51 protein-coding genes are annotated in these 54205 nt (G+C 61.7%); 34 read left to right on the top strand and 17 right to left on the bottom strand.

Translation table 11 applies throughout. The annotated features are described in order from the left end of the window. On the top strand, positions 1-674 hold a 674-nt coding region (locus tag U5A57_RS38035; protein ID WP_321917162.1), incomplete at its 5' end, for a hypothetical protein. Between the two features lie 118 nt (positions 675-792). On the opposite strand, the gene U5A57_RS38030 is transcribed toward U5A57_RS38035, so the two are convergent. Continuing rightward, positions 793-1497: a M15 family metallopeptidase gene (locus U5A57_RS38030; protein ID WP_321917160.1), complete on the bottom strand. Its 705-nt coding sequence runs from the start codon at positions 1495-1497 to the stop codon at positions 793-795. A 767-nt stretch (positions 1498-2264) separates the two neighbouring features. Here U5A57_RS38030 and U5A57_RS38025 point away from each other — a divergent pair. Beyond that, on the top strand, positions 2265-3776 hold the full coding sequence (locus U5A57_RS38025; RefSeq protein ID WP_321917158.1) for a Dyp-type peroxidase: 1512 nt from the start codon (positions 2265-2267) through the stop codon (positions 3774-3776). 372 nt (positions 3777-4148) lie between these two features. Here U5A57_RS38025 and hxlB read toward each other — a convergent pair whose 3' ends face one another. Further along, entirely contained in the window at positions 4149-4724 is a 576-nt protein-coding gene (gene hxlB, locus U5A57_RS38020) for a 6-phospho-3-hexuloisomerase (protein WP_321917156.1), read from the bottom strand. A gap of 443 nt (positions 4725-5167) precedes the next feature. On the opposite strand from hxlB, the gene U5A57_RS38015 reads away from it, so the two are divergent. From U5A57_RS38015 to zwf, 7 genes are all read left to right on the top strand, one after another. Further along, positions 5168-6673 (top strand): sugar ABC transporter ATP-binding protein, encoded by a 1506-nt coding sequence (locus U5A57_RS38015; RefSeq protein WP_321917155.1) that lies wholly within the window; start codon positions 5168-5170, stop codon positions 6671-6673. A gap of 80 nt (positions 6674-6753) precedes the next feature. Further along, entirely contained in the window at positions 6754-7683 is a 930-nt protein-coding gene (locus U5A57_RS38010; protein ID WP_321917154.1) for an ABC transporter permease, read from the top strand. Positions 7684-7784: 101 nt separating this feature from the next. Then, complete coding sequence (locus U5A57_RS38005; protein WP_321917152.1) at positions 7785-8738, top strand: sugar ABC transporter substrate-binding protein; 954 nt, start codon at positions 7785-7787, stop codon at positions 8736-8738. A gap of 46 nt (positions 8739-8784) precedes the next feature. Continuing rightward, entirely contained in the window at positions 8785-9822 is a 1038-nt protein-coding gene (locus U5A57_RS38000; protein WP_321917151.1) for an NAD(P)-dependent alcohol dehydrogenase, read from the top strand. A 32-nt stretch (positions 9823-9854) separates the two neighbouring features. Further along, positions 9855-11351: a xylulokinase gene (xylB, locus tag U5A57_RS37995; RefSeq protein ID WP_321917149.1), complete on the top strand. Its 1497-nt coding sequence runs from the start codon at positions 9855-9857 to the stop codon at positions 11349-11351. Between the two features lie 2 nt (positions 11352-11353). Then, on the top strand, positions 11354-12070 hold the full coding sequence (locus tag U5A57_RS37990) for a ribulose-phosphate 3-epimerase (protein WP_321917147.1): 717 nt from the start codon (positions 11354-11356) through the stop codon (positions 12068-12070). A gap of 172 nt (positions 12071-12242) precedes the next feature. Next, entirely contained in the window at positions 12243-13727 is a 1485-nt protein-coding gene (zwf, locus tag U5A57_RS37985) for a glucose-6-phosphate dehydrogenase (RefSeq protein ID WP_321917166.1), read from the top strand. Between the two features lie 87 nt (positions 13728-13814). Here zwf and U5A57_RS37980 read toward each other — a convergent pair whose 3' ends face one another. Then, positions 13815-14618 carry a DeoR/GlpR family DNA-binding transcription regulator gene (locus U5A57_RS37980; protein ID WP_321917146.1) on the bottom strand — a complete coding sequence of 268 codons (804 nt, stop codon included), beginning with the start codon at positions 14616-14618 and terminating at the stop codon, positions 13815-13817. A 455-nt stretch (positions 14619-15073) separates the two neighbouring features. Here U5A57_RS37980 and U5A57_RS37975 point away from each other — a divergent pair, with 455 nt between their 5' ends. From U5A57_RS37975 to bamA, 11 genes are all read left to right on the top strand, one after another. After that, on the top strand, positions 15074-16117 hold the full coding sequence (locus U5A57_RS37975; RefSeq protein WP_321917145.1) for an ABC transporter permease: 1044 nt from the start codon (positions 15074-15076) through the stop codon (positions 16115-16117). 13 nt (positions 16118-16130) lie between these two features. Beyond that, on the top strand, positions 16131-17111 hold the full coding sequence (locus U5A57_RS37970) for a substrate-binding domain-containing protein (protein WP_321917143.1): 981 nt from the start codon (positions 16131-16133) through the stop codon (positions 17109-17111). A gap of 72 nt (positions 17112-17183) precedes the next feature. After that, positions 17184-18704: a sugar ABC transporter ATP-binding protein gene (locus U5A57_RS37965; protein ID WP_321917140.1), complete on the top strand. Its 1521-nt coding sequence runs from the start codon at positions 17184-17186 to the stop codon at positions 18702-18704. A 185-nt stretch (positions 18705-18889) separates the two neighbouring features. Next, complete coding sequence (locus U5A57_RS37960; protein WP_321917138.1) at positions 18890-19600, top strand: HAD-IA family hydrolase; 711 nt, start codon at positions 18890-18892, stop codon at positions 19598-19600. A 316-nt stretch (positions 19601-19916) separates the two neighbouring features. Next, positions 19917-20651 carry a response regulator gene (locus U5A57_RS37955; RefSeq protein WP_321917136.1) on the top strand — a complete coding sequence of 245 codons (735 nt, stop codon included), beginning with the start codon at positions 19917-19919 and terminating at the stop codon, positions 20649-20651. Then, positions 20635-21888, top strand: coding sequence for an ATP-binding protein (locus U5A57_RS37950; protein WP_321917134.1), 1254 nt, complete (start codon positions 20635-20637; stop codon positions 21886-21888). Before U5A57_RS37955 ends, U5A57_RS37950 begins: the two co-directional genes overlap by 17 nt. 160 nt (positions 21889-22048) lie before the next feature. Further along, positions 22049-23299 (top strand): efflux RND transporter periplasmic adaptor subunit, encoded by a 1251-nt coding sequence (locus U5A57_RS37945; protein ID WP_415774707.1) that lies wholly within the window; start codon positions 22049-22051, stop codon positions 23297-23299. Positions 23300-23308: 9 nt separating this feature from the next. Beyond that, positions 23309-26524 carry an efflux RND transporter permease subunit gene (locus U5A57_RS37940; RefSeq protein WP_321917130.1) on the top strand — a complete coding sequence of 1072 codons (3216 nt, stop codon included), beginning with the start codon at positions 23309-23311 and terminating at the stop codon, positions 26522-26524. After that, complete coding sequence (locus tag U5A57_RS37935) at positions 26521-27951, top strand: efflux transporter outer membrane subunit (protein WP_321917128.1); 1431 nt, start codon at positions 26521-26523, stop codon at positions 27949-27951. The genes U5A57_RS37940 and U5A57_RS37935 overlap by 4 nt, the downstream gene beginning before the upstream one ends. 336 nt (positions 27952-28287) lie before the next feature. Then, positions 28288-28686: a hypothetical protein gene (locus tag U5A57_RS37930; RefSeq protein WP_321917126.1), complete on the top strand. Its 399-nt coding sequence runs from the start codon at positions 28288-28290 to the stop codon at positions 28684-28686. 103 nt (positions 28687-28789) lie between these two features. Further along, complete coding sequence (gene bamA, locus U5A57_RS37925) at positions 28790-31102, top strand: outer membrane protein assembly factor BamA (RefSeq protein ID WP_321917124.1); 2313 nt, start codon at positions 28790-28792, stop codon at positions 31100-31102. Positions 31103-31381: 279 nt separating this feature from the next. Here the strand turns inward: bamA and U5A57_RS41745 are convergent, their stop codons facing one another. Further along, on the bottom strand, positions 31382-31663 hold the full coding sequence (locus U5A57_RS41745; RefSeq protein WP_415774706.1) for a hypothetical protein: 282 nt from the start codon (positions 31661-31663) through the stop codon (positions 31382-31384). A gap of 373 nt (positions 31664-32036) precedes the next feature. Next, entirely contained in the window at positions 32037-32270 is a 234-nt protein-coding gene (locus U5A57_RS37915) for a hypothetical protein (RefSeq protein ID WP_321917120.1), read from the bottom strand. A gap of 798 nt (positions 32271-33068) precedes the next feature. Here U5A57_RS37915 and U5A57_RS37910 point away from each other — a divergent pair. After that, complete coding sequence (locus U5A57_RS37910) at positions 33069-33476, top strand: hypothetical protein (RefSeq protein ID WP_321917119.1); 408 nt, start codon at positions 33069-33071, stop codon at positions 33474-33476. Positions 33477-33577: 101 nt separating this feature from the next. On the opposite strand, the gene U5A57_RS37905 is transcribed toward U5A57_RS37910, so the two are convergent. Continuing rightward, positions 33578-34453: an NAD(P)-dependent oxidoreductase gene (locus U5A57_RS37905; protein WP_321917118.1), complete on the bottom strand. Its 876-nt coding sequence runs from the start codon at positions 34451-34453 to the stop codon at positions 33578-33580. A 129-nt stretch (positions 34454-34582) separates the two neighbouring features. Then, positions 34583-35182: a short chain dehydrogenase gene (locus U5A57_RS37900; protein ID WP_321917117.1), complete on the bottom strand. Its 600-nt coding sequence runs from the start codon at positions 35180-35182 to the stop codon at positions 34583-34585. Between the two features lie 377 nt (positions 35183-35559). Here U5A57_RS37900 and U5A57_RS37895 point away from each other — a divergent pair, with 377 nt between their 5' ends. The 5 genes from U5A57_RS37895 (at position 35560) to U5A57_RS37875 (ending at position 39357) form a co-directional block, all read left to right on the top strand. Then, positions 35560-36273, top strand: coding sequence for a hypothetical protein (locus U5A57_RS37895; RefSeq protein WP_415764036.1), 714 nt, complete (start codon positions 35560-35562; stop codon positions 36271-36273). After that, positions 36240-36578 (top strand): 3-hydroxyacyl-CoA dehydrogenase family protein, encoded by a 339-nt coding sequence (locus U5A57_RS41740; RefSeq protein WP_415764035.1) that lies wholly within the window; start codon positions 36240-36242, stop codon positions 36576-36578. Before U5A57_RS37895 ends, U5A57_RS41740 begins: the two co-directional genes overlap by 34 nt. A gap of 484 nt (positions 36579-37062) precedes the next feature. Then, a complete protein-coding gene (locus tag U5A57_RS37885) occupies positions 37063-37635 on the top strand; it encodes a TetR/AcrR family transcriptional regulator (RefSeq protein WP_321917115.1) in 573 nt (190 codons plus the stop codon). 76 nt (positions 37636-37711) lie between these two features. Beyond that, positions 37712-38593: an NAD(P)H-binding protein gene (locus U5A57_RS37880; protein ID WP_321917114.1), complete on the top strand. Its 882-nt coding sequence runs from the start codon at positions 37712-37714 to the stop codon at positions 38591-38593. A gap of 47 nt (positions 38594-38640) precedes the next feature. Beyond that, positions 38641-39357 carry an SDR family oxidoreductase gene (locus U5A57_RS37875; protein ID WP_321917112.1) on the top strand — a complete coding sequence of 239 codons (717 nt, stop codon included), beginning with the start codon at positions 38641-38643 and terminating at the stop codon, positions 39355-39357. A gap of 15 nt (positions 39358-39372) precedes the next feature. Here the strand turns inward: U5A57_RS37875 and U5A57_RS37870 are convergent, their stop codons facing one another. Both U5A57_RS37870 and U5A57_RS37865 read right to left on the bottom strand, forming a co-directional pair. Next, on the bottom strand, positions 39373-40821 hold the full coding sequence (locus U5A57_RS37870) for an ATP-binding protein (protein ID WP_321917111.1): 1449 nt from the start codon (positions 40819-40821) through the stop codon (positions 39373-39375). Further along, a complete protein-coding gene (locus U5A57_RS37865; RefSeq protein WP_321917109.1) occupies positions 40818-41531 on the bottom strand; it encodes a response regulator in 714 nt (237 codons plus the stop codon). Before U5A57_RS37865 ends, U5A57_RS37870 begins: the two co-directional genes overlap by 4 nt. A 142-nt stretch (positions 41532-41673) precedes the next feature. On the opposite strand from U5A57_RS37865, the gene U5A57_RS37860 reads away from it, so the two are divergent. The 4 genes from U5A57_RS37860 to U5A57_RS37845 all read left to right on the top strand — a co-directional run bounded on the left by U5A57_RS37860 (position 41674) and on the right by U5A57_RS37845 (position 46128). Continuing rightward, positions 41674-42912 (top strand): ABC transporter substrate-binding protein, encoded by a 1239-nt coding sequence (locus U5A57_RS37860; protein WP_321917108.1) that lies wholly within the window; start codon positions 41674-41676, stop codon positions 42910-42912. Positions 42913-42956: 44 nt separating this feature from the next. Beyond that, positions 42957-44015, top strand: a complete 1059-nt coding sequence (locus U5A57_RS37855; protein WP_415774708.1) for a FecCD family ABC transporter permease — start codon at positions 42957-42959, stop codon at positions 44013-44015. Then, positions 44012-44839: an ABC transporter ATP-binding protein gene (locus U5A57_RS37850; RefSeq protein ID WP_321917107.1), complete on the top strand. Its 828-nt coding sequence runs from the start codon at positions 44012-44014 to the stop codon at positions 44837-44839. The genes U5A57_RS37855 and U5A57_RS37850 overlap by 4 nt, the downstream gene beginning before the upstream one ends. Positions 44840-44988: 149 nt before the next feature. Continuing rightward, positions 44989-46128: a porin gene (locus U5A57_RS37845; RefSeq protein ID WP_321917105.1), complete on the top strand. Its 1140-nt coding sequence runs from the start codon at positions 44989-44991 to the stop codon at positions 46126-46128. A gap of 22 nt (positions 46129-46150) precedes the next feature. Here the strand turns inward: U5A57_RS37845 and U5A57_RS37840 are convergent, their stop codons facing one another. Further along, positions 46151-46651, bottom strand: coding sequence for an SET domain-containing protein (locus U5A57_RS37840; protein WP_321917103.1), 501 nt, complete (start codon positions 46649-46651; stop codon positions 46151-46153). A 249-nt stretch (positions 46652-46900) separates the two neighbouring features. Between U5A57_RS37840 and U5A57_RS37835 the strand changes: the two genes are divergently transcribed. The 3 genes from U5A57_RS37835 to U5A57_RS37825 all read left to right on the top strand — a co-directional run bounded on the left by U5A57_RS37835 (position 46901) and on the right by U5A57_RS37825 (position 48278). Next, the gene (locus tag U5A57_RS37835) at positions 46901-47356 is read left to right on the top strand and encodes a MarR family winged helix-turn-helix transcriptional regulator (RefSeq protein ID WP_321917102.1); all 456 of its coding nucleotides are present in this window, start codon (positions 46901-46903) and stop codon (positions 47354-47356) included. A gap of 264 nt (positions 47357-47620) precedes the next feature. Then, the gene (locus U5A57_RS37830) at positions 47621-47812 is read left to right on the top strand and encodes a hypothetical protein (RefSeq protein ID WP_321917100.1); all 192 of its coding nucleotides are present in this window, start codon (positions 47621-47623) and stop codon (positions 47810-47812) included. A gap of 151 nt (positions 47813-47963) precedes the next feature. Then, on the top strand, positions 47964-48278 hold the full coding sequence (locus tag U5A57_RS37825) for a hypothetical protein (protein WP_321917098.1): 315 nt from the start codon (positions 47964-47966) through the stop codon (positions 48276-48278). A 40-nt stretch (positions 48279-48318) separates the two neighbouring features. Here the strand turns inward: U5A57_RS37825 and U5A57_RS37820 are convergent, their stop codons facing one another. The 7 genes from U5A57_RS37820 to U5A57_RS37790 all read right to left on the bottom strand — a co-directional run bounded on the left by U5A57_RS37820 (position 48319) and on the right by U5A57_RS37790 (position 53017). After that, positions 48319-48732 (bottom strand): VOC family protein, encoded by a 414-nt coding sequence (locus tag U5A57_RS37820; protein ID WP_321917097.1) that lies wholly within the window; start codon positions 48730-48732, stop codon positions 48319-48321. Next, entirely contained in the window at positions 48729-49262 is a 534-nt protein-coding gene (locus U5A57_RS37815) for an AraC family transcriptional regulator (RefSeq protein WP_321917095.1), read from the bottom strand. Before U5A57_RS37815 ends, U5A57_RS37820 begins: the two co-directional genes overlap by 4 nt. Positions 49263-49361: 99 nt before the next feature. Beyond that, on the bottom strand, positions 49362-49727 hold the full coding sequence (locus U5A57_RS37810) for a hypothetical protein (RefSeq protein WP_321917094.1): 366 nt from the start codon (positions 49725-49727) through the stop codon (positions 49362-49364). Positions 49728-49990: 263 nt separating this feature from the next. Continuing rightward, entirely contained in the window at positions 49991-50758 is a 768-nt protein-coding gene (locus U5A57_RS37805) for an ABC transporter ATP-binding protein (protein ID WP_321917092.1), read from the bottom strand. Positions 50759-50793: 35 nt separating this feature from the next. Next, a complete protein-coding gene (locus U5A57_RS37800) occupies positions 50794-51507 on the bottom strand; it encodes an ABC transporter permease (protein ID WP_321917091.1) in 714 nt (237 codons plus the stop codon). Then, on the bottom strand, positions 51504-52193 hold the full coding sequence (locus U5A57_RS37795) for an ABC transporter permease (RefSeq protein WP_321917089.1): 690 nt from the start codon (positions 52191-52193) through the stop codon (positions 51504-51506). Before U5A57_RS37795 ends, U5A57_RS37800 begins: the two co-directional genes overlap by 4 nt. 65 nt (positions 52194-52258) lie before the next feature. Next, a complete protein-coding gene (locus U5A57_RS37790) occupies positions 52259-53017 on the bottom strand; it encodes an ABC transporter substrate-binding protein (RefSeq protein WP_321917088.1) in 759 nt (252 codons plus the stop codon). A 266-nt stretch (positions 53018-53283) separates the two neighbouring features. Here U5A57_RS37790 and U5A57_RS37785 point away from each other — a divergent pair. Further along, positions 53284-54205: aromatic amino acid lyase (locus tag U5A57_RS37785; RefSeq protein ID WP_321917087.1), on the top strand; the 922-nt coding region annotated here is incomplete at its 3' end.

The following is a 54205-nucleotide window of genomic DNA, read 5'->3' as shown; positions in this document are numbered from 1 at the left end:
TTGCAGGCGGCGCGGTTTTCGTGGCCGTGATCTTTATATTCGTATTGCTCGCCAGGCAAACTGCGTTGCTGCGCGACGTGGGAAGCACGACCTCGGTTCCGCTGAATCGGCGAACCTTCAGTCTCGCCCGAACGCAGATGGCATGGTGGACATTGATCATTGTGGGTTCCTACATTTACGAGTGGCTCGCCTCCGGCGCCATGCCCCCTCTTTCGGCTCAGGCACTCGCATTAATGGGCATCTACAGCGTGTTGACCGTGGGATCGCGCAGCGTCGACCTGGCGCGCGATACGCAATTCCCGCCATCGGTTCCGCGATTTTTCAGCGACCTCGTGAGCGACGAAAGCGGCGTAGCGATCCACCGACTCCAGATGCTCATCTTCACAGTCATCGTCGGACTGATGTTTGTCTATCAGGTCCTGACAACCGTGTCGATGCCTGCGCTCGAACCCTATACGCTCGCGGTCATCGGCATCAGCGGCGCGACCTATATCGGTCTGAAATCGACTGAGCCGCAGCCCAAGCCGGTGGATCCTGCACAGCCGGCAACGCCCGCCGATACGCCGGCGAGCAGCAACGGCATCAAATCCGGATACGCCGAGGGTGACGCCACGCAGCAGGCGGGCGCGCAGGAGGTCGAGGACGACGTCAAAGCGGCTTATTCAGCCGGTTGAGGGCTTACGCCCGGATGAAACTTGGCCGGAGCAGGGCTTCCCGGAATGTCGTGCCATGTTCGCCTTGATGGCATCGATGTGGCATCGATGTGGCATCGATCCGGCCGGAGTGCTCTCGTCAGCCGTGCATGTCGACGTGATCCGGAACGTGAAGTGCGAAATCGGCCGCGACGACGGACATCGCGTCCGCGGCGAGGACGTACTCGGACTCGTACTTCTTTTGGGCCAGATCCTCGACATGCGCGAGCGCGTCGTCGAGGCCGGCGTCGTTGATTCCGAGGCGCGTGAGCGCGGCGCGTGTCTTCGCTCCCATCGCACCGTCCAGATTGCCGATCACCTCGCCGCATCGAATGAGCGCCGCCTGAAGTTGGGCTTCTTTTTGCGCCGAGCCGAATCTGTCGACGCGAACGCCGAGCGCGAGGATCGCGGAGGCGGCGCCGGCCGCGTAGGGGTAGTCGAAGTTGTCGCCATTCTTCGCCTCGTAGTAGTCGATCACGCGCTGATGGCTGCCCCGGCACTCGAAATGCCATGCTTCGCTCGCGCGCGAATCCGGCGCCTTGATGATAGGGTTCACGCCGTGCGTCTTCGCCAGTAGCCAGAATTTGTCCAGTTCCATATTCAGGTCTTTAAGGGAGAGATCCATTGCGCGTCCGGCTTCGTGGAAGCTGCCTCCGGGTGGCGGACTAAACGCGGATTTCTTCTTGTTCACGTAGTCGAGATGTGACTGCAACTGCATTTCGTAGCTTCGGAACAGGTCGGAAAGCACGAGCCGCCCACCGCGAGCGGCCAGGTCGCGCGACAGCGCGGCGAGCGCGGCTGCCATGTCCGGCGTCGCGCGCGCGAGCCTTTTCGGCAAGGGCACGGTCGCGCCTTGCTTATTCTTGTAGATGGACGGGATATTGATATCGACAAGTGGCGTTTTCACGTGAACTCCCGAAGACTGCTGCATGAACGACGTGCCGAAAGCCCGTGCATGACAGGGACTTCCTGCCGTAATGAATGGAAACGCGTCCTCCGAAACCGGGCGCAATACTTTTGCTGAACTATTTATTCATCGATTCATCTTTGGGATGGCTTTATTTCATCTTACTGGATGACCTGTTCATTACGAGGTTAGGTGGACTTAAAGTTGAGGAAAGCTTCTTGTAAATGGAAATGTGCGTTCACGCACAAAAAAATGGCATTTCGATCGACTCTTCGGTCATTGAATATAAGTGAATAAACAATTAAATTTTTTGAAAGAAAAGTTATTTAACAACGAATGAATTGTACGGTTCCGCACACAGCGAACAGATTTTCTGTGAATGGAGCCTCACGCTTTTCTAATCTTCTCGTCGAAGACAATCAAAAAATCAAGACCAGACCACTGGCGGAGAGGGCTCCAGACTGCCATAACTGTCCCGGGTGCGCGCAACATGCAGACAGTCTTGCGTGTTGTGTCGACCGGGGCGGACCGTACAGCACAAGCGCTATTGCTGATCGAGCGCGCATCTCTCGTCTCTCACGTTTAGGTTCAGGTTGGGGCGGCGGAGCTATCTCGTCTCCACGTCAGTCTTCGTCATTCTTTTCAGAAACTTCAAGGAGAGGGATATGGCACGCGATCTGAACGCTGAACCAGCGTTACCGACAGACGAAATTCAAGGCGATATTCTGGCTGGGCTTATTAAGCAAAACGAACATCTTCTGTTCTTCAAGATATCGGATGTGAAGCGTTTCAAAACTTTCCTCCATTCGCTGCATCTGACGAGCGTTGACGAAACGCTCGCACAGGAAGAGATGATTAAAAAGAGCAAGAACGGCACTCGTCGAAAACTGCTGCCCACGCCGGGCCTCAATATTGCGTTCACATTCTCCGGATTGACTGTACTTGGCGTTCGCGATATCGACTCGGTGGCGGCACAGGCCTTCATCGAAGGCATGGGCAAGCGCGGAGACAAGATGACCGATCCGCCCACATCGTCGTGGAGCATCCTGCGCCCGGACGCGAATCTCCATGGGGTGTTCGTCGTGACCGGCGCAAGCCGTGCTGAAATCGCGGATATCATTTCCCTGCGTCTTGCTCCGCCGAGCGAAAACGGCTGGATGCTTTTGCACACCGAGGAAGGACAGGTGCGCCCTGCGCCTGTTGCCGGTCACGAGCATTTCGGCTATGCGGATGGCGTGTCGCAACCGGGTGTGAAGGGGAGAACCTCGGCCAATGCTGCACTCACGCCAACCGCCAGTGGTGCGAAGCCCTCGGAAGGTCAGAAAGGCCAGGATTTGTTATGGCCAGGCGAGTTCGTCTTTGGTTATCCAGGCCAGAATCCGAATGCCCCTTCACTGGAAGTCAAAGGAGACGTAAAGCAGGCACCCTCGCCTTTCATGGAGAACGGTGCGTATCTCGTGTTCCGGCGTCTCGCGCAGAAAGTTCCTGAATTTAATCGCTCCGTAAAGCTCGCCGCCCAGAGCATCACTAGCACCGCCAACCCGATGGATCCGGATTTACTCGGCGCGCAGATGGTTGGGAGATGGAAAAGCGGCGCTGCCATCATCAATGCGCCACTCGGTGACAATCCCACCATTGCTGAGGGAACACCCGACGTCAATGATTTTGAGTTCGACGGCGACCGGCACGGCTTCAAGTGCCCGTTTGCCGCGCATGTCCGGAAGGCGTACCCGCGCGACGACGTTCCAGGGGATCCAAACGCCAAGGACAAGAAGGAAATCGACGCGGCGGAAGCGCGTACGCAGTCTCACCGCATGCTTAGACGCGGCATTGCTTTCGGCCCTGAGGTGACTGAGCAGGAGGCGCTCAATGAGCAATCGGCAGGTGGCGCCATGTCGCGCGGGTTGCTTTTCAAGTGCTACATCACGTCGATTGAGAACCAGTTCGAGTTCGTTCAGCAATCGTGGGCGAACACCGTCCAATTCTCACAGGTCAATAGCGGTATCGACCCGATCATCGGACAGTCTCATCAAACGCACCGATTCTTTGCCGGTGCTGCGCCAAAGTCACATAAGGCGGCCGATAAACCACAACTTGAGCTGGAGAGCTTTGTGAATCTTGATGGTGGTGCTTATTTTTTTGCTCCCAGTATCAAAAAGCTGCACGAGATTGTCTAAGCGCCGATTGATAGGTGCGGTCACTAGTTGTAGTGAAAGGGGCGGGCGTTTCAGAGCGTTCGTATTCTGCGAATGAGACCTGAAACGCCGCTCCCCTTAATTCAGTCGCTTGGCGTGATCGACTGCCTGAACCCAAAAATAGAACCGGGCAAATATCACTGTACACGGAGTCAACGGCAACCACGAGTAAGCGGGCTGCGCAGATTCTCGCGTTGCTCGATGGGATCGAATGCGTTCAAGTTCGAGCGAGAGCGGATTGTCGTCGCGAACTTTTAACGGTATCGGAGTGCAGCCGTCTTCGAGACTGGCTGGTCGCAGCTTGCGACAAGGCCCGCGCGCCTGGCATGACCTTCAACGATGCCGCGGGGGCACTCATTCGAGATTGGCATGTCTCTGCGCCATCTCGTCTTCGCCAATTCCCTTCTTGATTTTCAGCAGGCATACGACTGCTTCGCAGAGCAGGAAGAACACCTGTTCGAACAGCGTGCGCATGGGTTGAAGGCTTTGGCCTTGTTCGCCGTTCACGAGATCGGCGGGAGCAGGAATTCTCACGGTCACGTCTGCCGTCATCGAGCGAGCGCCAGTGCGGCGCGCCGTGAAAAGCGCGACGCGCGCTCCCGCTCGTCGGCCCTGTTCCAGTACGGCCGACACGCTGCGAGTTTCACCTGACCCCGAGGCAACGATGATCAGGTCCCTGGCGGCCACCGGAGGACAGGGCAGGCCGCCCGCCATATACGCCTCGAAGCCGAGGTGGTTCAGCCGCATGCAGAACGCCTGCAACAGGATGCCCGACCTGCCGGCTCCGAGGCAGAACACGCGCGGAGCGCGCTCGATTTCGGCGACAAGCGAGTCAAGGTCCGCGGAATTGACATCGCGGAGGGAGGCGTGGATTTCACCGAGTATCTCGCCCGCCAGGCTCGGTACCTCCAGTTGCTTCAAGTCGGTCATGGTCGCACTTCGTTCTCGTCAGGTTAGTGGAGTCCGGCGCCCGGAGCGGTCTTCCTCTGCGGCGGCATTCCGGTCGGCGAGAAAGTCCCGTCTGTTGGGCTAACTATAACACCAAGAATTCATGATGGTGAAGTTGCACCATTTAACCTGGTGCATTCCCTGGTCGAGGCGGACGCTAGAGGGTGTGCGGAATCAGCTAAAAAGCCCGGAAAATAAGCGTATTGTTCGAATTTTGAGGCTGCCGATGGTGGTTCAGTCCCCAAATCGATGCTGGTGATACTAGAACATTAATGTTGATTGTTGAACTTCGCGCATGTAGAGTGTGTTCATGGTTAAGCAAAGCGGCGATGCTGGAGCGCGACATGTAACCCTGCGCTCCGGAGCGCCAGGCCGAACGGCAGGCCTGAGTGCCATTCCTTGTACACAGATATAAGGCGATGAAGATGGGAGACACACCAATCCTGGAATTGCGTGGAATCGAGAAGCGGTTCCCGGGCGTCATTGCGCTCAAGGACATGGGCTTCTCTGTGCGCAAGGGTTCGGTCCACGTGATATGTGGCGAAAACGGAGCGGGCAAATCCACGCTCATGAAGATCGTCAGCGGCATCTACCAGCCCGACGCCGGCGAGATTTATGTCGGCGGGGAGAAGGTCACGATCGACAGCCCGCTAACGGCGCGTCGACTCAAGATCTCGATGGTCACGCAGGAGCTCAACTACATTCCGGAAATCACCGTTGCGCAGTCGCTCTTTCTCGGCGACGAACCGAGAACCCGCATCGGCTCGATTGACTGGAAGAAGGTTTATGCGGACGCGAAGGCGCTGCTCGAGCGGGAAGGCCTGCATTACCGTCCCGACACGAAGCTCAAGGAGCTGAGTGTGTCGGACCTTCAGATGCTCGAAATCATGAAGGCGGTATCGCGCGAAGCGAACATCATCATCTTCGACGAGCCCACCTCGGCGATCACGTCGAAAGAGGTCGATGTTCTCTTCAAGAAGATCAATGAGCTTCGGGAAAAAGGCGCGGGCATTGTCTACATTTCGCACCGCTTCGACGAACTCTTTCGCATTGCAGACGATATTTCCGTTATCCGCGACGGCACCCACGTCGGCACGCGGCCCGCGAGCGAGATTGACGTCGACACCATCATTCAGATGATGGTCGGTCGCAAGCTCGACAACGTTTATCCCGAGAAGCCGCAGCGAAAGTTTGGCGCCACTGCGCTCGAAGTCAAGGGCCTTGGCGACGACGAGCGCTTTTCGGAGGTCAGCTTCAATGTGCGCAAAGGCGAAATCATTGGCCTGGCGGGCCTCATGGGTGCGGGTCGCACGGAAGTCGTGCGCACCGTCTTCGGACTTGACCCGTACACGCAAGGTGAAATCAACGTGCACGGTCAGCCGGTTCGTATCCGCCATGTACAGGACGCGATCCGGCTCAGGATCGCCATGCTGTCCGAAGACCGCAAGCGCTACGGCATCGTTCCCATGCGCAGCATCACCGAGAACACGGGTCTCGTTTCGCTCAACAAGTTCTTCAAGCGCGGTTACCGGGACGCGAAGACCGAGAAGCGTCTGATCGATGGTGTGAGCAGCCGCATGAAGGTCAAGGCGCCGAATTTCAACACGCAGATTGGCCTGCTTAGCGGCGGCAACCAGCAGAAGGTGATGCTCGCGAAGTGGATGCTCTGCGACCCGGAAATCCTGATTCTCGATGAGCCGACGCGCGGCATCGATGTCGGTGCGAAGTTCGAGATCTACAAAATCATCTTCGAGCTTGCGCAGGAAGGGCGCGCCGTAGTGGTCATCTCGTCGGAGCTCTCCGAGCTGATTGCCATTTGCGACCGCATCTATGTGATGGCAAACGGACGAATCAGTGGAGAACTGAAAGAGCCTGAATTCAGCCAGGAAGGAATCATGCGCCTGGCAACCCTTGGTGGAGACGAAAATTGAATACTGCAACGCGTAGCGTACCCGCTCGCTGGACGCTGTTCACAAACGGCCGGTACAGCATTTATCTGATTCTGGTTGCAATGATCGTGGTGAGTTCGATCATTAGCCCAGTGTTCCTCTCCACCACCAACTTTCTGAATATCTCTCGCCAGATTTCAATTACGACGATTCTGGCATTCGGTCAAACGCTGCTCATCATCTGCGGCCTCATTGACCTTTCGGCGGGCTCCGTGCTTGCGCTCTCCGGCTTGCTTTCCGTGATGTTCTTCAAGGCGACCGGCATGTTCGTGCCGTCGATGATCGTTGGCATTGCGATTGGCTCGGCGTGCGGCCTGGTGAACGGCTGGATTGTCACCCGCTTCAATACGCCGGCGTTCATCGCAACGCTGGCAATGCAAACCGCCGCGCGCGGTGCCGCGCTGATGATGACAAGCGGTCAGAACATCTATGAGCTGGACACGTTCACTGGCTGGGGCCAGGGTTCTGTGCTCGGTGTTCCGTCGCCAGTCATTTTCCTCGTGGTGATTGCCCTGCTGACCTGGTATGTCCTGAACCATACGCGTCTTGGTCGATACATCTACGCCATCGGCGGCAACCAGGAAGCGGCCCGTGCCTCCGGCATCCGGATTTCCCGCATCAAGATGGCAGCCTTCCTGCTGAACGGCGCACTCGTGGGACTGGCCGGCGTGCTCTACATGTCGCGTGTCAACGCAGGCCTGCCGAATGCCGGCATCGGCTTCGAGTTCGACGCGATGACGGCCGCGATCATCGGCGGCACCAGCTTCTCCGGCGGCATCGGAACGGCGATTGGAACGCTTGCGGGTGCATTCATCATGGGCTTCCTCGGAAACATCATGAATCTGCTCGGCGTCCAGTCGTACCTCCAGCAGATTATCAAGGGCGGCATCATCGTTCTCGCAGTGGCATACGACATCTCATCGAAGCACGGAAAGAAAAAGAAGGTCGCGAAGCGTGGCTCTACCGAAAAGCCGACGGTGGCGACCCGCTAGCTGAGTCGGCAGTGCAGTCAGAAGTGCAAGGTTTTCTGCAGGTGTCGGTTTTCCCTACTCACATGAAGAGTGCATAACGTCTAATCTGAAGGAGACACAAAATGAAGTTGAAGAAGCTGATGGTGTGCGCGGTGGCGCTGGGTGTGTTCGCCGCAAGCGGTGCGGCGGTCGCGGAGAACGCGAAGTACCGTGTCGCTTACCTCGCCCGTGCGCAGAGCGACTCGTTCGCAGCGTGGCTCGCGAACGCCATGGTCAAGGAAGCGAAGCAGTACCCGGACATCCAGCTGACGGTGTTCGACGGCCAGAGCCAAAACTCGGTCATGCAGTCGAACATCGAGAACGCCGTCACGAACAAGTACGACCTGGTCATCATCCAGCCGTACGACCCCGCAGTGCAGCACGGCCCGGTCAAGAACGCGATGGCGAAGGGCGTCAAGTTCGTCGCGACGAATCCGAAGTTCTCCGACGACGCGATTCCTTCCGTCGACTCCAGCCCCTATCTGCTCGGGCAAGTCAACGCACAGCTCGCCTTGAAGGAAGTGCCGAAGAACGCCAAGGTCGTGGTTCTGCTCGGGCCCCCGGGCAACCCGCACTCGCTTGGCCGTCGTGACGCGTGGCAGAAGGAATTCTTCGCGAGGCGTCCGGACGTGAAAATCGTCGCGGAGCAAACGGCGAACTGGAACAAGGATGAGGCCATGCAGTTGATGGAGGACTGGATTCAGGCGAACCCCAAGATCGATGCCGTGATTTCGATGAACGACAACATGGCAGCCGGTGCGGTCGAAGCGCTCAAGGGTTCTGGCATGCAGCCGTTCCCGCTGGTGTACGGAACCGACGGAACCGGTGAAGCCTGTTTGCTCATCAAGCAAGGCAAGATGACGTCGACCGCCCTTCAGAGCGCGGACGAACTGGCCCAGAAGTCGATGGCAATGGCACACGATATTTTGACCCACAAGCAGACGGATCTGCATCAGGTCGAAGGGACCGTTCTCTACACGAAGGCGAACGTGGACGAATGCATCGCACTCCACAAGAAGCTGGGCGACATCAAGTAACGGTTTCGTAGCGGCCAACCGAACCGACTAACTGAAAGGAAATGACATGAAAGCCTTGGTCCTCGAGGAAAAAGACAATCTTCAGATTCGCGACATCGCAATCGAAGAGTCGCTCGGCCCCAACGACGTGCGCATCAAGATTGCCAAGGTCGGCGTTTGCGGCAGTGACGTCCACTACTACAAGCACGGCCGCATTGGTGACTTCATCGTGAATGAGCCGATGGTCCTCGGGCACGAAGCGAGCGGCGTCATCGCCGAAGTCGGCAGCGCGGTGAAGAACCTCAAGGTCGGCGACCGTGTGGCAATGGAGCCGGGCATCTTCGACCCGAACTCGCCCGAAGCCATGCAGGGCAACTACCACCTCGACCCGGGCATCCGGTTCTGGGCAACGCCGCCGATTCATGGCGTGCTGCGCGAGTCGGTCGTTCACCCGGCGAGCCTCACGTTCAAGCTGCCGGACAACGTCAGTCTCGAAGAGGCGGTGCTGGCCGAGCCGCTGACCTCGGGTACCCATGTCGCCCGCAAGGTTGGCATCGCGCCGGGCGACACGGCGGTCGTTGCCGGAGCCGGCACGATTGGCTCGCTGATGGCGCTCGCGCTGCTGGCTTCCGGGGCCAGCCGCGTCATCATCACCGACGTGAAGCAGGAGAAGCTCGACTTCCTGTCCGAAAACTATGGTGAGCGGCTCATCACGTGCAACGTGGCGAAGACGGACCTGAAGGAATTCGTCCTCCAGCACTTTACGAACGGCGCAGACCTGTTCGTCGACTGCAGCGGCAACGCGAAAGCCATCGCGGCGGCGCCGCACTGCCTGCGTCCGGCCGGCAAGCTCGTGTTCGTCGGCATGCCGCAGGACCTCGTCCCGATGGATATCGTCGCCATGCAGGTCAAGGAGATCGAAACGGTCGGCATTTTCCGTTATGCAAATGACTATGAGCGTTCGATTGCCCTGATCGCGTCCGGCCAGATCAACGTCAAGCCATTGATTTCGCGCCGCTACGCGTTCAAGGACAGCATCGAGGCGTTCGATCTCGCGGCGTCCGCGCAGCCGGACGTCATCAAGGTTCTCATCGACGTGCAGTAACGCAATTCACTTTCAGGAAATAGAGGTCTCGAATGTATCTCGGCATCGACTGCGGAACGCAAGGAACGAAAGTCGTTTTGTTGGACCCTGAGAGCGGCGCCCTTGTGGCCCGCGGTCATGCCAGCCACCCGATTATTTCCGAAGCCAATGGCCGCCGGGAGCAAAAGGCGGAGTGGTGGATTACGGCCCTGCGTCAGGCGCTCAAGCAACTGTTCGCACAGACCTCGCGCAGTCCCGCCGACGTTTCGGCAATTGCAGTATCCGGCCAGCAGCACGGGCTTGTCATGCTGGACGGCAAGGGCGCCGTGGTACGCAACGTGAAGCTGTGGAACGACACGGAGACCACCGAGGCGAATGAGAAACTATTCAACGCGGCAGGTGGCGAGCGTCGCATTCGCAGTCTGATTGGAACCACGATTCCTGTCGGCTTCACGGCGTCCAAGGTGGCGTGGGTCAGAGAACACGAGCCTCAGACCTGGGAGCAGGTGGAACATGTTCTTCTGCCTCACGACTACGTCAACTTCTGGCTGACCGGCGAATATGCAACGGATGCCGGTGAGGCGTCCGGTACCGGTTATTTCGACGTGGCCTCCCGTACGTGGTCGAAGCACATGGCCGGCCTGATCGACCCGACTGGCAGGCTCGAACGGGCTCTGCCGCGCATCGTTTCGCCACTCGACGCGCTCGGCACCGTGCGCCCCGAGGTGGCGGCGGAATTCGGATTCTCGCCCGGGACGCTCGTTGCATGTGGTTCCGGCGACAACGTCATGGGTGCGCTGGGCACAGGCAACGTCGCCGCGGGACGCGCGACGCTCGGTCTCGGCACATCGGGCGTGCTCAACCTCCATGCGGACCGCTTGACCGACTCGGTCGACCCCAGCATTTACGTGTTCTGCGGTCTTGACGGCGGCTGGTTGCCCACAATCGCGACGATGAACGCGACGTCGACGACCACGCTGCTGCAACAGCTCTTCGAAGTGGAGATCGCGGAGGTCGAGACGCTCATCGCCTCGGCGAACCCGGGCGCAGGCGGCGTGCGCATGTTCCCGTACTTCAGCGGCGAACGCATTCCGGCGCTGCCCCGCGCGCGTGGCGTCATCAAAGGGCTGTCGGCAGACAACATGACCCGCGCGAATCTGATGCGCGCCGGCGCCGAAGCGGTCGCGTTCGGTTTGAAATGGGGCTATGAGCTTCTTTCACAGAGCTTCGAGCGCGCGCAGCAGTTCCGCCTGACCGGTGGCGGTGCGAACAGCGCAGCCTGGCGCCAGATACTCGCGGATGTTTTCGATGTCGACGTCATTCGCGTGAAGTGCGACGAGGGCGGTGCGTATGCCGCCGCGCTGCTCGCCCTGACCGTGCATCAGCGCGCAAAGGGTGCGGACGTCACGCTATACGACGTCTGCGAGAAGTACGTCGAACTGGACGAAACGCGCGCAGCGAAGCCGCGCCCGGAAGTGGCAGCGCGATACAAGGAACTCTTCGCCGCGTTCACGGACACCATCGCGAACGAAGACTTCGAGGTGAGCTGACCGTGGAAATCGCCTGGCAAAAATCCTGTCTCATTGCGCCTTCGCTCATCACGTTCGACCTTTGCAATCTCGAACGTGAGGTGCAGGGCATCGCTGCGGCTGGACTGGACGTCGTGCATCTCGACGTCCTCGATGGGCATTTCAGCCCGAGCATGCCGCTGGGCATCGAGACCATCGCTCAGCTGCGGCGAAAGACTGACCTCGCGCTCGATGCGCACGTCATGGCAACGCGGCACGACTACTTCATCGACGCGCTTCTTGACATCGGCGTGCAGCAGCTCACGTTTCAGATTGAATCGGAGCCGCATGTCGACAGGATGCTCAATCACATCCGGTCGGCGGGCGTGCGTGCCGGTGTAGCACTGAAACCGTCGACGCCGCTCAATGCGCTCGACTATGTTCTCGAGCGCTGCGATACCGTGCTGTTGATGCTCACCAACCCGGGCTATGCCGGCGTTCCAGGTGAGTCGCAGGTGCCCTATGCCGAGCGAAAGATTCTCGCCCTGCGCGAGATGATTCAACAACGGGGACTTGAAACGGCCATTGAAATCGACGGCCGCGTGTCGAAGGACACCATTCGCAAGCTCGCTCCATCGGTCGACATGTTCGTGGCGGGCAGCATGTGCATCTCCAGAGAATCGCCCGCAGCGGGCCTCGCAGAGCTTGCCGAACTTCGGCGTGCAGTGACGGCGACGGCATCCATGAACGCCGGTTCATAAGCCGCCGCGTCTGCCGTGGAGCGCTTCGAATGGTTTGGCTCCAGGCCAACAGCGCACGATTGAATCTCGACCGTCCGGCTACAGCCATCTCGACCTCGGCCTATCCGTCGAGGTGCTGCACCGCGCGCGTTTCCATTTAACCGCCAGCCCTCTCTGTCTTAGAAGAACCCCTATGGCAACGTTCTCCAGGTCACCCACTGCGAACGCATTCTCCTTCGTGCTCATTGGCGGCACGGGGGACCTCGCCATGCGCAAGATTCTGCCGGCGCTCTATGCCGCGCATCGCGATGGCACGCTGGGCGAGGGCGGGCGCATCATTCCCGTTGCTCAGACCGCGCTTGATCAGCATGGCTATATCCAGTGGGTCAACGAACACGTGAAGCCGCTGGTCGCCATGGTTGCATCAGGCGTTGACGACGATGCGTGGCTTAGCTTTCTCGGGCGCATCACCTATGTGGCGCTTGACGCCAGTCGTGCCGATGACTTCGCCGTGCTTCGGGATGTACCGGGGATGCTCCGGTCCCAACGCATCTTCTATCTCGCGACAGGGCCCTCGCTCTTCGTGCCGATATGCGAGGGTCTCGCCGCGGCAGGGCTGACCGAGCATGCGCGCGTGGTGCTCGAGAAACCGCTTGGTCATGACCTGGCGTCGTCGCAAGCGATCAATGACGCGGTCGGCGCAATCTTCACCGAGGACCAGATTTACCGGATCGACCACTATCTCGGCAAAGAGGCGGTCCAGAACATGTTTGCGCTGCGCTTCGGCAATGTGTTGTTTGAGCCGCTTTGGCGCCGGGAGTGGGTCGAGAGCATCCAGATAACCGTGGCTGAGGAACTGGGCGTGGAGCGCCGTGGTGACTTCTACGACAAGACGGGCGCCCTGCGCGACATGGTGCAGAACCACCTGTTGCAGCTGCTCTCGATCGTCGCGATGGAGCCGCCGCATTCCATGGATGCAGATGCGGTGCGGGACGAGAAGCTGCGCGTGCTACGGGCGTTGAAGCCGCTGCGCGAAGAAGACATCCGGCAGAACGTGGTGCGCGGGCAATATCGCGCGGGTGTCAGCGGCGGCGCGCCCGCTCCTGGCTACGCCGAGGAGCCGGGCGTGTCGCACGACAGCGTCACGGAAACGTTCGTCGCGCTGAAAGTCGAAATCGAAAACTGGCGATGGTCCGGCGTGCCTTTCTTCCTGCGAACGGGCAAGCGTCTGGCCGGTCGGGTAGCGGAAATTGTCGTCAACTTCCGGCCGGTGCCGCATTCGGCGCTCGGCGCCATGCCGTTGCGAGCCGGATCGAACCGGCTCACCATCCGGCTGCAACCGAACGAGTCGGTCCGGCTCAACGTGCTCGGGAAAGTGCCGGGTATGGGTATGGATTTGCGAGGCGTCTATCTCGACCTCGCGTTCGACCGCTTCTTTCTGCGCGACAGGATGGAAGCGTATCAGCGCTTGCTGCTCGATGTTATCGCAGGGCGGCTTGCGCTCTTCGTGCGACGCGACGAGCAGGAAGCGGCATGGAAGTGGGTCGCCCCGATACTGGAAGACTGGAACCGGTCTCTCACGGCGCCCAAGCCCTATGCGGCCGGCACATGGGGGCCCGCCGCGGCGAGCGCGCTGCTTGCCCGTGAAGGCACCTGCTGGCTGGAGGAGGAGAGCTGATGGTGCAGGGCGCTGCCCGCAGGCGGGTGCGAAGTTCGCGGGCTTGCCAGCGGGTGCGCCCGCGAACGTTCGGGAAACGGCCGCCGGTCAATCGGCGATGAGTACCTTGAGACCTTTCGTCTCGAGGTCGAGCCGGTAACGGTCCGGGACATGGGAATCGGTTATCACCTTGTCGAAGTCGTCCACGTCGGCGAAGCTGCAGGTGGACACCTTTCCGAACTTGGACGAATCCACCAGCAGGATGCGCTCGACGCTGCATTGCATTGCAGCCTGCTTCCACGAGCAGTCTTCGACATAGCTGCAGGTAAGGCCATGCTTGAGCTCGTATCCCGTCGCGCCGATAAAGGCCTTGTTGGCGCGATACCGTTGCATCGCCTGGACTGCGTCGGGTCCAGAGAACGTGAAGGACTTGGTCGAAAGCACACCGCCGAGCGAAATTACCGTTGTCTCTTCCCGCTTGGCCAGCACGTTGATGGTGTTCAGGCTGTAACAGATGAAGGTGTAGGCGCCTTCGGCAGGCAGGCACTCGGCGAGTTGCTGGACCGTGGTGCCCGAATCGAGAATGACCACATCGCCCGGAGTGAGCAGCTTGCTGGCCGCCAGGGCAATCCGCCGCTTCTCGTCGGCATGCTGGCTGCGTTCGGTCTGCGCGTTGTAGTTCGCGACCGTGCCCGCGTTCTCGAGCGACGCCACGCCACCGTACACCGTACGAACCTTGCCGATGTCCGCCAGGTCGCGCACATCACGGCGAATGGTCATCTCGGACACGTCCAGTGCCTTCGCCAGATCGCCAATGCTCATGAAGTGCCTGGTGTCGACCATATCGAGGATCTGGTCGGACCGCTGCTCTTTGCTAGCCATAGAAAGATGATGTTCCGTGCAGAGCGACATCGACGGATCGGTCGGTCGCAGCCTGGTTCGAGATATGTTCAATCTCGAACATTCTACTTCAATTGTAACGGCTGCGGGCGGGTTCAAAGTGTCAGTGGTTCGAGTTCCACCACTAGAACCGCGCGAATTGACACTTGGCCCCGTTACCCCGATTGATCAGGCCCTTTGCTCATTTCCCCTGTGTGGCGCCCTTCAGGCCAATGCCGGCGTGCAACGTCCAGGTTTCCCCCTGATTCGCACGTCAATCGATTTGTATATATCTCTAACATTTAGTTGAAACTCTAACTTTTATCGATTAGGATGTGGTTGACGTAGAACATCACTTGAGCGGCCTCCCGGCGTCAGTGACCTACGGCAAAGCAGCGGAGCCAGAGCGCGCGCAGACGCACCCGGCGATTTCGCGGCAGCACGTCGACGCACACGCTTTAGATGCTTCGCCATATCAGGAGACAAACATGAGCAATCTTGAATCACCTGGGACAACCAAGCGCCAGTTTCGGCTGCCGCCCGAAGCGGGAATCGCCGCGGTGTTCTTCGTGGTCATGCTCGGCGGCTTTATTGCCACGCCGAACTTTCTCACCGTGTCGAACATGATGGTGCTCTTGCTCAATGGAGCCGTGATTGGCTTCCTGTGCCTCGGGCAGTCGTTCGTGCTTCTGACCGGCGGCATCGACCTTTCCTGCGGTTCCATCGTGGCAATGACCTGTGTTGTCGGCGCACTGCTCATGCAGAGCCTGGGGTTGCCGTGGCAACTTGCCGTCCCGCTTGTTCTCGTTATTGGGGCGCTTGCGGGGATGGTGAACGGCTGGATTATCGAGCGCACGGGTGTGCCGCCCTTTATTGTGACCTTCGCGACGATGGGCGTTGCAGCATCCATCCCGCAAATCATTACCGGCGCAGAGTCCATCCGCGTGACGCAGATTGGTTACAGCCTGATTGGTCAATCGCGGCCATTCGGCGTGCCGTTCCCGGTGCTTGCCTTGCTTGTTGCGATCGTCCTGGCCGCGGTGCTCCTGAAACGCACGGTTACGGGCACGCACATCTACGCAGTGGGCGGCAACGCGGATGCTGCGCGCCTGTCTGGCATCAGCGTTCCGCGCGTCACGTTGTTCGTCTATTCGGTGTCCGGTTTGTGCGCGGCGGCAGGTGGCCTCATCTACGGCTCGCGCTTGATGACTGGCTATCCCACCGCCGGCCGTGGTGACGAGTTGTTCTTCTCGATTGCAGGCGCCGTGGTTGGCGGTGTCAGCCTTTTCGGCGGCAGCGGCAGCATTGTGGGCGCGATGATTGGCGCGATGCTCATCGCCGCAATCTCGAATCTGATGAACGTGCTGAACGTCAGCGCCTACTGGCAACCGCTGGTCATCGGTTTGATCATTTTGATTGGCGTAACGCTCGATACGATGCGTTCGAACAAGCGAATCAGCTTTCCCTGGCTCAAGTCGCGCAAAGAGCGCACGTTTGCTCAGCCCACTGACTCGTTGAAAAGCACGTCCTAACCAGGTGAATAGCATGCGAAACCATCAAGTCGTCGCTCTCGGCCTCATTTGCTCCGCGCTCGCGCTGGGTATCTCCGGTTGCAATCGCCACCCCGACGCCAGCGCGTCCAGCGCGGGCAAGAAAACCCTTGGGGTGGTGCTTCCGAATCTCACGAACCCATACTACGTTGCCATGAAGAAAAGCTTCGAGGACAGCGGCGCCGCGAAGGGAATGAGTGTGGAGGTCTCGATCGCGGATAACGACGATGCGCGCGAACTCTCGGAAGTGCAAAGCTTCATCCAGAAGAGGGTGGACGCCGTCGCGGTGAACTGCGTGAGTTCGGGGCCGTGCGTCTCAGTCATCTCCGAGTTGAACAAGGCCAACATTCCCGCGTTCGCCATCAACATCCTGCCGGACGCCGACGGGATGAAGCAGCAGGGCGCGCACATCGTGCAGGGCGTGCAGACCGACCAGAAGGCGGGCGGCGTGTTCATTGGCCAGCAGCTGTTGAAGGACCTGGGTGAGAAGGCCAACGCGGTCATCGGCATCGTTGGCGAACCCACCTCCATTGCGGCGAATGCACGTGACGATGGTTTCAAGCAGGCCATTGCCGCCAACCCGAACATGAAGGTCGTCGCGCTCGTCAACGGCAAGGTGGAGGAAACCACGTCTCTGAAGGTCACGACGGAAATGCTGCAGGGCAATCCCAACATGACGGTGGTGTATTCCGATACTGAACCCTCCGCGTTGGGCGCGTTGGCTGCCATCAACCAGCTTGGCCTGAAAGACAAGGTGAAGCTCTATGCGTTCGTCGACAAGGAAGGCGTGAAGCAGATTCAGTCGGGCGATATTCTGCGCGCGGGAGCCATTCAGGAACCCGTGCGACTTGCCTCACTGCTGGTCGACAGCGTGAACGATCAGCTTGCGGGCAAGCAGACGACGGCCATGGTGAACAGCCCCCCGCTGCTCGTCAACAAGGACAACGCTGGTCAGGTCGTTGGCCAGGCCTACTGATGCACGTGAAGCCACTGGATACAGTGGCGTTATGCGCCGCCTCATTTTCGTGTTGGGATTGGGAATCGAGCAATGAGCAACAGTAACCGATGCTATCGTGCCCTCGACATCAAGGTCTCCTTTGCCGGCGTACCCGTGCTGCGTGGTGTTGACTTCGAGGTTGTGCCCGGAGAAATCCACGGGCTGTTTGGCCACAACGGAGCGGGCAAGTCCACGCTGCTCAAAATCCTCGCGGGCGTCAACCAGCAGGACGCCGGCGAATTGCTCATTGGCGACGAATCCGTCTCCCTGTCTTCACCGCGCGATGCGTTACAACAGGGCATTGCCTGCGTCTATCAGGAGCTGCGGCTCATTCCCGGCATGACGGTGTGGCAAAACCTCTTTCTGGGCCGCGAACTCAGAAAGGGGGGATTGCTCGACGAAGCGGCGATGAAAGAGCACACCCGGCAGGTGCTGCACGAGTACAAGCTCAAGGTAGACCCGCTCAGTCTCGTCAGGGACTTGTCGCATCCGGACAAGCAGATGCTGGAAGTCGTTGCGAATCTGGACAGGGACGCACGATTCCTCTTTCTGGATGAGCCGACCACCGCACTTGAGGGCGCACAGGCAGAGGCGCTTCTGCAATCGGTTCAGCGTATCGCGCGTGAGAAGAAAATCGGCGTCGTTCTGGTTTCGCACAAGCTCGACGAGGTGCTCGGCGTTTGCGACGAGGCAACGGTAATGTGTGGCGGGAAGGTGATCTATCACGCCAAAAGCCACATCGCGAAGCAGGATATTATCGACGCCATTGTCGGTGACGCGGCTCCCTCCCTGGAGGAAGGCGAGCGCTCGTCGAGAACGCTCGTCGATAAAACCGCTGCGCCGTATCTTGAGGTCCGTAATCTGTCGACGTCGCGCCTGCGCGATGTTTCGCTTCAGGCCTGGCCGGGCGAGATTGTCGGCATCTACGGACTGGCTGGCGCCGGACGTACCCGTTTTTGCCGGACCCTGTTTGGCCTGGAGGACGTCGCGAGCGGAGAGGTCCGGGTAGCGGGGAAGCCCTATTGCGCGCGCAGCCCCGCGCACGCAATCGACGAGGGCGTGGGCTATCTGACGGAGGAGCGCAAGAAGGACGGCATCGTGCCGCTGATGTCGAGCTTCTCAAACGCAACGTTGCCGATCCTGCAGCGGTTCCGAAAGCGCGCGCTCGTGGACCATGGCGCCGCAGCGAAAAGTGCCAACCGGATTCTGGTGGAGATGAACACACGAGGCAACCTTCGCGGTCCTATTAAATCGCTGTCCGGCGGCAACCAGCAGAAGGTCTTGCTCGCGCGCGTCATCGGTCAAGACGCCCGGCTCGTTTTGCTCGACGAGCCGACGAAGGGCGTCGACATTGGCGCGAAGGCCGACATCTACGCGATTATCCGCCGCATGGCCGCCGAGGGTCGCTGTGTCGTCGTCGTGTCGAGTGAAGAGGAAGAGCTTCTCGAGATTGCCGACCGTGTGCTCGTGTTCCATCAGGGCAGCTGCGATGGCGCCCCCGTGCCGCCGGAAGCGTTGAGCATTGCGGGCCTGCGCAAGGCCGCGTGGAGCGGCGAGTCGAACGCGGCGTGATGGCGCCTCGCGGTGCCGGCCGGCTGTTCATCTCGCATGGGCCGGCGCTGATTCTATACGCTGATTCGCTGGTCGCTATAGCTGCAGCGTGGGCCCGGGCGTGCCCATCAACTGCGTCGTATCACTTGAGATTTAACGCGGCGCGCTTATCGCACGCACTCATGCAGGCTAGAAGGGGGTAGCGCATGAACGATACGCTTGCACTCATTTGTGATTGTGACGGGGTGCTAATCAATAGCGAGGCGATTGCCGGGGCAGTGCTCGTGCGGGAGCTGGAAGCGCGATGGCCTGGCGTCGAATTGCATGATGTTGTGACACCGCTCCTTGGCGTGCAGACAGAAAGGCTCTTGTTGGAGGTGGCGAGCGCAGTTGGCAGGACATTGTCCACCGACGATATTGCGGTCATACACCGCATCGTGCAGCAAGAGGCGGTCACGGCGCCGATGGTCGACGGCATCGCGATCGCATTGGACAACATCCCGCTGACCAAGGCGTGCGCGAGCAACAGTACTTCGACTTATGTCCGCGCGGTCCTTGAACGCACGGGCTTGAGCGCGTTCTTTGCAAATCGCCTCTTCACCGCAGATAGGGTGCCGAATCCAAAGCCTGCGCCGGACGTGTACTTGATGGCGGCTGGCCGCCTCGGTGTGCGGCCCGAAAGCTGCCTCGTGGTCGAGGACAGCGTGGCTGGCGCAACGGCCGCTATGGCTGCCGGAATGACGGTTTTCGGATTTACTGGAACGGCGCATCATCCGGTGGCTCAAGGCGAAAGGCTGTTGCGCATCGGAGCGACACGGACTTTTCACACGATGTCTGAACTCCCTTCCCTCGTGCAAGTGTGGAGCGCTGAGCGCCATTCACGCCTGAGCGTCGAGGATGCGCGCGACAGGTCATAAGTCATACGCAGCGCGGCAATATTACAAAAATGTAACTGCGTGCTGTCGATCCAGGTGCGTTCTTTTGAGAGGATACTTGCCAGCAGTCGAACCTTCCCCCGCTGCACACCGGAAGCGGCGCGGACTTCGCTGGCAAAGGCGTTCATCGTTACGTGGAGGATACGGGTTCGACGGCACTGCCGCGTCGTACCTCATGGGCGCGCTGCCGGGACCGTCAAGCCGGTGAAAGAATTCGTTAACACATGCGCGTCTCATTTGTGGAAGATGAGGTCTCGCCCACTTTCATCTCCAGGACGCGAATCCAGACAGCTTCACGATGTCAGACCTACCCATCCACGTATTGTTCGTCGACGACGACGCAGACCTCTGCCAGTTGATCGGAAAATTCTTCCGCTTGCACGGCTGCGAATTCACGGCTTTGCATTCGGCGGTTGATCTGACGCGCACGATCGATCGTATCCGGCCCACCATCGTCGTCCTCGACCTCATGATGCCCAAGGTCGACGGTCTCGCGGCGCTGAATCGTTTGCGCGCGGAAGGCACGACCACGCCCGTTATCATGCTGACCGCCCGCGCCGAAGACGTGGATCGCATCATTGGCCTGGAGCTGGGTGCCGACGACTACCTCGGCAAGCCGTTCATGCCCAAGGAACTGCTGGCGCGCATTCATGCGGTTCTGCGGCACCACCGGCACGTGCCCCGCAATCCCGCTCAAGCGGCGCGGCCGCGCAACGCGTTCGGCAGCTTCGAGCTCGCTTCCACGGGGCGCACGCTGCTTCGCGACGGGCAGCCCGTCAAGATTGGCGCGCGCGAGTACAAGCTGCTGGAGATCCTCGTGTCTCGCCCCATGGAGCCACTCAGTCGCGAAGACATCGTGCGCTTGCTGGACGGCCCGGACAGCACAGCAAGCGAGCGGAGCCTCTACGTGGAGATATTGAGGCTGCGCCGAGTCGTCGAGGAGGACCCGGCCCAACCGCGCTTCATTCAAACGATTCGCGGCGTGGGCTACGTGTTCGTGCCGGAGCAAACGAACGATGAAACGCCCATTTAACACGCTGTTTCTGCGCCTGGCCGCGATGACGGTCGGGCTGATCGTGCTGCTTCACGTCACGTTCCTCCTGCTCGTCGACCGGGAAAGGGCGACGCTGGAAGTGATGCACGTCTCGCAGGCCGTCAAGACCGCAGTGACTGTGCGTGAGCACGATGCCGCGCTCTCGCCGCTGATCGCCAGCGATCTGGGCATCCAGTACTTGCCCCGCACCGCAGCCGGCACGGGTTGCACGGGCGATTGCAGCAACGGCATGCACCCGATCGAGAACGCTTTGAGTGCGCGGCTGCCCGCGGGAAGCCGTGTATGGGCCCGCAAGGACGGCATGATTACGGTCGACGTGAGCGGCGCGCCCTACACAATTGTGTTGCCACAAGGCTTTATGCCGCCAGCCCGCTTCTTGAGCGCGTCGCTTTTGATGCTCGTGTTCGCCGTGGTGAGCGCGCTCGCGTTTGCCTGGCAGCTTCAAAAGCCGGTGCGGGCGCTCGCGCGCGCTACCCGGGAATTCCGCATTCGAGGCGGTTTCAAGGATTTGCCGCTGAGCGGACCGAACGAAATCCGCGAACTGACCGCGAATTTCAACGAGATGGCCGGCGCGTTGTCCGAGACCGAGCGCGAGCGCGCGGTCATGCTGGCGGGCCTTGCGCACGACTTGCGCGCGCCGATTACACGCATGCAGGTGCGCGCGGACTTGCTGGACGATGACGACGATCGCGCCGCCTTCCTTCGCGACGCGGAATCGATGTCACGCATCGTCAATCAGTTTCTGGACTTCTCGCGCGATACGTTCGAGCCGTCGCCGCTCGCCAGCGTGGATGAGATTTGCCGCCGCGACTATGGCGGGCTGATTGCCGAGGAGCCGGATGCCGGCGAGCTGGTCGTGCTCGATCTCCAGGCGGGCGAGCGCTTCTGCTTGCCGGGTCTCGAAGTCGAACGCATCGTGCAGAATCTCGTGCAGAACGCGATGGTGCATGGCGCGCCGCCCGTCGAGATCATGACCCGCAAGGAGGGCGGCGCCTGGCTGCTGCGCATTCGCGACCACGGGCAGGGCGTACCCGAGCACACACTTGCGTCCATCCAGCTCCCGTTTGTGCGGCTCGACCCGGCGCGCGGCGGCAACGCGAGCTGCGGTCTGGGTCTTGCAATCGTCAGGCGGCTGGTGCGCACACTGGGCGGAACCCTGACCATCGCCAACGCGCCCGGTGGCGGGCTGAGCGTTTCGATGACATTCAAAGCGTAGTTTTCGACACGCACTTGAGCGACCAAAACGTATCAAGTCTGAATTCATTCAGTAGTACTAGTCGACCGCGTGATCCCGAGTTGGCAGCCGCTCAGGGATGGTCAATCGTTTTGACGCGCTTCGCTACACGCGATGCGACCTTCCAACACTCTCGCAAACTATGCATACCAATATCTCGCTACCCGTGAGAGCGACCAGGCGTTCGTGTGTCACCGGGCGCCGCATGCTCACCGCCTTGTGCGGCGTTTGTCTGATCTTCGTCTCCGCATGCAGTCGCCACGACGGGCCGCCGCCCGGCATGCAAACCGCCGAAGTGGGCGTGCTGACGATCGCGCCGCAGCGCGTCGTGATGACGGCGGAGCTGTCTGGCCGTCTCTCGGCGCTCAAGGTTTCGGACGTCAGGCCACAGATCGGCGGGATCGTGCAGAAGCGGCTGTTCGTGGAGGGCGCGGACGTCAAGGCAGGCCAGGTGCTCTATCAGATCGATCCGGCTTCGTATCAGGCGAGTTACGACCAGGCGCGCGGCACGCTGGCCAAGGCGCGCGCGACGCTCGCCTCGGCGAAGACCAAGGCCGACCGCTACGTCGATCTCGCGAAGATCAAGGCCGTGAGCCAGCAGGACTATGACGACGCGGTTGCCGCGGTGCGCGAAGACGAGGCCGACGTGATCGCTGACGAGGCCTCACTCGAATCCGCGCGGGTCAACCTCGACCGCACGCGCGTCACCGCGCCGATCTCGGGGCGCATCGGCGCATCGAGCGTGACCGAGGGCGCGCTCGTCACGTCGGAGCAGACGACCGCGCTCGCCACGATTCAGGCGTTCGACCAGATGTATCTCGACGTCACCCGCTCCAGTTCGGAATGGCTTGCGCTGCGCAAGGCGCTGGCGTCGGGGAAACTGAAGCGCGCGGGCGAGAACGGCGCGGAAGTCAGTCTGCAGCTCGAAGACGGCACGCCTTACGCGCATCCGGGAACGCTGCAATTTTCCGGTATCACCGTCGATGCCACCACCGGCTCGGTCACGCTGCGCACGATCTTCCCGAACCCCGAGCGCGAATTGCTCCCGGGTATGTTCGTGCGCGCGAAGCTCGGCGAAGGGGAGAACGACAGTGCGATTCTCGTGCCGCAAATCGCGGTCACGCGCGGCTCGGACGGCCAGGCAAGTGTGTATGTCGTGGACGCGTCTTCGAAGGTGCAAAAGGCGAATGTGAAGGCCGACACTGCGTACGGCGATCAGTGGATCGTCAGCGACGGGTTGCACACGGGCGACCGCGTGGTCGTGAGCGGGTTGCAAGGCGTGCGCGTGGGCGCCGCGGTGAAGGTCGCCGACGATAGCGCGGCTGCAGCATCGGCATCGGCATCGAGCGGCGCGTCCGCTGCTGCCGCTGCCGCACCGCTCGCGCAGCGGTAAGGGGCGCGCATGGCTCAATTCTTCATCAAGCGGCCCATCCTTGCCTGGGTTATCGCGATCGTCATCATGCTCTTGGGTACGGCGGCAATCACGACGCTGCCGGTCCAGCAATATCCCACGATCGCGCCGCCCTCGGTGCAGGTCACGGCGACCTACCCGGGCGCGTCTGCGGACACCGTTGCCGCCACCGTCACCCAGGTGATCGAGCAGAAGCTCAGTGGCATCGACAACGTGCTGTACATGTCGTCCACCAGCAGTTCGGCGGGGCAAGGCACGATTACGCTCACGTTCAGGCCAGGCACCAATCCCGACATCGCCCAGGTGCAGGTGCAGAACAAGGTCAGCCAGGCCACGTCCTCGTTGCCGGAAACGGTGCAGGAGCAGGGCATTCAGGTGGCCAAGGCGTCGACGAATTTCATGATGATCGTCTCGCTCTCCTCGCCGGGCGGAACGTATAACTCGATCGATCTCGGCAACATCGTTGCCACGCAGATCGAGGACCCCCTTTCGCAACTCAACGGCGTGGGCGACGTCACGCTTTTCGGCGCGCAGCACGCGATGCGCATCTGGCTCGATCCGGTCAAGCTGCGCAGCTTTGGGCTGATGACGTCGGACGTGACCACGGCGGTGTCGAACCAGAACGTGCAGCTCTCGGTGGGCCAGGTGGGCGGCGCGCCCGCTACCGACTCGCAGGCGATCAACGCGACAATCCGCTCGTCCGGACTGCTTACGACCGCCGACCAGTTCGGCAACATTTTGCTGCGCGTGAACAGCGACGGCTCGCAGGTGCGGCTGAAGGACGTTGCGCGTGTAGAAGTGGGCGGTGACAGCTACGACACGTCGTCGCGCTACAACGGCAAGCCGGCCGCGGCCATGGCGATCAAGCTCGCGACCGGCGCGAACGCCATGGAAGTGGCGCGCGAGGTCCGGGCGAAGCTCGCCGAAATCGAGCCGCAATTGCCGAAAGACGTGCAGGTCAACATTCCGTACGACACCACGCCGTTCGTGCAGATTTCGATCGAGGAAGTCGTCAAGACGCTGCTCGAAGCGATCGTGCTCGTGTTCATCGTGATGTATGTCTTCCTGCAGAACGTGCGTGCGACGCTCATTCCGACGATCGTGGTGCCCGTCGCGCTGCTCGGCACGTTCGGCGTGATGGCCGTCATCGGCTTCTCGATCAACGTGCTCTCGATGTTCGCGATGGTGCTCGCCATCGGCCTGCTCGTGGACGACGCGATTGTCGTGGTCGAAAACGTCGAGCGTCTCATGAGCGAGGAGCGGCTGGGGCCGCGCGAGGCCACGCAAAAGGCCATGGGGCAGATCACAGGCGCGCTGGTCGGCGTGACGACCGTGCTGACGGCTGTGTTCATTCCGATGGCGTTTTTCTCGGGCTCGACCGGCGCGATCTATCGCCAGTTCTCGATCACGATCGTCTCGGCGATGGTGCTTTCCGTGATCCTGGCGCTCACGCTCACGCCGGCGCTGTGCGCGACGCTGCTGCGTCCGGTGGAAGGTGAGCACCGCGAGAAACGCGGATTCTTCGGCTGGTTCAATCGCAAGTTTTCCTCTGGAAACGAGCGGTACAGCGGCGTGCTTTCGCGCATTGTCGGCCGGCCGCTGCGCTGGATGTTCGTCTATGGCTTCATGGGCGTGCTGGTCGCCCTGCTGTATGTGACGCTGCCTTCGTCGTATCTGCCCGACGAAGACCAGGGTTTCGTCATCGTTTCGATCAGCACGCCGGTCGGCACGCCCGCTTCGCGCACGCTCAAGGCGGTCGAGGCCGCGGAGCAGTACTTCCTGCACGACGAGCCCGGCGTTGCACAGATGATCACGGTGAATGGTTTCAGCTTCAACGGTCAAGGCCAGAACAACGCGTTCGCCTTCGTGGCGCTGAAGGACTGGAAGCAGCGCGGCCGCAATGACAGTGCCGCCGCGATCATCGCTCGCGCGAACCGCAGGCTGGGCGCGAATCGCGACGCCCAGACGTTCGTGCTGAGTCCGCCGGCAATCCAGGAGCTTGGCACGCAAAGCGGCCTGAACTTCGAAATCGAGGACCGCGCCGGGCAGGGGCACGCGAAGCTGCTCGCGGCGCGCAACCAGTTCATGCAGCTCGCGGCGAAGGAACACGCACTGGCCATGGTGCGCCCGGCGGGGCTCGAGGACACGCCGGAGCTTCAGGTCGATATCGACCGCGAGAAGGCCTCGGCGCTCGGGCTATCGGTTGCCGATATCAACGACACGCTGCAGACGGCGTTCGGCTCGGCCTACGTGAACAACTATATCGACACGGGCCGTATTCAAAAGGTCTACGTTCAGTCGGACGCACAGTACCGCATGATGCCCGCCGATATCGGCAACTGGTTCGTGCGTGCGAGCACTTCGTCGTCGTCGTCATCGACCTCTTCGGATTCGAGCACGTCGTCTTCCTCTACGTCGTCGACTTCGGGCACGGGGTATGACTCGGTCATGGTGCCGTTCTCCGCGTTCGCGACGAGCCGCTGGGGCTTCGGGCCGCCGCAGATCGAGCGTTACAACCGGCAACTGGCAATGGGCATGTCGGCGCAAACGGGCATGGGCGCCAGCACCGGCGACGCCATGGCGGCCGTGCTGAACATCGCGAAGCAGTTGCCGAGCGGGTTTGGCGTCGAATGGACCGGCCAGTCGTATCAGGAAGTGCAGGCGGGCTCGCAGGCCGCCTGGCTCTACGCGGTGTCGATCATTGTCGTGTTCCTCTGCCTTGCGGCACTTTATGAAAGCTGGTCGGTGCCGATCGCCGTGATTCTGGTGGTGCCGCTCGGCGTGCTCGGTGCGCTCGTGGCTGCCCACCTGCGCGGCCTCGAAAACGACATCTATTTCAAGGTGGGACTGCTCGCGACCGTCGGACTTGCGACCAAGAACGCGATTCTGATCGTGGAATTCGCCAAGGACCTGCAAGCCGAGGGCCTCGCCATGATCGATGCGGTGATCAAGGCGGCGCATATGCGTTTGCGGCCGATCCTCATGACGTCGCTCGCCTTCGTGTTCGGTGTGCTGCCGCTCGTGGTGAGTTCGGGCGCGGGCGCCAACGCGCGTCACGCCATTGGCACGGGCGTCGCGGGCGGCATGATTTCCGCCACCGTGCTCGCCATTTTCTTCGTACCGGTGTTCTTCGTCGTCGTGCGCCGCCTGTTCGGCGAGCACGGCCACCCGCATCAAACCCGCCCGTCGCGGGAGGGAGAAGCATGAAACTCAAGCTCCTGAGCGCGCTCGTTGCGGCGGCGCTGTGCGCGTGTACGCTCGATCCCGCCTATCAGCGGCCCGACGCGCCCGTCACATCGGCATGGCCGGCCGGCGACGCCTACCAAAGCGTCGCCGCAAAAGCCGCTAGTACGCCGCGCGCCGCCGAAACAGGCTGGCGGGACTTCTTCAAGGATCCGCGCCTGCAACGGCTGATCGAACTGGCGTTGGCGAACAATCGCGACATGCGCGTTGCCGTGCTCAACGTCGAGGAATATGAAGCGAAGTACCGCATTGCGCGTGCGAATCTCGCTCCGGAAGTCGATGCGTCAGGATCACTTACGCGCGAACGCACAGATGGAGCGATCACGTCGTCGAGCACCGCGGGCGTGGGGATATCGGCATGGGAAATTGACTTCTTTGGCCGGCTGCGCTCCCTCAAGCGGCAAGCGCTCGAAGAATATCTCTCGACCGACGCCGCCCGCACGAGTACCCAGCTGAGCCTGATTGCGACGGTTGCGACCGACTATCTGCAACTGCTGGCCGACGAAGAGAGCCTGGCGATCACGAGCCGCACCGTCGAGGCGGATCAGAACACCTATAACTTGACGCTGCAGATGATGAACCGTGGCAGCGCGTCGATGCAGGATGTGCAGCAGGCGCGCACCTCACTCGCGAGTGCGCGCTCGAGCCTGGCCTCCTATACGCGTGCCGTCGCGCAGGACCAGAACAATCTCGCGGCGAGCATTGGCAGCCCGCTGCCCGACGATCTACCGCAGGGTGGCACTTTGATGACCAGCCAGTCGATGCTGGCCGATATCGGCGAAGGCGTGCCTTCGGATCTGCTCGCGCGGCGGCCAGACATCGTCGAAGCGGAGCATACGCTGAAGGCGGCGAATGCGAATATCGGTGCGGCGCGCGCGGCGTTCTTTCCGAAAATCGAATTGACCGCGTCGGCAGGCGCGTCGAGCACGAGCCTCACTGATCTCTTCAAGGCCGGTAGCGGCGCATGGACGTTTGCACCGACGATCACGATGCCGATTTTCGACTACGGCTACAACAAGGCCACGCTCGATGTCGCGAAGATCGAGAAGAACATCGACATCGCCGACTACGAAAAGGCCATTCAGACCGCGTTCAAGGAAGTGGCGAATGGTCTGGCGGGGCGCAGCACCTACGTCGCACAAACGCTGGCCGACCGCGAGTATGTCATGGCTGCGCAGCAGTATTACGACATTGCGCAGGCGCGCTATCAGCGCGGCACGGACAGCTTCTTGACGCTGCTTGATGCGCAACGCTCGCTTTACACGGCGCAGGAGCAACTCGTCACTGACACGCTCTCGCAGCTTTCCAATCTGATCACGCTCTATAAGGCGCTCGGGGGAGGGTGGAGCGAGACGAGCGTGACGGCGCAAGCGAGCGCGGCTCCGGGATAATCGGTACGCTGGATATCGGGCGACATCGTGCAAAAAAACGGAGGGCTCGCGGGCCCTCCGTTTTCTTGTCTCCTGCATCAGACCCGGTCGTCACTTCGAGTAATCGTTTTGAATACCAAATCTTTCATTTGAAAAGCCGGGTGATGTTTCGCGCGGGAGAGGACGAAGCGTTCCCGTCTTTGTCTGCTGCCTGTCGCGGCGTGAATGCTTGCGGCGGCAGCGCGATGCGTTTTACAAGTGCGTAGCTTACCTAATTAGTTTCGGTAACATACGAACAAAAACATAGCGAGCTTAGGCCATTACACTCCATCCCTTGTTTGGTCAGGGAGGGTTTCCATGCCTATGTCCACGACACTTGCCATTGACTCGCTGCACGGTTTTGAGTTGACGCCGGACGGCCAGTATCTGATGGTGAAGTGTAATCAACCGGGTAGCGTCGCCGTTCACTGTTCGGTCATGCACGAATTGCTCGCCGCGCTCTCCAATGCAATAGGCCGGTCCGCACGCATTCGGCAGCGTGCGTCAAGCCTCAAGTTCACCATGCCGTGCGAGGCGTGGGAGATCGGGCGCGATTCCGGCACGGCGCAGCATCTCGTGATGAGCTTTCGCCTGCCGGGCGGAGCCGAACTGGCGTTCCGTCTGCGTCCGGCGCAGGCCGCGCACATATCCGAAGTCCTCTTGCTTGCCACCGGCGTCGCCGTGCCGCAGCGCCCCGATTCGATGCACGTGCAGTAAGCCGCCGTTCAATCCCCGCACGAGCGCCGCTCTCGTTGCACTCGCGATTGTCGTCTCACGCCGCTGAGCGGCGCCACCGCAGTCCTTACGACCGAATATCCGCATGACCGTTTCTTCCATTACGCGCTACGCCCGCGCGCTCTCGTTTGCCGGCTTCGGGCTGGGGATTTTCTCAACTGCGCACGCAACCGGGTCCTTCGTGGTTCAGGACATTCGTATCGAAGGGTTGGTGCGCATCGAACCGGGCACGGTATTCGCCTACATGCCGATCAAGCAGGGCGATACCTTCACTGACGACAAGGCATCTGATGCGATCCGCGCGCTTTATGCCACGGGATTCTTTCGCGACGTGAATATATCCACGGAAGGTCACACGGTCATCGTGCGGCTGAGCGAGCGCCCGACCATCAGCACAATCGACTTCGCCGGCATTCACGAATTCGATAAGGACAATTTGAGCAAGGCACTCAAGTCGGTCGGACTTTCCGCTGGCCGCAACTTCGACAAGTCGCTCGTCGACAAGGCCGAGCAGGAACTCAAACGCCAGTACCTCACCCGCGGCTACTATGCTGCAGAAGTCACCACGACCATTACGCCTGTCGACCAAAATCGCGTTGGACTGCTTTTCGCCGTCGTCGAGGGGCCCAACGCGAAGATTCGCCAGATCAACTTTATCGGCAATCACGTATTTCCCGAAAGCACGCTGCTCGACGAGATGCAGCTTGCCACGCCGAACTGGTTTTCGTGGTACACGAAGAACGACCTGTACGCCAAGGAAAAGCTGACGGGCGACCTCGAGAACATTCGCTCGTACTATCTCGACCGCGGCTATCTGGAGTTCAATATCGACGCCACCCAGGTGTCGCTGTCTACCGACAGGAAAGAGATGTATCTCACCATCTCGATCCATGAGGGTGAGCCCTATACGATCTCGGGCCTCAAGTTCTCAGGCAATCTGCTCGACCGCGAAGCAGAATTGAAGAGGCTTGTCGCGATCAAGCCGGGAGAGCGTTTCTCGGCGCAGAAGCTCAAGGACACGACCAAGCGCATGGTCGACAAACTCGGCGAGTACGGCTATGCGTTCGCGACCGTGAATGCGCTGCCCGAGATCGACCAGAAGCATCACACGGTTGTGCTCACGCTACAGGTCGATCCGGGCCGACGCGTGTATGTGCGCCACGTGAACATCACCGGCAACACACGCACGCGCGACGAAGTCGTGCGCCGCGAAATGCGCCAGTTCGAAGGCGCCTGGTTCGATTCGAACCGGCTCATGCTTTCCAAGGACCGCGTCAACCGGCTCGGCTATTTCACGGACGTCGATGTGAGCACGGTGCCCGTCGAAGGCACGCAGGACCAGGTCGACGTGAACGTGAACGTGGCCGAGAAGCCCACCGGGACGCTTTCGCTGGGCGTGGGTTACGGTTCCGGCTCAGGGCCGAGCATTTCGGCGGGCATCTCGCAGGACAACGTGTTTGGTTCGGGCAACAGCCTTTCGCTGAACGTGAATACGGGCTCGACGAACCGCACGCTCTCGGTCACGCAAACCGATCCTTATTTCACGGTGGATGGCATCAAACGCATTACCGATGCGTACTACCGCACTTCCTACCCGCTCTACTATTCGAGCACGAACGACACCAGCTTTCGTATCGTCTCGTACGGCGCGGACGTGAAGTTCGGCGTTCCGTTTTCCGAGGCGGATATGGTGTACTTCGGCCTTGGCATCGAGCAGGATCGCCTCGACGTCGACAGTGAGACACCGCAGACTTACAAGGACTACGTCAATGAGTTCGGGCGCGTGTCGAACACGGTGCCGGTTACCGTGGGCTGGTCTCGCGACAATCGCGACAGCGCCCTCGTGCCTAGCCGCGGCTACTACGCGCAGGCCAACGCCGAATACGGCACACCGGTCGGCACGCCGTACTACAAGACGGATGCGCAGATGCAGTACTACTACTCATTCGCGCGCGGGTTCGTGCTTGGGTTGAACTTCCAGGGCGGCTACGGCAACGGGTTGGGCGGCAAGGCGTACCCGATCTTCAAGAATTACTACGCTGGGGGCATCGGTTCGGTGCGCGGCTACGAGTCGGGCTCGCTGGGTCCGCGCGACAAGTCGACGAACGACCCGATCGGCGGCTCGAAGATGGTGGTGGGCAATATCGAGCTGACATTCCCGCTGCCGGGCACCGGCTACGACCGCACACTGCGCGTATTCACGTTTGTGGACGGCGGCAACGTGTGGGGCACGGAGGGCAGCAGCACCGGCGCGAACGGATTGCGCTACAGCTATGGCGCGGGCCTCGAATGGATTTCACCCATCGGCCCGCTCAAGCTCAGCCTTGGCTTCCCGATTGTCAGGCACGCGACTGATCAGTACCAGAAGTTCCAGTTCCAGATCGGGACGTCGTTCTAACCGGAAGCGAGAGGGCTTCCGGAGCGACGAAAAAAACCGCCCAAATGAGCGACCAGCCAGCGAGGCGCTGCGGCTCCGACGAAGTGGGAGGAGTGCTTATGTAATGCGTTTTTCAGGCTTCTAACAAGGGGAGCGATTGTCTTGTCGGCATCACGCCCGCCACGCCTTCGCCCGATATGCCGGATAGCCTGCAGATCTGGCAGAACGAGCTCAGGGCATGCTCGCGTGCCATACACGCATCTCGAATGGTTGCCCATTTGCCGATGAACGCGCGCTCAGCTACGTCGTGACTTCTGCAGGAGCGATTTTTTGCCTGGCATTGAGCAAGCCTTCCACCATTCTTGCTTCAGCCTTGGCAATACCGTCAAGAGACACCACGGCTAGCTGGCGACCGAAGAGTTCGAACGCCACACATACCCAGGCGTAGTCAGCATCATCCATCACCCAGACGCCGTTTTCCTTCTCGGCAGCGTCGATATGCATCATCGCCGCGTGGGCTTCCTGTATGTCCGCAATTTCGTTTGGATAGTATCCGAGCCGACACAACTCCCCGGCAATCAAGAGTTGTCGCTCCAAGGTCGTGAAGAGCTCACGCGAGCCGTGCCCTCGCCGAAACGCGTCCAGGCCCGTGTAACACTGAAGGAGCATGGCTTGCGTTACGGGCTCATGCGCAGCCCGACTGAAAGTAAGTGCACGCAGCAATGGTGACATCGCCGGCCGGGTGTGTTTGCGGGTTCGTGATTTACCGGGCATGTTGATTTCAATCTCGTTGAATAACGCTCAGTCCTGCCACCAACGCAACGCTCACTGACAAAACGCGCGGGCGATATGCTGGCGGAAAAGTACAGGACCTCGGACGTGCATGCGACGATGATGGGAGGCAAAAGTTAAGACAGGCTTAAGCACCGCCGCGAGCAACGCTGTTCCTGAGACATTACTCCGCGCGTGCCGCTTGTTTCTGCGCGGCCTGTTCCTCCGCGTGCTTTTTCGCCAGGTGATGTCCGACGATACAGCCGCCAACCGCCCCTGCGACTGCGTGATGACCGGCATAATGTCCGGCAACGCCACCCACAACGGCGCCCTTGATGCAACCGGCTGCGTTTGCCGTTCCGATACCTGCGAGCGCGGACATTGCAATAGTGAGCGTGAACTTGCTAATTGCTTTCATCGTGTAAAACCCTTTGGTTGAGTTGGGCTGATGTTGAGGCTGTTATCGAGTTTTCAACTGCAGCGCACGCGTTGCTCGTTGGCCGATAGGTTCGGAAATGCGCACATCGGAGAAATGTCGCTGCCTATGTTGACGGACATAACGCTTGAGCTATCGTCGAAGTGCACGTTGGAACCGCGACGTTTGTAAGCAATTGTCAGAGGCTCACAGTAAGCGTGGCAAAGAGCGCCCGCAGGTTCTTGCCGTTCGTGGACCGTTGGCCGGGCAAACGCAAATTCCGGCAACCCGTGCAAGGATGTTTTTCGAAGGCAACCGGTGGTTGTTCGCCGGAGAAGCGAATAGCTGGCCGTGTTGCGGGTGTTGCGCTGGAAATCGCGAAGCCGAGCTCGTCATTCGGTTGACCTGTTGCCGTGCTTTCACGCGCCTGATTTCAGAGCCGTGACGCGTAGCGTCATCCGCACGTTCCGGCCTCACTCGCTCCCGCGTAGCGCGATACCTTCGCTGATTGCGCTAACCGACCTCACAACAAATGGTGGGACAGGTGTTTCATGCGACACGTCTCGTTACACACAAAAACACCGGTAATTTGCCGCCTCAATATAGTGCGTTCACAACTGACAAGTGAGGCACTTATGAAAAGAATCTTTGCGCTGACGCTGATGGCCGTATGTCTTGGAACCGCGCTGAGCGGCTGCATCGTGGTACCTGCAGGCGGCTACTATCACCGCTATTAACCGTAGCTGACTTTCTGCGCATTCAACTGAAACCGCCAGGCATACCTATCACGGAAAGAAAATTATGAGCATTGCACCTCGCCGCTGGTGCGCGATTACATTGGTTGCCGGCATCGGCATAGGTGTATCGGCCGCCGCCTCCGCGCACGTCGATGTTGGCGTGAACATTGGCGTCCCCGGTATTGCAGTTGCACCGCAACCAGTCTACGTCGCGCCACCGCCGGTGTATGAGGCGCCTCCGCCCGCTGTTATCGTCAGTCCTGGCTGGTATGGTGAGAGATACTACGATGGGCATCGCTACTGGGAACGCAGGGAGTGGGAGGAGCGCCATCATGATGAGCGGGAGTGGCGCGATGCCCGTGCCCATTACGACGAGCATCGCGGTGACTGGGGCCGTCACCATGACGAAGGTGGCCCGCGGGGCGACTGGCATCACGACCACGGGGACGGCGACCGCAGGCACGACCATTGATGCGAGCAGTGCCCGTCAAGTTGCTGGGCGCATCGTTCGCGGCGCCTTAGACGCCCCGTCTCCAAGCCGGACTGCCGGGTTCCCCTCGCGTGCCAGCCACGTCACAGGCCCGGCTTGGACTTGACCATATTGTCCGCCCGTAGCATGCCCGGCAGCGCATCGACGAAGAAGTCCGCCTGCAATGCTGCGCCCGCCTTGACGTCGTATTGCGCAAAGTCCCGGACACCGGCTGCCAATAGCACTTCGTCATCGAGAAAGAAATTTCCCGTGCACTCCCTCGACGGGCGGGTCAGGATATAGTGGGCCGCATCGGCGACTATCTCCGGCTTGCGACAGGCCGCAATCATATCCGCACCGCCAATCTCGTTTCGCACGGCAGCAGTCGCTATCGCGGTTCTTGGCCACAGCGAATTCACGGCGACGCCACGGTCCTTGAACTCACCAGCCAGCGCGAGGGTGAAAAGGCTCATCGTGTATTTGGCGATGGTATAGGCCGGGAAATCCTTGAACCACTTTGCGTCGGTGACGAGCGGTGGCGACAGCGTAAGGATGTGCGGATTCGCCGAATTGAGAAGGTGGGGCAGGCAGGCCTGGCTACAGACAAACGTGCCTCTCCCATTCACCTCATGCATCAGGTCGTAGCGCTTGACGGGCGTATCCAGCGTTCCCGTCAACCGGATGGCGCTGGCATTGTTCACGAGTATGTCGATGCCGCCGAACACCTCAACGGTTGTGGCAACCGCAGCCTTTACGCGTTCCTCATCGCGAATGTCGACGACCAGCGCAAGCGCCTTTCCGCCAGCAGATTCCACGGCCGCCGCCGCCGTATGTATCGTGCCCTCAAGTCGCGGGTCCGGGTCGGCCGTCTTTGCTGCAATCACGATATTTGCGCCGTCACGCGCCGCCCGAAGTGCAATGGCAAGTCCGATGCCGCGACTGCCTCCTGACATGAATAGTGTTTTGCCGGCGAGGTTCATGGTCGTCTCCTGAATACTTGGGCTGGCATGCGGTTAAGTACGAAACGCTGCGTTGCTACGAGTTAAAACAGAAAGACTGAAGTGGAAAGCGTTGCCACGACGGCGCGTCGAACGATGGCGGCGCTGCTTTCACGGCTTCTTGACTGGAATGACCTGTCCCGTGATGTCCTCGACCAGACTTCGCTTGTACGCTTGAGCTACCACCGCGGCCGGAGTACCCGCCGAGTAAGCTTGCCCCATCGCGGCAAGCGTTTCTGAGACCCAGCCTGGGCTGACGACGTTCACCCGCGACTTGCCGTGCAGTTCGAGAGCCGCGGACCGGACGAACGCCTCGACCCCCGCATTCACGATGCCCACTACGGCACTTCCTGTGACCGGATGCTGGGACAGAATGCCGCTGGTTAGCGTCAGGGACCCGCCTTGTGCAATGTGACCGGCCGAGCACCGGACGAGATTGACCTGTCCCATCAGCTTATTCGTCAGACTGAACGCAAAGTCTTCGTCGGTCAGCCATTCAAGCGGCGCAAATTTCGCGGCACCTGCGGTGCAAATCACAGCATCAACGGTTCCGAGTTGCCGGTACATTGACTCAATGGAAGCCTTGTTCGCGAGGTCGACCGACAAGTCCGGGCCGTTGCGGCTCGCACCAATGACCTCGTGCTCGGGCGAGAGCAGGTGAACGATTTCCCTGCCGAGCAGTCCGGTTGCGCCAACTATCAGAATGCGCATACGTCCTCCTTATCCGGAAGCGTCAGGCCAGCGCGGAGTGACGCATCGCACGTGGCGCCAAGACGAACGAATATCGTACTACCGGCCGAGGCGGCCGTTTGGGGCGACATTCAAGTACCCGCACTCGTAATGTCGATGAAGAGAGCAGTGTGACCTCCTGAGGTTCCAGTCCTTGCGCAGGATCTGCAGCTAGTCGAGGCTCGCAGGACGAGGAGGATCCCGGCTCGCACCCGTGGCACGCCGCCGGCGGGCAAGCCTCGCCGCGCGCCTCGAATCGTCGGATTCGACGACGCCGCACCGCACAACTCCCGCTAATCTTCAGAGCATGCCCGGTGCCGTTTGTCGGCGCGCCAGAACATCATCAGAGGGGAGTTCCAGTGCAAGACGCCTATATCTACGACCACGTGCGCACGCCTCGCGGCAGAGGGCGCGCGGACGGGAGCCTTCACGAGATCACGCCGGTCCAGCTTGCCGCCCAGACGCTCGCGGCCGTGCGCGATCGCAACGGATTCGACACCGGGCTCGTCGACGACGTGATTCTCGGCTGCGTCGCGCCTATCGGCGAGCAGGGCGCGAACCTCGGCCGTGTGGCCGCGATTGCCGCCGACTATGCGCAAGGCGTGCCGGGCCAGCAGATCAACCGCTTCTGTGCGTCGGCGCTCGAAGCCGTCAATCTGGGTGCCTCGCTCGTGAGCAGTGGCCAGGCGCGCAGCGTGGTGGCGGGCGGCGTCGAATCGATGTCGCGCACGCCGATCGGCGGCGACGGCGGCCCCTGGTACGCCGACCCGCAAACAGGATGGAAGTGCTATTACGCACCGCAAGGCATCGGTGCCGATCTGATTGCCGCGCTCGACGGCTATAGCCGTGAGGACGTCGACGCCTTCGCGGTCGAAAGCCAGCGCCTCGCGGCGCAAGCATGGGACGAGGCGCGCTTCGCGAAGTCGGTGCTGTCCGTGCGCGTTCGGACGAGACGCTTGCGCGCGCGCTCGACTTCGTCAGGCAGTTGCGCAAGACGCCGATCGTCGGCAACGACAGCCCGGGCTTTTTCACGAGGCGTGTGTTCGGCAGCTATGTCGACCAGGGCTTCATGATGCTCAAGGAAGGCGTCGCGCCCGCGCTGATCGAAAACGCCACGCGCGCGGCGGGTATGCCAGTCGGCCCGCTCGCAGTGGCAGACGAGGTCTCGCTGCCGTTGCAGTTGAAGGTCAACGAGCAGGCGATTGCCGATGGTCTCGACGAGCGCATCCAGCGCGGCGCGGCGATCGATCTCGTCAGGAAGATGGAGCGCGAACTTGTGCAACGTAATCCGGATGCGGGCCTACATTCGCCTGCAAAGCTATCAACGACCCTGACACGGCTCGAACTGAGGCGGAGTGTCGGGCTTCAGGTTAGTTAGCAGTTGAGTTGCCTGCGATCGACGTCTCCGAGTTGCCTGGAGAAATTCTTATGGATCAGTTAATTGGGCCTGTTTTCGTCACGCCAGATTTCGTTTGCAAGGGGTAGTTCTCGGACCAGTCTTGTTTGCAAGGAATTTGGCTAATTGTTTGATTCTTAGAGGGGAGCGTTCGCGCCCCGGCGTTTGGAGGTCATCCAGGTGCGTGCTGGTAATTTTACAATGCAGCGAAAGTGCGCTTGGTGTGGGAAGGGCGTTGCCTGCAAACCGTCATGGCGTAAGGAGTCGGAGGGCGAGGTCGATTTTCCAGGACAGTTTTATTTGCGAAGAATCGTAAGAACAACTTTGTTTGCAACAGATCAGATTTCGTTTGCTGATCACCACGTGCCGCAAGTTCCTGCTCGTGAGCTATTTTGCATCGCCCTTGACTTCCATTTAGATGATGACTACCATCTAAATAACATCGAACCACGGAGCACGGGTCATCATGAGGAAGTCGAAGGTCGAAACGGCGCAAACGCGCGAGCGCATTGTGGAAGTTGCGGCCGGCGCGTTCAGGGCGAATGGCATCCATGCAACGGGCCTCGCCGACGTCATGGCCGCCGCAGGGCTTTCGCATGGCGGCTTTTATCGCCATTTCGAGTCGAAGGATCAACTGGTCGCCGAAGCCTGCGAAGCGGGCCTGGCCGGCATCGTCGAAAATCTCGCCGCCGCAGCGGCCGGGGCTACGGGCGAGGACGCGTTCCGTGCGGTCGTGGACGCGTACATGTCCACCGGTCATCGCGATGCGCGCGCAAATGGTTGCCCACTGGCCGCCATGGGCAGCGAGCTGGCGCGCGCGGACGACGCTGCGCGTGCGGCGGCGTCGCGCGGGTTCGACGCGCTCGTCGACATGCTGGCGGCGCGCATGGCAACGCCGGAAGAAGAGGCGGACCGGTCGCAGGCCGTGTTCACGCTAGCGGCCATGATCGGCGCGCTGACCATGGCGCGCATCATCCCCGATCAAGCGGCTTCTGCGTCGCTGCTGCAGGACGTCAGGCAACACATCGAAATGCTTTGAACGAAAACTGTCGCCAGAGAATGGCGATTCGATTCGCGCTCATATGTGCATATGCACTCGAAATGGAGAATTCATCATGCAACAGCGTAAGTTCCTGATTACCGGCGCTACCGGCAAAACCGGCGTGCATGTGGTGGGCAATCTGCTCGAAGCCGGACATGCGGTGCGCGCGATGGTCCATCGGGAAGACGCGCGCAGCGCTGCGCTGCAGGCCGCCGGCGCCGAAGTCGTGGTGGGCGACTTGCTCGATCACGACGATCTGATTCGCGCCACCGCAGGCGTGACGGGCGCTTATCTTTGCTATCCCGTGCGGCCCGGATTCATTCAGGGCACGGCGTATTTCGCAGACGCCGCCCGCCGCGCCGGTCTTGAAGTCGTGGTGGAAATGTCGCAGATCTCGGCGCGCGAACAGGCGAAAAGCCACGCCGCGCGCGATCACTGGATCGCGGAGCGCGTACTCGACTGGTCCGGTGTGCCGACCGTTCATATTCGTCCGACCTTCTTTTCCGAATGGCTGATCTTCCCTTGGGTGCGCGACACGATCGTCAAGGAAGGGCAGATCACGCTGCCTTACGGTGCGGGACGCCATGCGCCGATCGCCGCCGTTGACCAGGCGCGCTTCATCGCCACGGTGCTCGCGCAACCGCAGGGGCATATTGGCAAGACGTATGAGCTTTGCGGCCCGGTCGAATTCGACCACCACGGTATTGCCGAAGAAATCGGCAAGGTCATCGACAGGAAGATCGTATATCGCCCCGGCACGCTCGACGAATATCGGGCGCATTTGCAGAGGTACGACTTGCCGGAGTTTGTGATCCAGCACTTCATTGAAGTCGCCGTCGACTACCAGAACGGCGTATTCGAAGGGACCGATAAAGTCATCGAGCAAGTTACCGGAAGGGCGCCGCAGACGGTCGAGGCATTCGTTCGCGCCAACCGCGAGCTTTTCCAGTCTTGATCCAATCGATCTTGATTACTTTGCAGTACTGATCCAGGAGATTAAAAATGAAGATCAAGAATTCCGTTGTGTTCGTTACGGGCGCAAGCCGCGGCCTCGGTCTGGCCTTTGCACGCGAGGCGCTCGCGCGCGGGGCCGCCAAGGTCTATGCAGGGGTGCGCAACCCGGAAGGCTTTAGCGAGCCCGGCATCATTCCCGTCAAGCTCGACGTGACCGATCCGGCTTCGGTCACGGCCGCGGCGAAGGTCGCGTCGGACGTGACGCTGCTTGTGAACAACGCCGGGATCGCGGAAATACTCGAGACGCCGCTTTTGGCAGAGGCGGAAGAACAGGCCCGGCGCATTTTCGAAACGAATTTTTATGGTGTCATTCGCACGACCCGCACTTTCGAATCCGTGCTTCCGAGCGATGGAAACGGTGGCGTCATCAACGTGCTCTCCGATGTTTCGTGGCGAGCCGTGCCGTTCCTCGCGCCGTATTCCGCTTCGAAGGCGGCGGCATGGAGCTATACGAACAACATCCGGTTGCATTTCAGGGCGCGCAATATCGGCGTGGTCGGCGTGCATGTCGGCTTTGTCGATACCGATCTCACCAAGGATTTCGACGTGCCGAAAGTCAGCCCCGCCGATGTCGTCCGGCAAGCCTACGACGCGCTTGAGGCGGGCGAAAGCGAAGTGCTGGCGGACGCGGGAAGCCGGGAGTTGAAGCAATCGCTTTCGGCTGCGGTGCCGGGCTACATCGACCCCGCGGTGCTTCAGGCATGAGCGGCAGGTGGCCGGTCAATCGCCGCTCGGCAAGTCCAGCTGCGCGTCGAGCCCAACGATTCTCCCGTCCGCCACCCGATTGCGCAGCACGAGCGTGCCGCCATGGGCGGCCGCCACGCTGCGCGCAATCGTGAGCCCCAACCCTGTACCACCCGGCGCATCGCTGTGACGCGAATCAACGCGGAAATAAGGCTCGAACACGCGTTCGAGCAGCGCGGTGTCGGCAATGCCGGACCCGTTGTCGCTGATCACCACCCGCACGCCATGCTCAACGTCGCTTACGGTGACGCTTGCTTCGCCGCCATAGCGAATTGCGTTGTCGAAAAGATTCTGCAGGCAGCGTTTGAGATTGCGCGCAAAGCCCGGAATGGGCGCATGCACGCTGCCCGTCACGCTCACATGATGGCCCTGCTCGCATGCGTCGCTCGCGAGGCCTTCGAGCATCGAAACGAGGTCGATGCGCTGGCGCGGCTCGGTGATCTCCACACCCTGCACGGCGTCTAGCGTGGCGCGCACCATGCCTTCCATGTCTTCGAGGTCGCCGCGCAAGCGCTCGCGCGACGCCGCGTCCGGCAGCATTTCCACGCGCAGCCGCAGCCGCGTGAGCGGCGAGCGCAAGTCGTGCGAGACCGCGCTCAAAAAGCGCGTGCGCGCGGCAAAGCTGTCGATCAACTGCTGCTGCATGGCGTTGAACGAGTGCGCCGCGTTGCGCACTTCGCGCGGCCCCGTTTCCTGCAAGGGCGCGCGATAGATGTTGCGCCCGAGCGCTTCGGCCGCCGCCGCGAAGCGGCGCAACGGCGCAAGCGCAAAGCGCACCGCAATCAACGCGATCAGGCACACGGCGACGAAGCGCAGCGCATAGATGCGCAGCAGGTAATCCATCACGAGCGCGCCGCGCTCGGTATGCATGCCCGCCTGGCCCTCATTCGCGTGGATATCGAGCCACCCTTGACCCGGCACCTCGAGCTGCACGTGAAAGTCGCCGGTCGGCATGCGCGAGTCGAACAGGCTCAGCACGCCGCCTTCGCGGCGCGCGCCGTCGCGCACCTGGGCGTCGATCAGGTGCACGTCGATGGGCTCTTGCAGGCGCTTGCGAATCACGCCCTCGATCAGCCCGGCGGTGGCGCGCTGCGCGAGCGAAAGCGTGGCGGGCACCGCTAGCGGTGCGCCTTGCACCCACTTGAGGCGGTAACGGTCGTCGCCGAGCGTGCCGACGATCGCCTCGCGCGTCGCGGCGTCGGGCGCGCGCTGGATCAGGCGCACCGTATCGGCGAGACGGCTGCCGAAGAGGCGCGCGGGAATTTCGAGCGTGCGGTTGTCGTGCGTTTCGAACCAGATCGTGCTGGTCAGCAACTGACCCGCGAACATGCCCGCCGCGAGAATCACGACGAGGCGCCCGAAGAGCGTATCGGGCCAAAGCGGCCAAAGGCGCAACTTCGATGCGAAACGAGCAAACCGCCTCACGCTTCGTACCCAACGTCGGCCACGAGCATATAGCCCTCGTTGCGCACGGTGCGAATGAGCGTGGCCTCGCGCGCCGAATCCTTGAGCTGCTGGCGCAGCCGGCTCACGCAGACGTCGATGGCGCGGTCGAGCGGCGTCATGCTCTTGCTGAACACCTGGTCGAGCAGAAATTCGCGCGAGAGCGGGCGGTTCGGATGGTCGAGCAGCGTGCGCAGCGTGCGGTAGTCCGAGCCGCCTAGCGAAACGACCACGCCGTCGGGCGAGCACATCTGCTTCATGCGCGTGTCGAGGCGCCAGCCCGCGAAGGTGATGAACGCGTTCGCGTCGGCGGGGCGCGTTCCGGGCACCGCGCGCGTGCGGCGCAGGACCACCTTGATCTTGGCGAGCAGCTCGCGCGGATCGAAGGGCTTGGGCAGATAGTCGTCGGCGCCCATTTCGAGGCCGAGGATGCGGTCGAGCAGGCCGCCGCGCGCGGAAAGAATAATGACGGGCGTGTCGTGGACCCGGCGCAGCTCGCGCGTGAGGTCGAGTCCGTCTTCGCCGTCGAGCATGAGGTCGAGCACGATCAGGTCGACCTGGGCGGTGCCGAGTACCTGCTTCATCTGCGCGCCGTTGGTGGCGGCGCTCGCCTGGTAGCCCATCTCGCGCAGGTAGTCGCGCAGCAGTTGCCGGATGTTGGCGTCGTCGTCGACGACCAGTATGTGATCCATCTTTTTTCTCTTGCCGCCGCGGGACTGAAGCCGCGCCCAACACATTCCATTACAAAACGGCCGGTTTCAACACATCGCCATTACAAATGACCGTTAAAGTTGCGCTCGCAAATAGCAATCGTTCGCATTTACAGAATATATCATGTTGACCTTTCGATTGATCCCTGGCTTGACCCGCGTGGCGCTGCGGGGCGCCGTATCCGTTGCGACTGCGGCTGCAACTTCGGCCGCCATCGCCTTGAGCTGCGGCGCCACCGCCGCCCAGGCCGCCACGCCGGCGCCCGCGCAGACGGCCCAGGCGCCGCGCGTCGTGACCGATCTCGCGGGCCGCACGGTCAAGGTGCCTGCCGAGCCGCATCGCATTCTGCTTGGCGAGAGCCGTCTGCTTGCGGCGGTCGCGCTGCTCGAGGGTCAGAAGCCGCTCGCGCGCATCGTGGGCTGGCAGGGCGACCTGCCGACCATGGACCCGCAGACTTACGAGGCCTACGCGCAGCGCTTCCCCGAAATTCGCCAGATCCCGCTGATCGGCAAGGCGACCGAGGACAGCATCAGCGACGAGAAGGCGCTCGCGCTCAAGCCCGATGTGGCGATTTTCAGCGTGGCGGGCCACGGCCCGAGCCGTTACAACGCGCTCGTCAAGCAACTGGAAGCGACCGGCACGACCGTGGTGTTCGTCGATTTCCGCGTGCACCCGATGCAGAACACGCTGCCGAGCATCAAGCTGCTTGGCGCGGTCCTGCACCGCGAGAAGGAAGCCGATGCCTATATCCAGTTCTATCAGCAGCATCTCGCGCGCGTGCAGCAAGTGGTGAATGCGATTCCCGAGTCGCAGCGCCCGAAGGTGTTCGTGGACATGCTGGCGGGCGTATGGGACGCGGGCTGCTGCCACACGGCGGGCAAGGGCAACTTCGGCGAGTTCGTGGATGCCGCGGGCGGCCGCAACATCGCAGCGGGCCTCTTGCCCGGCGTGCTCGGCGACATCAGCATGGAGCAGGTGATCGCGGCGCAGCCCGACGTGTATATCGCCACGGGCAGCCGCACGAAGCCCGGCCTCGCTTCGCTGCGCGTGGGCGCGCTCACGAGCGAGCACGATGCCGATGCGAGCCTCGCGCAACTGGTCGCGCGTCCCGGCTTCGACACCATCAAGGCGATTCACGATGGGCGCGTGCACGGCATTTCGCACAACTATTACGACTCGCCGTACAACATCGTCGCGATCGAGGCGTTCGCGAAGTGGTTCTATCCGCAGCAGTTCAGCACGCTCGATGTGCACGCGACCGAGCGTGAACTGTATCGCCGCTTCCTCGCGATTCCCGATACGGGTACGGAGTGGGTCGATGCGCCGTTGCCTGCGGCGCAAGCGCAGCAGGCCGCGCGATGAACAGCGTGCGCCTGGCCGCAGAAGCCACGCGGCCGCTCGACACGATGTCCGATGCGCACGACGCCAAGGCCCAGATGCGCGCCTACGCGCGCCTCACGCGCCGCCGCGTGCTGTGTCTCGCAGCGGTCGCGCTGCTGATCGTCGCCTCGCTGCTGTTCGACCTCAGCTCCGGCCCTTCGGGTCTGCCCATTGCGACCTTGCTGCGCACGATTTTCGAGCCCGCCTCGGCGGACCCCGCCACTAGCGTGATCGTGTGGCAGATCCGTCTGCCGTATGCGGTCATGGCGCTCGTGGTCGGCGCCTCGCTCGGCATTTCGGGCGCGGAGATGCAGACGATCCTCAACAATCCGCTCGCGAGCCCCTATACGTTGGGCGTTTCGGCGGCGGCCGCCTTCGGCGCGTCGCTCGCCATCGTGCTCGACGTGGCGATTCCGGGCGTCGCGCAAACGTGGATCGTTTCGGCCAACGCGTTCGTGTTCGCGTTCGCTTCGGCGCTCATGCTCGATTTCGTCGCGCGCTGGCGCGGCATGAGCACGGCGGGCGTCGTGCTGATGGGCATCGCGCTCGTGTTCTCGTTTCATGCGCTCGTCGAGCTGATGCAGTTCATCGCCTCCGCCGACGCGCTGCAGGGCCTCGTGTTCTGGACGCTCGGTTCGCTCGCGCGCGCCGACTGGCCGAAGATCGGCGTGCTCACAGCGGCGCTCGCGCTCGCCGTGCCATTCTCGATGCGCAACGCGTGGACGCTCACCGCGCTGCGTCTGGGCGAAGAGCGCGCGGCGAGCTTCGGCATCGACGTGCGGCGCCTGCGTCTGGGCACGCTGTTGCGCGTGTCGGCGCTTTCGGCGCTCGCCGTGTCGTTCGTCGGCACCATCGGTTTCGTTGGGCTGATCGCGCCGCATATCGCGCGCACGCTGTTCGGCGAGGATCATCGTTTCTATCTGCCGGGCAGCCTGCTGCTCGGCGCGCTGATGCTCTCGCTCGCCTCCATCGCTTCGAAGCTGCTGATTCCGGGCGTGCTCATTCCGGTGGGCATCGTCACGGCGCTCGTGGGCATTCCGCTCTTTCTCGGCATCGTCGTGCGCTCGCAGGGGATGTCGCAATGAGCGGGCTGTCGATCCACGCGCTTTCGGTGCACTACGGCAAGCGCGAAGTGTTGAGCGAATTGAGCGCCGGGCCGCTCGCGCGCGGCGAGATCACGGCGCTGCTCGGGCCGAACGGCAGCGGCAAATCCACCTTGCTGCGTACGCTGGCGGGCCTGAACGCGCCGCGCAGCGGCTCGCTCACGCTCGATGGCGCGCCGCTCAAGCTAACTGCCGCGGGCGCTCGCTCGCACAGCGTGGTTTATCTGCCGCAAGCGTTGCCGGCCGGCGTGCGCCTCGCGGTGCTGGAGTCGGTCGTGGTGGCCGCGCGTGCGGGGCGCGATCCGGCGTCGCAGTTTGGCGCGTCGCGCGGGGCGTCGTCCGTGCAAATCGCGCACGCGCATGCGGTGCTCGAGCGGCTCGGGATTGCCGCGCTCGCGGGCCGCTCGCTCGACGAGCTCTCGGGCGGGCAGCGCCAGCTGGTGGGTATCGCTCAGGCCTTGGTGCGCGATCCGCAGGTGCTGCTGCTCGACGAGCCGTGCTCCGCGCTCGACCTCAATCACCAGTTCCAGGTGATGCAGGTGCTGCGCGACGTGACCCGCGAGCGCGCGATCGTCACAGTGGTCGTGCTGCACGACATCAACGCGGCCGTGCGTGCCTGCGACCGCGCGATGTTGCTGCATCGAGGGCGCATAGCGCGCCTGGGCGCACCGGCCGAGGTCGTCACCGCCGACAGCCTCGCCGAAGTGTTCGGCGTTCGCGCGCGCATCGAGCCATGCTCGCGCGGACAGCTTCAAGTTCTGATCGACGGTCTCGCCGGTCAGCAGGGCATCGCCAGCCGCCACTAGCGCGGCCCAGCCAGCCCGTTCAATCCGCCGTTTCAGCGCGCGTCTTCACGACGCCGGACCGCATTCGCCTTGCGCGAATGCGGGGCCGGTTCGCGCGCTGCGCGGCCATCGCCACACGCAACACTCGTGATCACTCGAAGGAAAAAACAATGAAAAAGACGCTCGTCGCCGCAGCCCTCGCCGCGGCTTATGCATGCGGGGCCCACGCACAAAGCAGTGTGACGCTGTACGGCGTGATCGACGCCGGACTCTCGTACAACAGCAACGCAGGCGGCCATAGCCTCTTTGCGGCCGGCAGCGGCAACGTCACGGGCAGCCACTGGGGCATAACCGGCAGCGAGGACCTGGGCGGCGGCACGCGCGCCATTTTCCGCCTTGAGAGCGGCTTCAGCGTGACGAACGGCACGCTGCGCCAGGGCGGCCGCATGTTCGGCTACCAGGCGTACGCGGGCCTCGAAAACAATCGCTACGGCGCGCTCACGCTGGGCCGGCAATACGACTCCGTGGTCGACTATCTCGCGCCGCTCAGCTTCACGGGGCGTCATCCGGGCGGCAACAATCTCTCGGCTCACCCGTACGACAACGACAATCTCAACAACTCGTTTCGCGTGAACAACGCGGTCAAGTACGCGAGCACGAACTATGGCGGCGCGAAGTTCGGCGCGCTCTACGGCTTCTCGAACGAGGCGGGCGGGTTCGACGACAATCGCCTCTACAGTTTTGGCGCGTCGTACGATTTCGGCGGATTCGAGTTCGGCACGGGCTACCTGCAGGCGAACAACGGCGGCAGCAGCAACACGAACGGCGCGCTCACGCTGACCGACCGCACGTTCATCGCGGCCCAGCAGCGCACCTATGGCGCGGGCGTGAACTACATCACGCGCAATGCGCGCTTCGGCTTTGTGTGGACGCGCACGCAGCTCGGCGGCCTCGACACGATCAACGGCGCGAACAGCCTTGGCCTCGTGCAGAACGGGCAGGGCGCAAGCTTCAGCAACTACGAGGTGAACGCGAGCTATATGTTCACGCCGCAATTCAGCCTGAACGGCGTGTACACCTACACCCAGGGCGCGCTTTCGAGCTCAGGCGGCGAACATCACCCGCGCTGGCACGAGGTGTCGGTGCAGGCCGACTATTTCCTCTCGAAGCGCACCGACGTCTATGCGCAGGCGACCTACCAGCACATCAGCGCGGATGGCTCGGGTCTGGGAGCGGATATCAGCGGGCAGTCGGCGTCGTCGACGAATCAGCAGACGGTTGTTGCGATCGGCATGCGGCACCGGTTCTAGACGTGGCGCAGCCTGCCGCAACCTAAAGCAGGCTGGCAACGCTGACGATGCTGCTTGCGCCGGCGTCCGCGCTAACACTGGCGCCGGCGCTGGCGAGCATCGTCCCGCGGCAACCAGGCGTGCCGCAGCGGCAGGTGTATTCGCGGATGGTGTCTTCGCAGGCGTCGTCGGACAATTCGAGCGCGTAGTCGATGAATAGCTCTTCGCCCGGCAGGATGTCGCGGCATGCGTCGATGAATACGTGGCCGTTGATTTCGACGGTTTCGCAGTTCGCCTGGCACGCGTGATTGAGCCAGCGCGCCCAGTTGCCGCCCTGGCCGCCGTCGATCACGCGGCCATCGGACAGGCCGAAGAGAAACGTATGCGCGCCGTCTTCACGCAGACGATAACGCCGGGCCGCGCTGCGCCAGCTCATGATCTTGCCTTTGTATTCGAAGATGCGCTCGCCGGCCCGCAGGGGGCGCAATGCGTAGACGCCTTTTCCGTGCACCGGCGACTGCCGGACAGTCATTCGTTTGCTCATGGCCATCTTCGCGCGCGTTGAACGCGTGCAGTATAAGCGGCCAGTATGAAAGCGAGTGTTGAAAATGCATATGAGCGTCGATGCTGCTTATCGCGCCTTCGCACGTTGCGTGCACCGTGTTGAAGCAGACCGCACTCGACTCGCCGCTGCTGACCCGTGCCTGGCACCCAGTTGACCTCGCGGGCAGGATCAGGGCAACATACCCGGGTTTATTTCTCGGGTTTCCCGATCCAATTCATGAGTGGGCATATGGCAAGCACGAATGAGCCAGGCGCAGAAGCCTCGTTGACCTATCGGCTGAAGGCCTTGACCAAGATCGCCGATCGTATGAGCAGCGAGATGTCGCGCGACAAACTGGGTGTGCCGTATCCGGAGGCGAGCATCATCGCCGCGATCGGCACGTTCGGACCGCAAACCGTGATGGACATCTCGCGGCGCGCCAACCTCGACAAGAGCCAGGCGAGCCGCACGGTCGAAGCCATGCTCGCCAAGGAGATCCTCGCGCGCGCCGGCAACGACAAGGACGGGCGCAGCGTCATCATTTCGCTCACCGCCGAAGGGCGCAAGATCTTCAAGAAGATCGGCCCGACGCTGGAAAAGCGCGACAGCGACCTTTACCACGGGCTGAACGAGGCCGAGCGCGTTGCGCTGCGCTTTTTGCTCGACAAGATCCTCGCGTCACATGGCTGGGACGCCACGCCCTGAGCGCCTGCGCATCCGTGCATGACTTCCCGGCACGCAATCAGTCATTGAATTGTCATCAAACTGCCGCCGCGAGACGTAGCGCGGTTTTGTGGCGGCCTTGGCGTTAACGCTCAGTGGCGCCTGAACATAAAAGAATGGCATTGGAAGCAAAAAGCGCTTCTCTGGATTGCCGTATCGTTCCCTCACATTGAAAACCTGCTGAACGTGCCATGCAAACGGTCGGTTTCAGCATGCGGATCTAATTTTTCCTTGGAGCGGGACGAAATGAAAGACATCATCGCGGAAAGCCACGAAACAAGCACACACGATCGCGCGACGAGCGCTGTGGCACACACTGGCACGAACCGCGCAAACCACAGCGCCGCAGCGCGCTCGCCGTCGAACTGGGCGTGGGCGACTCCGACCAGCCAGTACGACTGGATGGACGGCCACGCGCCGTTCGCGCTACTCGACTAGCTCAAACGTGTCAATGATCTGGAGTCCGATGCGCTCCATTAAGCTATCGTTTGCGACAGGATGTCGCGAGCCATTGCCTTATTTCGGCACTATAGTTGACTTGTCATGTAAGTGAAAGTCGGCGGCGGGCTGCGCCGGAATGGAGGCAACAATGTTCAAAAACATCGGCGAAACGTATCTGGATCTGGTGGGCGATCGCACGCGCGTGCAAACCTCGCGCGTCACGCAGACGCTATTTGTGATGGACAGGCTGGGCAGCCAGCTTCTGCTGATTTCCCAGCACGGCAAGCCGCAAGCCGCGTTTCCGGCGACGGATCGCAATATCGAGGTCGTGTTGTGCGCGGGCTTGCGCATACATGAGTACGTCATGCTCGACGGCCAGATCGACTATCAGGAAATCGCCGAAAGCCGAGACCATTTCGAAGACGCGGACGAAGGCATGGCCTTCGGCGCCGCGCACGCGTAGTCACCCGCAGTCACCCGCAGTCACCCGTCGTTGCCCGAAGTCACTGCGGCTTCGGCGCCTGAATCATCTTCCAGCCGTTGCCGGCAGGGTCGCGAAAACCGGCGTCCACGCTGCCATAGCGGTCGACAGGCTCCTGAGTGAATTCCACGCCTAGCGCCTTCAGGCGCTCGTAGCTGGCACGGCAGTCCGCCACGGCGAGCACGAGAGGCGGCATGGCACCCTTGGCGACCATGGCGCGCAGCGTTTGCGCGGTGGCCTCGTCGTGAACGGGCGGCCCGGGCAGAAAGAGCCCGAGTTGGAACGAAGGCTGCTCCGGGTGCTGTACAGTGAGCCAGCGGTACGTGCCATTGCGCACGTCGGTATGCACACGGAATCCCAGCTTGTCGACGTAGAACTTGAGCGCTTCGTCCTGGTCGTCGACGTACAGGCCCACCACATTGATACCTTGGTTCATGTCACCTCCTTGATGGATGGCCGCACTTTAGCCTTGTCCGCGCGCCGGCGCTTCTCCAAAACTGCTGTGGTGAGGTCGGGGCGCTGCGCGGCTTTGAGCACGCAGGCGGGCACGCGGTCGATCTCGGGCAGGTTGGCCCGCACCTGAACGCGCATGGCGCTGGGGCTCAAGCCGGTAACGTCGCGAAATGTGCGGCCAAAGGTGCCAAGACTCTCCCAGCCGGTGGCGAAGGCGATATCCGTGATGTCGAGATCGGAGTCGCGCAACAGGGTGGTGGCCTGCTCGATGCGCCGTGTGAGCAGATAGCGATGCGGCGGGAGGCCGAAGGCACGCTTGAAGGAGCGCGCGAAATGCGCTTCGGAAACGCCGCTGACCTCGGCGAGGCGCTTGACTGGCCACGCCTCGTGGGAGGCGGCGTCCATGCGGTCTTTCGCGCGCAACAGACGGCGCAGCAGGGCCGGGTCCTGGAGGGGTTCGGTGTCGGGCGGGGCAGGCTGCGCGTGGTTGACGGCGGGTGCGCTAGTCGGCATGCATTCGTTTGAAATGGGTGGCATGCCGGTAGTTTAGGGCCCAACAGCGATCGAGAGCCGCTGACTGCCTTGCGATCTGGTGGGCCTGCCAGGCGTTGCTCACTGCGACTCGACGAACTGGATAATCTCGCCGTTGTCGCGCTTGAGGTACAAGTCAGCGCCTTTCATGCGCACCTCGTTGCATGAATACGGCATCTTGCTGCCCTTGCTGCAGATCTTGCCGTCCTCGGCTTGCCAGTTGCCGTGGTCGGCAAAACCTTTGCTCGACTTGAAGTCGTAGTCGCCGTTATTGCCATACTGCACATGCCATGTGCTGCCGTCGGCAATCTTGAGGTCGAACGCCTTGCCTGAAAGGCGTTGCTGGAGGTCGGCCGCGCTGGGGCTCGCGGAACCATCGGGGAAGGCCGCTGCATCTGCGAAAGCCGTAGCGGGAACGATGAGCAGGAGCGCAAGCAGCTTCTTCATGGTAGGTCTCCTGAAAGCCGGATTACTGCCTTGCTTCGACACGATGGAGTGGCGCGTGCGCTCGGGGGATAGCCTTGTGCGTGGCGCGGAGGCGGGCATGGCGCGCCGCTCCGTTCATGTTTTCACTATAGCCCTGCGCGAATGCACAGATGTGGCCCGGCGCACACAAGGTGTGTAACCGAGGCCGCACGTCGATGCCAGCGCATCGTTCGGCATGACGCCTCGATGCGCTGGCGGGCCGCGAGTGACTGGCCCCCCGGACCTTACTTCAACCGTCCCGCCAGGAACTGCTGCAGCCGCTCGCTGCGCGGCGCATTGAGCACTTCCTTGGGGTCGCCTTGCTCTTCGATCTTGCCCTTGTGCAGAAACACGACGTGATTCGAAACGTTGCGCGCGAAGCCCATTTCGTGCGTGACGACGATCATCGTGCGGCCTTCCTCGGCGAGCTTTTGCATGACCTTGAGCACTTCGCCCACGAGTTCGGGGTCGAGCGCGGAGGTGGGTTCGTCGAACAGCATCACTTCGGGCTCCATCGCCAACGCGCGGGCAATCGCCACGCGCTGCTGCTGGCCGCCTGAGAGGTGCGACGGGTACTTGTGCTCGACACCGGCAGCGAGGCCCACCTTGTCGAGATACTTGCGCGCGCGGGCCTCGGCTTCGCTGCGGCTCAGTCCAAGCACGCTGACCGGCGCCTCGATGATGTTCTCGAGCACGGTCATGTGCGCCCAGAGATTGAAATGCTGAAAGACCATCGAAAGGCGCGTGCGCATTTTCTGGAGCTGCTTCGGATCGCTCACGCGCAGCGTGCCGCTGCGGTCGGCGCTCGTGCGGATTTCCTCGCCATTGAGCGTGATGCGTCCCGAGCAGGGTGATTCGAGAAAGTTAATGCAACGCAGAAACGTGCTCTTTCCCGAACCGCTCGATCCGATCAGGCTGATCACGTCGCCAGCCTTTGCCTTGAGCGATACGCCCTTCAAAACCTCGTTCTCGCCGAACTTCTTGTGCAGGTCGTCGACAATCAGCTTGTACATACTCGGTTCACTCCATCAGGACTGCAGGAAATTCTTTAATGGCCTTGCGGCTTCAGATAGGCCAGCACACGGGTTTCGAGGCGGCGGAAACCCCAGATCAGGGCGAAGACGATGGACGCATAGAGCGCCGCTGCAATGCCGTACGCCTGAAACGTCATATAGGTGGCGGAATTCGCGTCGCGCGCCACCTTCAGGATGTCGGGCACGGTCGCGGTGAACGCGAGCGTCGTGGCGTGCAGCATGAGGATCACTTCGTTGCTGTACGAGGGCAGGGCGCGCCGCAACGCGGAAGGCAGAATGATGCGCGTGTAGACCTTCGTCTTCGACATGCCATAGGCCTGGGCCGCTTCGATCTCGCCATACGAGGTTTCGCGAATCGCGCCCGCGAAGATTTCGGTGGCGTAGGCGCACTCGTTCAATGCAAACGCCAGCAGCGTGCAATTCATGGCACTGCGAAAAAAGTCGCCAAGCACCGGATTGCCATGCACGAAATGCAGGCTGTAGAGGCCCGTGTAGCACAGCAGCAACTGCACATAGAGCGGCGTGCCGCGGAACACGTAGGTGTAGACCCACACGGGCCGCGAAAGCCACGGGTTGCGCGAAGCGCGTGCAATGGCGAGCGGCACGGCAAGCAGAAAGCCCACTACGATCGAGACGACCAGGAGCCAGAGCGTAATGGCGAGGCCGCTGGTGTTGAAGCCGTCGCTGTACAGATAGTTGGGCCAGTATTGACGAAGCAGTTCGATCACAGCGCTGCCCTCCGCACACCGGTCGAATAGCGCTTTTCGAGGCGGTGCAATGCCAGATTGGAAACCGTGGTGATGGCGAGATAGATCGCGCCGGTCACGAGCGTGAAAAAGAAGAACGCCTGGGTGGCCTTGCCCGCGTCCTGCGCGGCTTTCACCACGTCGGCCAGACCGATGATCGAAACGAGCGCCGTGGCCTTCACGAGCACCTGCCAGTTGTTGCCGATGCCGGGCAGCGCGAAGCGCATCATCTGCGGGAACAGGATGCGCGTGAACACGCGCGTGGAACTCATGCCGTATGCGAAGCCCGCTTCGATCTGTCCGCGCGGAACGGCGAGAAACGCGCCGCGGAAGGTTTCCGTGAAATACGCCCCGTAAATGAAGCCGAGCGTGATGACGCCGGCCACGAACGGGTCGATGTCGATCTGGTCCATGCCCATCATGTCGGTCACGTCGTTGAGCCAGATCTGGATGCTGTAGAACAGCAGCAGCATGAGCACGAGGTCGGGCACCGCGCGAATGAGCGTGGTGTATGCGGTGCCGATACGCGAGAGCATGCGGTTGGGCGAGAGCTTCGCGGCAGCGCCCGCAAGCCCGAGCACAAACGCGGCGCCGAGCGAAAGCACCGCGAGCTTGATGGTTTCCCACGTGCCCGCGAGGAGCAGCGGGCCGAAGCCTTGAAAGACCATGGAAGGATGTCCTCGTTCAGGGGAGCCACGCTCCCCTTTGTGGTTGCAGGAGAAGCCAGCGGCGCTTAGCCGCCGTACACGTCGAAGTCGAAATACTTCGACTCGATCTTCTTGTACGTGCCGTCCTTGATCATGTCGGCGATCGTCTTGTCGATCTTCGCCTTGAGGTCGGCGTCTTCCTTGCGCAGGCCGATAGCAGCGGCGCCGGTGGGGATTTCCGAGCCTGCGAACGCGAAGCCTGCGCCGCGCGGCGTCTTCAGAAAGCCGAGATTGGCCTGCACTTCGTCTTGCAGTGCAGCGTCGAGGCGCCCTGATTGCAGGTCCAGATACACCTGATCCTGGTTCTGGTAAGGAATCACGTTGACGCCCTTGGGCGCCCAGTTCTGCTTTGCGTAGGTCTCCTGAATCGAACCCTGCTCGACGCCCACCGTCCGGCCTTGCAGCGAAGCGACGCTCGGCTGCAGCGGCGAACCCGCTTTCGCAACGAGGCGCGTGGGCGTGTTGAAGAGCTTGGCCGAGAAGGCGATCTGTTGCTCGCGCTGCGGGGTGATCGTGAGCGCGGAGAGCGCACCGTCGAACTTCTTGGCCTTCAGGCCCGGAATCATGCCGTCGAAGTCCTGCTCGACCCACACGCACCTGGCGTTCAGGCGCCGGCAGATCTCATTGCCGAGGTCGATGTCGAAGCCGACCAGCTTGCCATCCGTGGCCTTCGATTCGAACGGCGCGTAGCTTGCGTCGGTGCCGAAGCGGATGGTGGACCAGTCCTTCGCATACGCGCCACCGGCGGCAAGGGCGAGGGCGACACACAAGGCAAGTTTCTTCATGAAGTCTCCGATAGGAATAGTTGGCGTGTGCCCGGTCATGTACTGGAGGTTCGGCCCGGCAAGTTGTCTATACAATTATCGATGTGTCGAAAAGACCGGCAATCGGTGTTATCACCTGGGGATTTCACTGTGTCGAAATCGAAAGATGGCGTAATTCAGGCGTCAGGAAGCGAAACTTCGGGTATACGTGGAGCAGATTGAACTTGTATAGACAAGCTCGCTTCGGTAATCTGATTCCACCTTGTCCAGACAACTTTGACACTGCAATGAACATCAAACTGACTCCCGGCCATCTGACCCTTTCCCAACTGCGCCAGATCGCGCGCGCTGATGAAAACGGCGGCGTGAAGCTCGAACTCGATCCGGCCAGCTTCGCGGCCATCGACGCCGGCGCACGCGCCGTTGCCGAGATCACGGCGAAGGGCGAACCCGCCTACGGCATCAATACGGGCTTCGGGCGTCTGGCGAGCACGCATATTCCGCGTGACCAGCTCGAACTGCTTCAGCGCAACCTGGTGCTTTCGCACGCCGTGGGCGTGGGCGAGCCGATGTCGCGTCCGGTCGTGCGCCTTTTGATGGCGCTGAAGCTGTCGAGCCTGGGCCGCGGCCATTCGGGTATCCGCCGTGAAGTGATGGACGCGCTCATCACGCTGTTCAACGCCGACGTGCTGCCCGTAATTCCGGTGAAGGGTTCCGTGGGCGCCTCGGGCGACCTCGCACCGCTCGCGCATATGTCGTGTGTGCTGCTCGGCGTGGGTGATGTGTTCGCAAAGGGCGAGCGTATGAGCGCGCTGGAGGGCTTGCGTCTCGTCGGCCTCAAGCCGCTCGCCCTGCAGGCGAAGGAAGGTCTCGCGCTGCTCAACGGCACGCAGGCATCCGCCGCGCTCGCGATCTACAACATGTTTGCGATCGAAGACCTGTACCGCACGGCGCTCGTGTCGGGCGCGCTCTGCGTGGATGCAGCGGCTGGCTCGGTCAAGCCGTTCGACGCACGCATTCACGAACTGCGCGGCCATCGCGGCCAGATCGAGGCAGCCGCGGCCTACCGCACGCTGCTCGAGGGCTCGGCGATCAATCTCTCGCATCGCGACTGCGGCAAGGTCCAGGACCCGTACTCGCTGCGCTGCCAGCCGCAGGTGATGGGCGCGTGTCTCGACCAGATGCGCCACGCGGCGCAGGTGCTGCTCG

The organism is Paraburkholderia sp. J11-2, assembly GCF_905220185.1.
Taxonomy (GTDB): domain Bacteria; phylum Pseudomonadota; class Gammaproteobacteria; order Burkholderiales; family Burkholderiaceae; genus Paraburkholderia.
Note: the sequence above shows the minus strand (reverse complement) of the source record. Positions and strands in the feature narration are given on the sequence as shown.

Excerpts from the sequence above, each read along its gene's own strand:
- U5A57_RS38030 (WP_321917160.1), bottom strand. The coding sequence starts at position 1,497 with ATGGCAGCCGCGCTCGCCGCGCTGTCGCGCGACCTGGCCGCTCGCGGT.
- U5A57_RS38025 (WP_321917158.1), top strand. The coding sequence starts at position 2,265 with ATGGCACGCGATCTGAACGCTGAACCAGCGTTACCGACAGACGAAATT.
- hxlB (WP_321917156.1), bottom strand. The coding sequence starts at position 4,724 with ATGACCGACTTGAAGCAACTGGAGGTACCGAGCCTGGCGGGCGAGATA.
- U5A57_RS38015 (WP_321917155.1), top strand. The coding sequence starts at position 5,168 with ATGGGAGACACACCAATCCTGGAATTGCGTGGAATCGAGAAGCGGTTC.
- U5A57_RS38010 (WP_321917154.1), top strand. The coding sequence starts at position 6,754 with ATGATCGTGGTGAGTTCGATCATTAGCCCAGTGTTCCTCTCCACCACC.
- U5A57_RS38005 (WP_321917152.1), top strand. The coding sequence starts at position 7,785 with ATGAAGTTGAAGAAGCTGATGGTGTGCGCGGTGGCGCTGGGTGTGTTC.
- U5A57_RS38000 (WP_321917151.1), top strand. The coding sequence starts at position 8,785 with ATGAAAGCCTTGGTCCTCGAGGAAAAAGACAATCTTCAGATTCGCGAC.
- xylB (WP_321917149.1), top strand. The coding sequence starts at position 9,855 with ATGTATCTCGGCATCGACTGCGGAACGCAAGGAACGAAAGTCGTTTTG.
- zwf (WP_321917166.1), top strand. The coding sequence starts at position 12,243 with ATGGCAACGTTCTCCAGGTCACCCACTGCGAACGCATTCTCCTTCGTG.
- U5A57_RS37980 (WP_321917146.1), bottom strand. The coding sequence starts at position 14,618 with ATGTCGCTCTGCACGGAACATCATCTTTCTATGGCTAGCAAAGAGCAG.
- U5A57_RS37975 (WP_321917145.1), top strand. The coding sequence starts at position 15,074 with ATGAGCAATCTTGAATCACCTGGGACAACCAAGCGCCAGTTTCGGCTG.
- U5A57_RS37970 (WP_321917143.1), top strand. The coding sequence starts at position 16,131 with ATGCGAAACCATCAAGTCGTCGCTCTCGGCCTCATTTGCTCCGCGCTC.
- U5A57_RS37965 (WP_321917140.1), top strand. The coding sequence starts at position 17,184 with ATGAGCAACAGTAACCGATGCTATCGTGCCCTCGACATCAAGGTCTCC.
- U5A57_RS37960 (WP_321917138.1), top strand. The coding sequence starts at position 18,890 with ATGAACGATACGCTTGCACTCATTTGTGATTGTGACGGGGTGCTAATC.
- U5A57_RS37955 (WP_321917136.1), top strand. The coding sequence starts at position 19,917 with ATGTCAGACCTACCCATCCACGTATTGTTCGTCGACGACGACGCAGAC.
- U5A57_RS37950 (WP_321917134.1), top strand. The coding sequence starts at position 20,635 with ATGAAACGCCCATTTAACACGCTGTTTCTGCGCCTGGCCGCGATGACG.
- U5A57_RS37945 (WP_415774707.1), top strand. The coding sequence starts at position 22,049 with ATGCATACCAATATCTCGCTACCCGTGAGAGCGACCAGGCGTTCGTGT.
- U5A57_RS37940 (WP_321917130.1), top strand. The coding sequence starts at position 23,309 with ATGGCTCAATTCTTCATCAAGCGGCCCATCCTTGCCTGGGTTATCGCG.
- U5A57_RS37935 (WP_321917128.1), top strand. The coding sequence starts at position 26,521 with ATGAAACTCAAGCTCCTGAGCGCGCTCGTTGCGGCGGCGCTGTGCGCG.
- U5A57_RS37930 (WP_321917126.1), top strand. The coding sequence starts at position 28,288 with ATGCCTATGTCCACGACACTTGCCATTGACTCGCTGCACGGTTTTGAG.
- bamA (WP_321917124.1), top strand. The coding sequence starts at position 28,790 with ATGACCGTTTCTTCCATTACGCGCTACGCCCGCGCGCTCTCGTTTGCC.
- U5A57_RS37915 (WP_321917120.1), bottom strand. The coding sequence starts at position 32,270 with ATGAAAGCAATTAGCAAGTTCACGCTCACTATTGCAATGTCCGCGCTC.
- U5A57_RS37910 (WP_321917119.1), top strand. The coding sequence starts at position 33,069 with ATGAGCATTGCACCTCGCCGCTGGTGCGCGATTACATTGGTTGCCGGC.
- U5A57_RS37905 (WP_321917118.1), bottom strand. The coding sequence starts at position 34,453 with ATGAACCTCGCCGGCAAAACACTATTCATGTCAGGAGGCAGTCGCGGC.
- U5A57_RS37900 (WP_321917117.1), bottom strand. The coding sequence starts at position 35,182 with ATGCGCATTCTGATAGTTGGCGCAACCGGACTGCTCGGCAGGGAAATC.
- U5A57_RS37885 (WP_321917115.1), top strand. The coding sequence starts at position 37,063 with ATGAGGAAGTCGAAGGTCGAAACGGCGCAAACGCGCGAGCGCATTGTG.
- U5A57_RS37880 (WP_321917114.1), top strand. The coding sequence starts at position 37,712 with ATGCAACAGCGTAAGTTCCTGATTACCGGCGCTACCGGCAAAACCGGC.
- U5A57_RS37875 (WP_321917112.1), top strand. The coding sequence starts at position 38,641 with ATGAAGATCAAGAATTCCGTTGTGTTCGTTACGGGCGCAAGCCGCGGC.
- U5A57_RS37865 (WP_321917109.1), bottom strand. The coding sequence starts at position 41,531 with ATGGATCACATACTGGTCGTCGACGACGACGCCAACATCCGGCAACTG.
- U5A57_RS37860 (WP_321917108.1), top strand. The coding sequence starts at position 41,674 with ATGTTGACCTTTCGATTGATCCCTGGCTTGACCCGCGTGGCGCTGCGG.
- U5A57_RS37855 (WP_415774708.1), top strand. The coding sequence starts at position 42,957 with ATGTCCGATGCGCACGACGCCAAGGCCCAGATGCGCGCCTACGCGCGC.
- U5A57_RS37850 (WP_321917107.1), top strand. The coding sequence starts at position 44,012 with ATGAGCGGGCTGTCGATCCACGCGCTTTCGGTGCACTACGGCAAGCGC.
- U5A57_RS37845 (WP_321917105.1), top strand. The coding sequence starts at position 44,989 with ATGAAAAAGACGCTCGTCGCCGCAGCCCTCGCCGCGGCTTATGCATGC.
- U5A57_RS37840 (WP_321917103.1), bottom strand. The coding sequence starts at position 46,651 with ATGAGCAAACGAATGACTGTCCGGCAGTCGCCGGTGCACGGAAAAGGC.
- U5A57_RS37835 (WP_321917102.1), top strand. The coding sequence starts at position 46,901 with ATGGCAAGCACGAATGAGCCAGGCGCAGAAGCCTCGTTGACCTATCGG.
- U5A57_RS37830 (WP_321917100.1), top strand. The coding sequence starts at position 47,621 with ATGAAAGACATCATCGCGGAAAGCCACGAAACAAGCACACACGATCGC.
- U5A57_RS37825 (WP_321917098.1), top strand. The coding sequence starts at position 47,964 with ATGTTCAAAAACATCGGCGAAACGTATCTGGATCTGGTGGGCGATCGC.
- U5A57_RS37820 (WP_321917097.1), bottom strand. The coding sequence starts at position 48,732 with ATGAACCAAGGTATCAATGTGGTGGGCCTGTACGTCGACGACCAGGAC.
- U5A57_RS37815 (WP_321917095.1), bottom strand. The coding sequence starts at position 49,262 with ATGCCGACTAGCGCACCCGCCGTCAACCACGCGCAGCCTGCCCCGCCC.
- U5A57_RS37810 (WP_321917094.1), bottom strand. The coding sequence starts at position 49,727 with ATGAAGAAGCTGCTTGCGCTCCTGCTCATCGTTCCCGCTACGGCTTTC.
- U5A57_RS37805 (WP_321917092.1), bottom strand. The coding sequence starts at position 50,758 with ATGTACAAGCTGATTGTCGACGACCTGCACAAGAAGTTCGGCGAGAAC.
- U5A57_RS37795 (WP_321917089.1), bottom strand. The coding sequence starts at position 52,193 with ATGGTCTTTCAAGGCTTCGGCCCGCTGCTCCTCGCGGGCACGTGGGAA.
- U5A57_RS37790 (WP_321917088.1), bottom strand. The coding sequence starts at position 53,017 with ATGAAGAAACTTGCCTTGTGTGTCGCCCTCGCCCTTGCCGCCGGTGGC.